Source organism: Neisseria maigaei, assembly GCF_958267405.1.
GTDB lineage: Bacteria > Pseudomonadota > Gammaproteobacteria > Burkholderiales > Neisseriaceae > Neisseria > Neisseria bergeri.
Map to the genome: position 1 here is coordinate 1 of NZ_CATQFT010000001.1, position 55397 is coordinate 55397.

The 55397-nt window shown below is 52.7% G+C and carries 60 protein-coding genes, 1 tRNA gene and 3 pseudogenes (1 of these 64 running past the window's edge); 31 read left to right on the forward strand and 33 right to left on the reverse strand.

The genetic code is table 11. The features are described 5' to 3' along the window. Positions 1 to 324 precede the first annotated feature (324 nt). The 3 genes and pseudogenes from Q3O06_RS00010 to Q3O06_RS00020 form a co-directional block, all read left to right on the forward strand. Entirely contained in the window at positions 325 to 519 is a 195-nt protein-coding gene (locus Q3O06_RS00010) for a hypothetical protein (RefSeq protein ID WP_301816868.1), read from the forward strand. Next, on the forward strand, positions 516 to 887 hold the full coding sequence (locus tag Q3O06_RS00015) for a hypothetical protein (RefSeq protein WP_301816870.1): 372 nt from the start codon (positions 516 to 518) through the stop codon (positions 885 to 887). Before Q3O06_RS00010 ends, Q3O06_RS00015 begins: the two co-directional genes overlap by 4 nt. A 44-nt stretch (positions 888 to 931) precedes the next feature. Then, positions 932 to 1144: pseudogene (locus tag Q3O06_RS00020) on the forward strand (hemagglutinin repeat-containing protein); the annotation flags it as partial. Positions 1145 to 1212: 68 nt separating this feature from the next. On the opposite strand, the gene Q3O06_RS00025 reads toward Q3O06_RS00020, so the two are convergent. From Q3O06_RS00025 to gmk, 3 genes are all read right to left on the reverse strand, one after another. Then, the gene (locus Q3O06_RS00025; RefSeq protein WP_301816872.1) at positions 1213 to 3369 is read right to left on the reverse strand and encodes a RelA/SpoT family protein; all 2157 of its coding nucleotides are present in this window, start codon (positions 3367 to 3369) and stop codon (positions 1213 to 1215) included. A gap of 92 nt (positions 3370 to 3461) precedes the next feature. Beyond that, positions 3462 to 3668, reverse strand: a complete 207-nt coding sequence (gene rpoZ / locus Q3O06_RS00030; protein WP_002212665.1) for a DNA-directed RNA polymerase subunit omega — start codon at positions 3666 to 3668, stop codon at positions 3462 to 3464. Positions 3669 to 3726: 58 nt separating this feature from the next. Next, complete coding sequence (gmk, locus tag Q3O06_RS00035; RefSeq protein ID WP_196428730.1) at positions 3727 to 4344, reverse strand: guanylate kinase; 618 nt, start codon at positions 4342 to 4344, stop codon at positions 3727 to 3729. A gap of 127 nt (positions 4345 to 4471) precedes the next feature. Between gmk and Q3O06_RS00040 the strand changes: the two genes are divergently transcribed. Beyond that, a complete protein-coding gene (locus tag Q3O06_RS00040) occupies positions 4472 to 5071 on the forward strand; it encodes an adenine phosphoribosyltransferase (RefSeq protein ID WP_014580597.1) in 600 nt (199 codons plus the stop codon). Positions 5072 to 5116: 45 nt separating this feature from the next. Here the strand turns inward: Q3O06_RS00040 and Q3O06_RS00045 are convergent, their stop codons facing one another. After that, on the reverse strand, positions 5117 to 5905 hold the full coding sequence (locus tag Q3O06_RS00045) for a Cof-type HAD-IIB family hydrolase (RefSeq protein WP_196428729.1): 789 nt from the start codon (positions 5903 to 5905) through the stop codon (positions 5117 to 5119). A gap of 324 nt (positions 5906 to 6229) precedes the next feature. On the opposite strand from Q3O06_RS00045, the gene trhP reads away from it, so the two are divergent. Both trhP and Q3O06_RS00055 read left to right on the forward strand, forming a co-directional pair. Continuing rightward, the gene (gene trhP / locus Q3O06_RS00050; RefSeq protein WP_301816875.1) at positions 6230 to 7585 is read left to right on the forward strand and encodes a prephenate-dependent tRNA uridine(34) hydroxylase TrhP; all 1356 of its coding nucleotides are present in this window, start codon (positions 6230 to 6232) and stop codon (positions 7583 to 7585) included. A gap of 96 nt (positions 7586 to 7681) precedes the next feature. Continuing rightward, positions 7682 to 8194, forward strand: coding sequence for an excinuclease (locus Q3O06_RS00055; RefSeq protein WP_441338280.1), 513 nt, complete (start codon positions 7682 to 7684; stop codon positions 8192 to 8194). A gap of 254 nt (positions 8195 to 8448) precedes the next feature. Here Q3O06_RS00055 and Q3O06_RS00060 read toward each other — a convergent pair whose 3' ends face one another. Both Q3O06_RS00060 and Q3O06_RS00065 read right to left on the reverse strand, forming a co-directional pair. After that, a complete protein-coding gene (locus tag Q3O06_RS00060) occupies positions 8449 to 8790 on the reverse strand; it encodes a type II toxin-antitoxin system RelE/ParE family toxin (RefSeq protein WP_002250719.1) in 342 nt (113 codons plus the stop codon). Beyond that, positions 8778 to 9065 (reverse strand): hypothetical protein, encoded by a 288-nt coding sequence (locus tag Q3O06_RS00065; protein ID WP_002235100.1) that lies wholly within the window; start codon positions 9063 to 9065, stop codon positions 8778 to 8780. The genes Q3O06_RS00060 and Q3O06_RS00065 overlap by 13 nt, the downstream gene beginning before the upstream one ends. Positions 9066 to 9134: 69 nt before the next feature. Between Q3O06_RS00065 and Q3O06_RS00070 the strand changes: the two are divergent. Next, positions 9135 to 9257 (forward strand): annotated as a pseudogene (locus tag Q3O06_RS00070) (excinuclease); the annotation flags it as partial. A gap of 206 nt (positions 9258 to 9463) precedes the next feature. On the opposite strand, the gene Q3O06_RS00075 reads toward Q3O06_RS00070, so the two are convergent. From Q3O06_RS00075 to Q3O06_RS00080, 3 genes and pseudogenes are all read right to left on the reverse strand, one after another. After that, on the reverse strand, positions 9464 to 10441 hold the full coding sequence (locus Q3O06_RS00075) for a TonB-dependent receptor domain-containing protein (protein WP_373323471.1): 978 nt from the start codon (positions 10439 to 10441) through the stop codon (positions 9464 to 9466). After that, positions 10442 to 10925, reverse strand: a pseudogene (locus tag Q3O06_RS11135) (TonB-dependent receptor plug domain-containing protein); the annotation flags it as partial. It lies immediately after the preceding gene. 174 nt (positions 10926 to 11099) lie between these two features. Beyond that, entirely contained in the window at positions 11100 to 11729 is a 630-nt protein-coding gene (locus tag Q3O06_RS00080) for a biliverdin-producing heme oxygenase (RefSeq protein WP_002218916.1), read from the reverse strand. Positions 11730 to 12040: 311 nt separating this feature from the next. Between Q3O06_RS00080 and Q3O06_RS00085 the strand changes: the two genes are divergently transcribed. The 5 genes from Q3O06_RS00085 to Q3O06_RS00105 are packed head-to-tail and all read left to right on the forward strand — an operon-like array spanning position 12041 to position 16733. Further along, positions 12041 to 13375: a paraquat-inducible protein A gene (locus Q3O06_RS00085; protein WP_301816879.1), complete on the forward strand. Its 1335-nt coding sequence runs from the start codon at positions 12041 to 12043 to the stop codon at positions 13373 to 13375. Continuing rightward, entirely contained in the window at positions 13368 to 15029 is a 1662-nt protein-coding gene (pqiB, locus tag Q3O06_RS00090; RefSeq protein ID WP_301816880.1) for an intermembrane transport protein PqiB, read from the forward strand. The genes Q3O06_RS00085 and pqiB overlap by 8 nt, the downstream gene beginning before the upstream one ends. Next, positions 15029 to 15547: a PqiC family protein gene (locus Q3O06_RS00095; protein WP_301816882.1), complete on the forward strand. Its 519-nt coding sequence runs from the start codon at positions 15029 to 15031 to the stop codon at positions 15545 to 15547. Before pqiB ends, Q3O06_RS00095 begins: the two co-directional genes overlap by 1 nt. 3 nt (positions 15548 to 15550) lie before the next feature. Continuing rightward, complete coding sequence (locus Q3O06_RS00100; protein WP_301816883.1) at positions 15551 to 16102, forward strand: DNA-3-methyladenine glycosylase I; 552 nt, start codon at positions 15551 to 15553, stop codon at positions 16100 to 16102. Next, positions 16092 to 16733: an arylesterase gene (locus tag Q3O06_RS00105; protein WP_301816886.1), complete on the forward strand. Its 642-nt coding sequence runs from the start codon at positions 16092 to 16094 to the stop codon at positions 16731 to 16733. Before Q3O06_RS00100 ends, Q3O06_RS00105 begins: the two co-directional genes overlap by 11 nt. Here the strand turns inward: Q3O06_RS00105 and Q3O06_RS00110 are convergent. Beyond that, the gene (locus Q3O06_RS00110; protein ID WP_025458705.1) at positions 16726 to 16905 is read right to left on the reverse strand and encodes a hypothetical protein; all 180 of its coding nucleotides are present in this window, start codon (positions 16903 to 16905) and stop codon (positions 16726 to 16728) included. The genes Q3O06_RS00105 and Q3O06_RS00110 overlap by 8 nt on opposite strands. Between Q3O06_RS00110 and Q3O06_RS00115 the strand changes: the two genes are divergently transcribed. Both Q3O06_RS00115 and gcvP read left to right on the forward strand, forming a co-directional pair. Beyond that, positions 16904 to 17263, forward strand: coding sequence for a hypothetical protein (locus tag Q3O06_RS00115; protein WP_301816888.1), 360 nt, complete (start codon positions 16904 to 16906; stop codon positions 17261 to 17263). The two genes, Q3O06_RS00110 and Q3O06_RS00115, sit on opposite strands and share 2 nt — an antisense overlap. 30 nt (positions 17264 to 17293) lie before the next feature. Beyond that, positions 17294 to 20146 carry an aminomethyl-transferring glycine dehydrogenase gene (gene gcvP / locus Q3O06_RS00120; RefSeq protein ID WP_301816890.1) on the forward strand — a complete coding sequence of 951 codons (2853 nt, stop codon included), beginning with the start codon at positions 17294 to 17296 and terminating at the stop codon, positions 20144 to 20146. A 308-nt stretch (positions 20147 to 20454) separates the two neighbouring features. On the opposite strand, the gene Q3O06_RS00125 is transcribed toward gcvP, so the two are convergent. Continuing rightward, positions 20455 to 21294, reverse strand: a complete 840-nt coding sequence (locus Q3O06_RS00125) for a c-type cytochrome (protein WP_301816892.1) — start codon at positions 21292 to 21294, stop codon at positions 20455 to 20457. A 284-nt stretch (positions 21295 to 21578) separates the two neighbouring features. On the opposite strand from Q3O06_RS00125, the gene Q3O06_RS00130 reads away from it, so the two are divergent. Beyond that, positions 21579 to 21654: transfer RNA gene (locus Q3O06_RS00130), tRNA-Arg, on the forward strand. Between the two features lie 64 nt (positions 21655 to 21718). On the opposite strand, the gene Q3O06_RS00135 is transcribed toward Q3O06_RS00130, so the two are convergent. Next, the gene (locus Q3O06_RS00135) at positions 21719 to 22912 is read right to left on the reverse strand and encodes an amino acid aminotransferase (RefSeq protein WP_301816894.1); all 1194 of its coding nucleotides are present in this window, start codon (positions 22910 to 22912) and stop codon (positions 21719 to 21721) included. A gap of 20 nt (positions 22913 to 22932) precedes the next feature. Beyond that, positions 22933 to 24021 carry a tRNA (uridine(54)-C5)-methyltransferase TrmA gene (gene trmA / locus Q3O06_RS00140; RefSeq protein ID WP_301816896.1) on the reverse strand — a complete coding sequence of 363 codons (1089 nt, stop codon included), beginning with the start codon at positions 24019 to 24021 and terminating at the stop codon, positions 22933 to 22935. Between the two features lie 146 nt (positions 24022 to 24167). On the opposite strand from trmA, the gene aroC reads away from it, so the two are divergent. Next, complete coding sequence (aroC, locus tag Q3O06_RS00145) at positions 24168 to 25268, forward strand: chorismate synthase (protein ID WP_301816899.1); 1101 nt, start codon at positions 24168 to 24170, stop codon at positions 25266 to 25268. Between the two features lie 91 nt (positions 25269 to 25359). Then, positions 25360 to 25785, forward strand: a complete 426-nt coding sequence (locus Q3O06_RS00150) for a ProQ/FINO family protein (RefSeq protein WP_002238237.1) — start codon at positions 25360 to 25362, stop codon at positions 25783 to 25785. 73 nt (positions 25786 to 25858) lie between these two features. On the opposite strand, the gene parE is transcribed toward Q3O06_RS00150, so the two are convergent. Both parE and Q3O06_RS00160 read right to left on the reverse strand, forming a co-directional pair. After that, positions 25859 to 27844: a DNA topoisomerase IV subunit B gene (gene parE / locus Q3O06_RS00155; RefSeq protein ID WP_301816905.1), complete on the reverse strand. Its 1986-nt coding sequence runs from the start codon at positions 27842 to 27844 to the stop codon at positions 25859 to 25861. A gap of 68 nt (positions 27845 to 27912) precedes the next feature. Beyond that, positions 27913 to 28437 carry an RNA pyrophosphohydrolase gene (locus Q3O06_RS00160; RefSeq protein ID WP_301817118.1) on the reverse strand — a complete coding sequence of 175 codons (525 nt, stop codon included), beginning with the start codon at positions 28435 to 28437 and terminating at the stop codon, positions 27913 to 27915. 165 nt (positions 28438 to 28602) lie between these two features. Between Q3O06_RS00160 and serS the strand changes: the two genes are divergently transcribed. Next, positions 28603 to 29898, forward strand: a complete 1296-nt coding sequence (gene serS, locus Q3O06_RS00165; RefSeq protein WP_301816907.1) for a serine--tRNA ligase — start codon at positions 28603 to 28605, stop codon at positions 29896 to 29898. A 77-nt stretch (positions 29899 to 29975) separates the two neighbouring features. Here serS and Q3O06_RS00170 read toward each other — a convergent pair whose 3' ends face one another. The 8 genes from Q3O06_RS00170 to folP form a co-directional block, all read right to left on the reverse strand. Then, on the reverse strand, positions 29976 to 30974 hold the full coding sequence (locus tag Q3O06_RS00170) for a 2-hydroxyacid dehydrogenase (RefSeq protein ID WP_301816908.1): 999 nt from the start codon (positions 30972 to 30974) through the stop codon (positions 29976 to 29978). Further along, complete coding sequence (locus Q3O06_RS00175) at positions 30974 to 31117, reverse strand: hypothetical protein (protein ID WP_159071435.1); 144 nt, start codon at positions 31115 to 31117, stop codon at positions 30974 to 30976. Before Q3O06_RS00175 ends, Q3O06_RS00170 begins: the two co-directional genes overlap by 1 nt. A 21-nt stretch (positions 31118 to 31138) precedes the next feature. Continuing rightward, positions 31139 to 32215: a peptide chain release factor 1 gene (gene prfA / locus Q3O06_RS00180; RefSeq protein ID WP_002218898.1), complete on the reverse strand. Its 1077-nt coding sequence runs from the start codon at positions 32213 to 32215 to the stop codon at positions 31139 to 31141. Between the two features lie 90 nt (positions 32216 to 32305). Then, the gene (locus tag Q3O06_RS00185) at positions 32306 to 33073 is read right to left on the reverse strand and encodes a TatD family hydrolase (RefSeq protein ID WP_301816912.1); all 768 of its coding nucleotides are present in this window, start codon (positions 33071 to 33073) and stop codon (positions 32306 to 32308) included. A gap of 7 nt (positions 33074 to 33080) precedes the next feature. Beyond that, the gene (locus tag Q3O06_RS00190) at positions 33081 to 34073 is read right to left on the reverse strand and encodes an asparaginase (RefSeq protein WP_301816914.1); all 993 of its coding nucleotides are present in this window, start codon (positions 34071 to 34073) and stop codon (positions 33081 to 33083) included. A gap of 66 nt (positions 34074 to 34139) precedes the next feature. Continuing rightward, complete coding sequence (locus Q3O06_RS00195) at positions 34140 to 34823, reverse strand: DedA family protein (RefSeq protein WP_301816916.1); 684 nt, start codon at positions 34821 to 34823, stop codon at positions 34140 to 34142. Between the two features lie 188 nt (positions 34824 to 35011). Further along, positions 35012 to 36346, reverse strand: a complete 1335-nt coding sequence (gene glmM, locus Q3O06_RS00200) for a phosphoglucosamine mutase (protein ID WP_301817119.1) — start codon at positions 36344 to 36346, stop codon at positions 35012 to 35014. Between the two features lie 129 nt (positions 36347 to 36475). Then, entirely contained in the window at positions 36476 to 37333 is an 858-nt protein-coding gene (gene folP / locus Q3O06_RS00205; RefSeq protein ID WP_301816917.1) for a dihydropteroate synthase, read from the reverse strand. 384 nt (positions 37334 to 37717) lie between these two features. Here folP and Q3O06_RS00210 point away from each other — a divergent pair, with 384 nt between their 5' ends. Next, positions 37718 to 39838: an AsmA family protein gene (locus Q3O06_RS00210; protein WP_301816918.1), complete on the forward strand. Its 2121-nt coding sequence runs from the start codon at positions 37718 to 37720 to the stop codon at positions 39836 to 39838. 200 nt (positions 39839 to 40038) lie between these two features. Here Q3O06_RS00210 and Q3O06_RS00215 read toward each other — a convergent pair whose 3' ends face one another. Then, positions 40039 to 40332 (reverse strand): 6-aminohexanoate hydrolase, encoded by a 294-nt coding sequence (locus Q3O06_RS00215; RefSeq protein ID WP_107819502.1) that lies wholly within the window; start codon positions 40330 to 40332, stop codon positions 40039 to 40041. 102 nt (positions 40333 to 40434) lie between these two features. Between Q3O06_RS00215 and Q3O06_RS00220 the strand changes: the two genes are divergently transcribed. From Q3O06_RS00220 to Q3O06_RS00235, 4 genes are all read left to right on the forward strand, one after another. Continuing rightward, positions 40435 to 40824, forward strand: coding sequence for a hypothetical protein (locus Q3O06_RS00220; protein WP_301816919.1), 390 nt, complete (start codon positions 40435 to 40437; stop codon positions 40822 to 40824). Between the two features lie 64 nt (positions 40825 to 40888). Then, on the forward strand, positions 40889 to 41155 hold the full coding sequence (locus tag Q3O06_RS00225) for a DNA/RNA non-specific endonuclease (protein ID WP_301816921.1): 267 nt from the start codon (positions 40889 to 40891) through the stop codon (positions 41153 to 41155). A 2-nt stretch (positions 41156 to 41157) separates the two neighbouring features. Then, positions 41158 to 41586, forward strand: a complete 429-nt coding sequence (locus tag Q3O06_RS00230) for a hypothetical protein (protein ID WP_002233344.1) — start codon at positions 41158 to 41160, stop codon at positions 41584 to 41586. Between the two features lie 110 nt (positions 41587 to 41696). Continuing rightward, a complete protein-coding gene (locus Q3O06_RS00235; RefSeq protein WP_301816923.1) occupies positions 41697 to 42044 on the forward strand; it encodes a hemagglutinin repeat-containing protein in 348 nt (115 codons plus the stop codon). Here the strand turns inward: Q3O06_RS00235 and ubiD are convergent. Continuing rightward, entirely contained in the window at positions 42039 to 43517 is a 1479-nt protein-coding gene (gene ubiD / locus Q3O06_RS00240; protein WP_301816924.1) for a 4-hydroxy-3-polyprenylbenzoate decarboxylase, read from the reverse strand. The two genes, Q3O06_RS00235 and ubiD, sit on opposite strands and share 6 nt — an antisense overlap. 310 nt (positions 43518 to 43827) lie before the next feature. Further along, on the reverse strand, positions 43828 to 44187 hold the full coding sequence (locus Q3O06_RS00245; protein WP_301816925.1) for a winged helix-turn-helix transcriptional regulator: 360 nt from the start codon (positions 44185 to 44187) through the stop codon (positions 43828 to 43830). Between the two features lie 166 nt (positions 44188 to 44353). Between Q3O06_RS00245 and Q3O06_RS00250 the strand changes: the two genes are divergently transcribed. Continuing rightward, positions 44354 to 45199 (forward strand): SDR family oxidoreductase, encoded by an 846-nt coding sequence (locus Q3O06_RS00250; RefSeq protein WP_301816926.1) that lies wholly within the window; start codon positions 44354 to 44356, stop codon positions 45197 to 45199. Positions 45200 to 45326: 127 nt separating this feature from the next. Here Q3O06_RS00250 and Q3O06_RS00255 read toward each other — a convergent pair whose 3' ends face one another. The 6 genes from Q3O06_RS00255 to Q3O06_RS00280 all read right to left on the reverse strand — a co-directional run bounded on the left by Q3O06_RS00255 (position 45327) and on the right by Q3O06_RS00280 (position 48477). Then, positions 45327 to 45830: a DUF2199 domain-containing protein gene (locus Q3O06_RS00255; protein ID WP_301816927.1), complete on the reverse strand. Its 504-nt coding sequence runs from the start codon at positions 45828 to 45830 to the stop codon at positions 45327 to 45329. A 6-nt stretch (positions 45831 to 45836) separates the two neighbouring features. After that, positions 45837 to 46382, reverse strand: a complete 546-nt coding sequence (locus tag Q3O06_RS00260) for a COG4648 family protein (RefSeq protein WP_301816928.1) — start codon at positions 46380 to 46382, stop codon at positions 45837 to 45839. A 74-nt stretch (positions 46383 to 46456) separates the two neighbouring features. Then, positions 46457 to 46702: an acyl carrier protein gene (locus Q3O06_RS00265; RefSeq protein ID WP_002222119.1), complete on the reverse strand. Its 246-nt coding sequence runs from the start codon at positions 46700 to 46702 to the stop codon at positions 46457 to 46459. An 11-nt stretch (positions 46703 to 46713) separates the two neighbouring features. Continuing rightward, positions 46714 to 46974, reverse strand: a complete 261-nt coding sequence (locus tag Q3O06_RS00270; RefSeq protein WP_003750043.1) for a phosphopantetheine-binding protein — start codon at positions 46972 to 46974, stop codon at positions 46714 to 46716. Further along, entirely contained in the window at positions 46971 to 47729 is a 759-nt protein-coding gene (locus Q3O06_RS00275; RefSeq protein ID WP_196428709.1) for a lysophospholipid acyltransferase family protein, read from the reverse strand. Before Q3O06_RS00275 ends, Q3O06_RS00270 begins: the two co-directional genes overlap by 4 nt. Next, complete coding sequence (locus Q3O06_RS00280) at positions 47722 to 48477, reverse strand: beta-ketoacyl synthase chain length factor (RefSeq protein WP_301816930.1); 756 nt, start codon at positions 48475 to 48477, stop codon at positions 47722 to 47724. The genes Q3O06_RS00275 and Q3O06_RS00280 overlap by 8 nt, the downstream gene beginning before the upstream one ends. Before the next feature lie 154 nt (positions 48478 to 48631). Between Q3O06_RS00280 and Q3O06_RS00285 the strand changes: the two genes are divergently transcribed. Genes Q3O06_RS00285 through Q3O06_RS00295 form a run of 3 tightly spaced genes read left to right on the forward strand, consistent with a single transcriptional unit; the run spans position 48632 to position 51154 of the window. Continuing rightward, on the forward strand, positions 48632 to 49156 hold the full coding sequence (locus tag Q3O06_RS00285; protein WP_301816932.1) for a hotdog family protein: 525 nt from the start codon (positions 48632 to 48634) through the stop codon (positions 49154 to 49156). A 37-nt stretch (positions 49157 to 49193) separates the two neighbouring features. Next, entirely contained in the window at positions 49194 to 49922 is a 729-nt protein-coding gene (gene fabG, locus Q3O06_RS00290; RefSeq protein WP_301816933.1) for a 3-oxoacyl-ACP reductase FabG, read from the forward strand. After that, positions 49916 to 51154: a beta-ketoacyl-ACP synthase gene (locus Q3O06_RS00295; RefSeq protein WP_301816935.1), complete on the forward strand. Its 1239-nt coding sequence runs from the start codon at positions 49916 to 49918 to the stop codon at positions 51152 to 51154. The genes fabG and Q3O06_RS00295 overlap by 7 nt, the downstream gene beginning before the upstream one ends. Positions 51155 to 51215: 61 nt before the next feature. Here Q3O06_RS00295 and Q3O06_RS00300 read toward each other — a convergent pair whose 3' ends face one another. Beyond that, a complete protein-coding gene (locus Q3O06_RS00300) occupies positions 51216 to 51848 on the reverse strand; it encodes a 4'-phosphopantetheinyl transferase family protein (protein ID WP_301816937.1) in 633 nt (210 codons plus the stop codon). Positions 51849 to 51974: 126 nt separating this feature from the next. On the opposite strand from Q3O06_RS00300, the gene Q3O06_RS00305 reads away from it, so the two are divergent. The 4 genes in view from Q3O06_RS00305 to Q3O06_RS00320 are tightly spaced (at most 49 nt apart) and all read left to right on the forward strand, a layout consistent with a single transcriptional unit that may run on beyond the window. Then, on the forward strand, positions 51975 to 52334 hold the full coding sequence (locus Q3O06_RS00305) for a hypothetical protein (RefSeq protein ID WP_107818486.1): 360 nt from the start codon (positions 51975 to 51977) through the stop codon (positions 52332 to 52334). Between the two features lie 31 nt (positions 52335 to 52365). Continuing rightward, positions 52366 to 54081, forward strand: a complete 1716-nt coding sequence (locus Q3O06_RS00310; RefSeq protein WP_301816939.1) for an ApeI family dehydratase — start codon at positions 52366 to 52368, stop codon at positions 54079 to 54081. A gap of 49 nt (positions 54082 to 54130) precedes the next feature. Further along, positions 54131 to 54856 carry a glycosyltransferase family 2 protein gene (locus tag Q3O06_RS00315; protein ID WP_301816941.1) on the forward strand — a complete coding sequence of 242 codons (726 nt, stop codon included), beginning with the start codon at positions 54131 to 54133 and terminating at the stop codon, positions 54854 to 54856. Next, positions 54853 to 55397: the 5' portion of a lysophospholipid acyltransferase family protein gene (locus tag Q3O06_RS00320; protein ID WP_301816943.1), read on the forward strand. It continues 388 nt past the right edge of the window; the window shows 545 of its 933 coding nt (coding positions 1–545); the start codon lies at positions 54853 to 54855; the stop codon falls past the right edge of the window. Before Q3O06_RS00315 ends, Q3O06_RS00320 begins: the two co-directional genes overlap by 4 nt.

Here is a 55397-nt window from a genome sequence, read left to right on the forward strand (position 1 = left end):
ATAACAAGGGAAGACTTACTCGTGGCTGCAACCCTACTAGCTCAAAATTTATTCACACATGGTTACGCTTTGGGGAAATTATGAGGGGATCTCTCAGCACTTGGTGTCGCAGCAGTTACCGCTGGGCGTGCTGGAACACAAGTAAGAGCGAGAAATACACAACAAACTAAACTTGTTGGAGAGTTAACAGCTAATGGTATCAAGTTTAATCCGAATAATGTAGTTGCTATTACTAAAACAACAGATGGAAAAATTGTTTGGTTAGAAACAGGAAATACACGAGCAGGACTAAACCATATTATAGAAAGGCACGGACAGGAATTTTTGAAAAAGGGAATATCTGAATCTGAAATTCCTAATTATTTGATGACTGCGGTTAAAAATGGACAAATTGTAGGAATGCAACGCACAAGACCTATATATGAATTCACCTATAACGGCACAAAACACCGTGTGGCTATTGATATAGGCAATAATGGGTTTATTGTTGGTGCCAACCCCAAAAGAGTAGTTAAATGAGAAAAATAAGATTGTTACTTGAATTTCACTGTTTTCCAGTATGGTTTTATGATGAAAATGATGAAATTATTGAAAACGATTGGTGTGAAGAATTATTACCACAGGAAATTTTATCAGACAATCATCTGAAAGAATTGTGCATTTGGCTAGCAGATGAATTTGATAAATTATATTGTGATGAAATGGGTAATTTCGATTATGAAAAGTTACAAGATGAATTTTCGTTTCAAACAAAGGAAAATAAACAAGAGTTCATTGATAAATTAACAGAATTTAGGACGAAATTCACACAAAAATGTTTTGGTTTTTGTGCGTTACAAGATAATTTACCAAAAATTGAAAACGGTAAAATTGTTTCTTGGCAGTGAACGTAGCGTACGCAACTTGTTGCCGATGTGTGCGGAACGCACGTATGCGCTTCTCAAGGTTTGAGCTAAGAGGCCGTCTGAAACAACAAATACGGTTTCAGACGACCTTTCTTTCAACAAGTAGCTACAGCAATCAGACAAAAGCAGCCCACCGCCACACCCATATCGGCAGCACGGCCGGTAAAACGATTATCCGAAGCGGCGAGGATACCACCCTCAAAGGTGCGCAGCTTATCGTCAAAAGCATACAGGCAGATAAGCAATTGAACGGATAAACCATAAAACGGGTTGCCTGTTAATCAAAAGGCAACCCGTTTTACCTGCTTCAACTTCTGATAACTTTGCGGATATATGGGATACTGTGCAGATTTTGAATAATCTGATTCAACTGATCCAAATTCTTGACTTTCAATAAGAATTTGAATTCGACAAAACCTTCCGTTCCCGACTGGGATTTAGACGGTGTTTCGACCGACTCGATGTCCGCACCGGAATCGGAAATCGCTTGCGCCATTAATGCCAACAGGCCGTGGCTGTCTTCCGATTGGACTTGAAGCCCGACACGGTAGTTCTGCCCGTTCATATTTTCCCAGTCTGCATCCAGCTGTTGTTCGGGATCGGACTTCAACAACGTCGGACAGGTATCTCTGTGGATAATCATGCCTTTTCCCTTAACCAACAGCAAACGGATGGAATCGCCGGGAACAGGGTGGCAGCACTCTGCAAAATGAATATGTCCGCTTTCCTGACCATCAACTTTAATGGAGCTGAGCTTGACCTCGCTGCCGAAATGCTCCCCTGCCAACTCGGCAATGTGCATGGCGACATAAACAGGCAGGGTATGCCCCATACCGACGTTGTACAGCACTTCTTCAAATGAAGTCTGCTTGTCGTTGAGATCGGCAAGGTATTTTTCTTTGATGCCGTCTGAAAGCAGGACATCTTTGGGCAGCAAACTGGACAGGGCTTTTTGTAAGAGACTCTCTCCCAAAACGACCGCATCGTGCCGGTTAAGGTTTTTAATATATTGGCGTATGGCGCTGCGCGCCCTGCCTGACACGGCGAAATTCAACCATGCAGGATTTGGTTTGGCATGTTCAGATGTAATAATTTCGACGGAATCGCCGGTTTTGAGCTTCGTACGCAGCGGCATCATGATATTGTTGATACGTGCAGCAACGGTTTTGTGCCCAATATCGGTATGCACCGCATAAGCAAAATCGATAGGTGTTGCACCCTTGGGCAATGTTAGGATTTTTCCTTTTGGCGTAAGGATATAGATTTCGTTTGGAAACAAATCTACCTTGACGTGTTCGAGAAACTCAATGGCATTGGCACTGCTTGCCTGCAAGTCTAAAATGTTTTTCAACCATTGATTGGTGTGCAGCACTGCCTGATCGACCGTCTTAGAATCTGATTTATAGCTCCAATGTCCGGCGATTCCACCTTCGGCAACAGCATCCATTTCCCTGGTACGTATCTGCACTTCAACCGGCAAACCATAAGGCCCGACCAAAGTAGTATGCAAGCTTTGATAACCGTTGCTTTTCGGAATAGCGATGTAGTCTTTAAACCTTCCGGGCTTGGGCTGATAGAGATTGTGCAATGCGCCGAGCGCAGCATAACATGCAGGAATACTGTTAACGATGACACGAAAACCGTAAATATCCATAACTTCGGAGAAATGCAGTTTTTTTTCTAACATTTTCCGATAAATGCCGTACAGGTTCTTTTCCCGACCCTTGATTTTGGCTTCTATGTTCGCACCTACCAAACGCTGGCTGAACGCACGCAAAATCTTTCCAACAACATCCTGCCTGTTTTTCCGACTCTTATCCATCGCCTTTTTCATGGTTTCATAGCGATTGGGATGGAGATTCTGGAAAGATAAATCCTGAAGCTCTTGATATGCATTATTCAAACCTATACGGTTGGCAATTTGCGCATAGATTTCAAGGGTTTCTTTTGCAATACGGCGACGCTTGTCCGGACGCATCGAACCGAGTGTCCGCATATTATGCAGACGGTCGGCAAGTTTAACGACAATCACGCGTACATCTTTGGTCATTGCCAAAATCAGTTTGCGGAAACTCTCCGCCTGATGCTCTGCATGATCTTCAAATTTGAGTTTTTCAAGCTTGGACAGACCGTCCACCATCTCGGCAATCGTATTGCCGAATCTTGCTGCCATCTCCTCTTTCGTAACGCCTGTATCTTCCAGCACATCGTGCATTACACCTGCACAAAGACCCTGTACGTCCATATGCCAAAGGGCGAGCTGCGTCGCAACGGCAATTGGATGCGTAATGTATGGTTCGCCACTTTTCCGGGTTTGTCCGTCATGAGCGTGAAATGCATAGGCAACAGCCTTCTCGAGCTCAACCTGTTCTTCAGGCTTGAGGTAGGAGGCGGTATGGAAAAGCAGGGCACGCGCTTCGGCGGTCAGGGGATCATAAGGGGCGGAAGGTTGGAGGGCGGGCATTTCAGACGGCTTTCGGGATGTATGTGTTTTTTCATTTCAAACCGTCGGACTGCACGGCGGCAGAATATGCCGGCGTGCGTTTCCGGCAGGATTTATTTATTGCGTGTCAGCAGTTCCGTACCGATATGCCCGGCGGCGATTTCCCTTAAGGCGGTAACGGTCGGTTTGTTATTGCGGACATCGTCCACAAGCGGCGTGTTGCCGTTCTCAAGCTGGCGGGCGCGGCGGGCCGCTACCAATGTCAGGTCAAAATGGTTGGAAATTTTTCCGGTACAGTCTTCGGTGGTAATACGTGCCATATTATTTGCTTTCTTTCAAAAATATTTAAATTGGGAAACCGAGTATTTTCGCGGTTTTTTAGGAATTTTCCAACAAATCTGCAATAAATCCCAGTTGCCGCGACCTTTTCAGACGGCAGGCATTCACAATATGGAGCAAATCTTCCTCCGCCCGCGCCAAGTCGTCATTGACCACGACAAAGTCGAACAATACGGACTGTTCGATTTCATGCCTTGCTTTCGAAAGCCTCCTTTGGATAACTTCCCGACTATCCGTCCCACGTCCTTTGAGGCGCGCGGCAAGTACGTCGAAAGAAGGCGGCAGGATAAAGATGCCGACGGCTTCGGGCAGCGCATCTCGAACCTGCGCCGCGCCCTGAACGTCGATTTCCAAAATCACGTCATAGCCTGCCGCCGCCAACGCATTCACACCCTCCGCGCTTGTGCCGTAATAGTTGCCGAATACGTCTGCGTATTCCAAAAAAGCTTCCTGCGCGATAAGCGACTCAAACTCTTCTTTGGAAACAAAGTGATAATGTACGCCGTTTGCTTCGCCTTCACGCGGCGGGCGCGTCGTGTGCGACACAGAAACGCGCAAACCGTTATGGTTTGCCAATAGCCGCGACACCAGCGTGGTTTTGCCCGTGCCGGAAGCGGCCGAAATGATAAAGATGTTGCCTTTTCGATAAGCGGACATATTTTTTACCTGTATATTTTCCAGCCGATTGTATCACAACGGACACTCGGTTTCCTATTTGCCGATGCCCATATTTTGCCGCTATTGTTTTGATTGATTTGGCAAGCGGCAGGCTGACGGCTACAATATGGCGTTAAAAACATCAAACATGGAACACACAATGCTGGTTCATCCCGAAGCTATGAGTGTCGGCGCGCTTGCCGACAAAATCCGCAAAATCGAAAACTGGCCGCAAAAAGGCATCTTATTCCACGACATCACGCCCGTCCTGCAAAGCGCGGAATACTTCCGCCTTTTGGTTGATTTATTGGTTTACCGCTATATGGATCAGAAAATCGACATCGTTGCCGGTTTGGACGCGCGCGGCTTCATTATCGGCGCGGCACTCGCCTACCAGCTCAACGTCGGCTTCGTCCCCATCCGCAAAAAAGGCAAGCTGCCTTTTGAAACCGTATCGCAAAGCTACGCGCTCGAATACGGGGAAGCTGCGGTGGAAATCCACACCGATGCCGTCAAACCCGGTTCGCGCGTGCTGCTGGTCGATGATTTGGTTGCCACGGGCGGCACGATGCTTGCCGGACTGGAGCTGATCCGCAAACTCGGCGGGGAAATTGTCGAAGCCGCCGCCATTTTGGAATTTACCGACCTTCAAGGCGGCAAGAATATCCGTGCAAGCGGCGCGCCCTTATTTACCCTGCTTCAAAACGAAGGCTGCATGAAGGGCTGAAAACCGACCCTGCCGTCTGAAACCGGCAGGGTTGTTATGATGCGTTCAAATCACGCCCAAATCTTGCAAGCCCCTCAACACGCCGTCTTCATCAACGCCGGGGCAAACATATTTCGCCGCTTCTTTCGCTGCCTGTTCCCCGTTACCCATTGCCACGCCGAACCCGACTTCAGACAGCATTTCCACATCGTTCAAACCATCGCCGAACGCCATCACGTCCGCCATTTCCAAACCCAATGCTTCAACCACGCTTCTGATGCCGTCCGTTTTCGACATTCCCGCAGGCAGCAGATCGACCGCTTCCTCGTGCCAGCGCACCGTTTTCAAGCCTTCCTGTTCCACAATATCCGACCAGAGCGGCATTTCGTTTTCCTCCGCAAACACCAGCATCTGATACACCGGTTTGCTTGAGAAATAATCCTTATCGGCAAAAAAATCGCTGGCGATATGCTTCAAGGCGCGGCACACGCATTCCGACAGCGCGGACACGGCGATCCCCTCTCCGCCGACAAACGCATAATCCATGCCCAAGCCATCCAAATGCGCGCAAACCCTGCCCATCAAACCGGCATCCATCGGTACTTCGCGCACAGTTTTTCCGTGCAGCAGCGCAAACTGCCCGTTTATCGTTACCACGGCATCCATTCCCGTTTCCGCCATCATGTCCCTGACCTTTTCAGGAATCGTCGCCAAAGACCGCCCCGTTGCCAACGCCGTCAATATACCTTTGCCGCGCAAAGCCGCCACCGCCGTTTTCACGGAAGGGCGCAAGGTATCCGTATATTTTCGGTATAGCGTATCGTCAATGTCGAAAAACACGATTTTAGGATTCATCACATTCTCTCTCGCATTCAAACTGCCGCATTGTATCCCAAGCAGGCAAATACTTGATAAATCCTTATAAATTTCCCGGCAAAATTGACCGCGAACACGAAAAGGCGGATAATCCGCCCATCTTCAAACACCCTTCAGACGGCATTTGCAGCAATGCCGTCTGAAACATTTTTACAAAGCACACAAATCATGTTTCAACACACAGGACGACACATAAAGCGTCGCCCTATATGTTGCCCTGATTCGGAAGGGGTTACGCCCCTCCCAAATAAAGTCTGATCCTGCCGCCCTAAAGGGCGGGGTTTCAACCGAAAAGGAAACGCGATGAAAGCACCCGAACTCTTATTGCCAGCAGGCGGTCTCGAACGTATGCGCGCCGCCTACGATTACGGCGCAGACGCCGTTTACGCCGGCAGCCCGCGTTATTCCCTGCGCGCCCGCAACAACGAATTTGCCAAACTCGACGTTCTCGAGCAAGGCATTAAAGAAGCGCACGAGCGCAATAAAAAATTCTTCCTGACCGTCAATACGCTGCCGCACAACTCCAAACTCAAAACCTTCGTTTCCGATATGGAGCCCTTGATTGCCATGAAACCCGACGCGCTGATTATGGCGGATCCGGGCTTGATTATGACCGTGCGCGAAAAATGGCCGGAAATGCCGATCCACTTGTCCGTACAGGCCAACACCACCAACTACTGGGGCGTAAAATTCTGGCAGAACATCGGCGTTGAACGCATCATCCTGTCGCGCGAATTGAGCATGGAAGAAATCGCCGAAATCCGCCAAGAATGCCCCGACATCGAACTCGAAGTCTTCATCCACGGCGCATTGTGCATCGCCTACTCCGGCCGTTGCTTATTGTCGGGCTATTTCAACCACCGCGACCCTAACCAAGGCACCTGCACCAACTCCTGCCGTTGGGACTACAAAGTCCACAACGCCACGGAAAGCGATGCAGGCGATGCCCAGCTTCTGCAAGGTTTCAACTTTGAAAAAGCCCAAGAAGAAGCCAACCAAAACTTTGAAGGCATCAATGGTCAAAAACGCCATCCCTACGCCGACAAAGTTTTCCTGATTGAAGAATCCAACCGCCCGGGCGAAATGATGCCGATTATGGAAGACGAACACGGCACCTACATCATGAACTCCAAAGACCTTCGCGGCATCGAAGTGGTTGAGAAACTGGCTAAAATCGGCGTGGACAGCCTCAAAGTCGAAGGCCGAACCAAGTCGCTCTATTATGTTGCACGCGTCGCCCAGTCCTACCGCAAAGCGATTGATGATGCCGTCGCAGGCCGTCCGTTTGATTACAGCCTGTTGAGCGAACTCGAAGGCCTCGCCAACCGCGGCTACACCAGCGGCTTCCTCGAACGCCACCAAACCCAAGACTATCAAAACTACCTCAGCGGCCATTCCACCGCCAAACAAAGCCAATATGTCGGTCACGTTACCGAAATCGATGAAAACGGCTGGGCAACCATCGAAGTCAAAAACCGCTTCGCCGTCGGCGATTCACTCGAAATCATCCACCCGAGCGGCAACCAAACCATCAAATTGGAACAAATGACCCGCAAAGGCCAGCCTGTCGATGTCGCACCCGGCAACGGCATTCAGGTCAAAATCCCCAATATGCAGGGCAAAGAAAAAGCCCTTATCGCACGCGTGTTGAACCCCTGAGCCACAATGCCGTCTGAAACCCGTTTTCAGACGGCATTTTGTTGAATCTTACTGTACAATGGCAATCATTTCCCACAGCAAACAAGGACATCCGACATGAAAAAAATCCTCATACTCTCCGCCGCCGCCCTGATGCTGGCAGCCTGCCAATCCGGCCGCGCGCCTAAAAACGCGCACACGGCATCCGCCGGCACACCGGCCGGAGAATCATGCAAAGTCATCCGGGGCGACACCGCAGGAGGCGGCAAAAACATCATTTACCGTTGCAGCAACGGTCAGGCGGCAATAAATGCAGCCATTGCAGACGGCGTATTGGAATCCGGGATTCCCGTCAGCTTCGGCGGCGGCGGCGTGCCGGTTGCAAACGGCAGAAATTTGGTTACCCGTCAGGCGGCAAACGGCGTAGGCAAATCCGACTCCGAGGCCTGCGAACGCGCCCTAATCAATGCCGCCCGCAAATTCCAGCAGACCGCAGGCAAACTCGGCGGGCGCAGTGTTACCGGCTTCCAGAGCTACTTCGACAAGCAGCCGCTGCAAGGCGGACAATACGACTGTCAGGCAGGCTCGTTCCACGTCCGCGTGGTCATGCGCGCCAATGTCGTCCGTTAACATATCGGCAACCAAAAAATGCCGTCTGAAACATTTTTCAGACGGCATTTTTAATCCCCTTGCCTTATTGTGCGGCAGATTCAGATCGGGAACTCCATACTTCCATATCTGCACCGTTCAAACATCCCGCCTGCGGAACGGAATCAAAGCGGCAGTCCGGTTATGTTCTTGAAGGCGGTTTATCCGAACGTGCCGCAACAAAGCCGAAACGCATTGCCCCGCACAAGGGAAAGCCGCCAAACCAAATAATACCGTTATAAAAAAGGAAAGCTCAGGCGGTAGGCATTTTCACGGAAATGCCTCACTGTCAAAATCAATATTTGCTTACCTGATTTATCGTGCCAGAACAAATAGCTATAACCGCTTTTGCCATAAGGCACGATTACTTCCCTTACATTTTGCAAAGTTTCCCCCGCCACCGACAAATCATAAGGTTTCCCATTACTCGGGCTGCTTTGTGTAGAAACAAAAGAATTTTTAAGCAGCCGCATCACTGTATTTGCCTGACGTTCCGCACCCAAATCATTCAAAAAATTATAAATCCTGACCAAATCAGATTGCGCGGGGCGTGTAATGATCAACTTCACTTGCGGCATTCAGGCATATCCTTCGATTCATCGCCACCCAAGCCGTCCACCCAGTCCGCAAACTCATTAAGCGTAATATGCAATCCTGTTTCCCGATAATCCTGAAAAGCCTGCATCGCCCGCTTATCGTAGGCTTGTTTGGCTTTCAAGCGTTCTATATGACCATCCACCGCATCCAATACGATACTGTGCACACTGCCCCCGAAATCCCGGGCCAGCTCTTGTAAAACGGCTTTGCGGTATCCCAGTTTGACACCGGTTACTTCCTGATTGGTAAGCATCATTATTTTCCCATAAATCAAACGTCTGACACGGCATTATAAACACAATGCGGCATCTGCCGCCACCCTTGCGGACGCAGTGTTACCGGCTTCCAGAGCTACTTCAACAAGCAGCCGCTGCAAGGCGGGCAATACGACTGTCAGGCAGGCTCGTTCCACGTCCGCGTGGTCATGCGCGCCAATGTCGTCCGTTAACATATCGGCAATCAAAAAATGCCGTCTGAAACATTTTTCAGACGGCATTTTTAATCCTGCAACATTACTCCCTGCCCGTGTTCGGGTACTGTATCAATATAAACCCCATCACACAGATTTACGGTAAAAAGCCGTCCGAATGAGTTCTTGAACACAATTCGGACAGCTTTCATCCCCGACAAGGCAATTAATCCAATAATACTAGATTAAAACTTCCATTCCAGCGATACGGCGTAATTGCGACCCGGAGCGTAGTAGCGTTCCAAGCCCTGGGCTGCTGATTTAGTATTCGATACGCTTAAAGAGTTAATAGTCGATCTCGGATTGATGCCGCGCAAGCTGTCCCACGTATGGTATTTCCGGTTAAACAGATTATAAACACCCGCCCGTAAAGTCATACGTTTTACCGGTTTGTAGTAGCCGAATACATCCACAACAGTTGCCGCTTTATTCAACCAACGGAAGTCGATTTTATCGTCACGATACTGCAAGGCAACAGCACAATCATCTGTTTCCTCACCTGTCCAAGGATCGAGCTTATAGCTTGTGCAATAGCCCTTTTGTTCAATCACTTGGGCATCTTTGGCTTTTTTCCTGCCCATATAGCTGACACGGGAGAAAATACCCCAACGCTCGTCTGGAGATTCATAATCCAATCCAAGCACCAACTTCAGCGGCTGGATGGACAACAAACTGCCGCGATCGCCGGACAATTTGCCTTTGCTGTAACCCAATGCGCCGGATAATTTGAAACCTTCCGGCATGGGCATTACTTGATGCAGGTTTATCTCGCCTTTAAATTCAATTCCCCTCACCCTTGCTTTATCGACATTGACCATTTGCTGACCGATTTGGGTAAGTGTAGCACCGCAATAGGTCGGATCCGTATAACAAGCATACCAATCACCAGCAAATGGATTGGGAACTTGGAAGGTATGTTCTTCTTCAAACAGGAAATTACGGTAACGGGTTTGATACAGGCTGAAATCCAAAGACCCCTTGTCGTTTTTACCATGCAGCGACAATGTTTGATTCAGGCTGCGTTCGGCTTTCAGCGACGGATTCGCTATCCAGTGGCCATACACGCTGGTATAAGTAAAATACATTTCCGATGCTGTCGGTACGCGATGCCCCGTATTGATTTGGTAAGCAGCACGCCAAGTATCATTAAAGCGGTAGTCCAAACCTAAAACGCCGTTCCATGTATTAAAACTTCTTGCGGCCGGATTGCCGTCATTAACTAATATCCACACCCTTAACCAACTCGGTATCGATGCTTAAACGGGAATTATTGAAGTTGCCGTAACGTGCATAAAGTGAATTTTCTTCCGAACTGGGCAATGCCACGCCGTCGATACTGATACCGACACGGTTGTCTTCTACCCCGCGCATGGCAAAGCCTTTCATACGGCGGCCATCATCGGATACACCGACATCTGATGAATAACGCACCAAATCGCGTGTATCCCGAATCATTTGCTCTTGAATGGTTTTAGCCTTTACTCGTTCCACAGTGGTAGATGCATTGTGCTTACCTTTAACGCGCACTGCTTTTACCTCTGCCTTAACGGGTGTGGTTTCAGTTGCAGCTTCATCTGCCGCAAAGACCGGATTGCCGAAAATACTGCCGACCAGCGCGGCGATAGGGAGCATTTGTAATGGTTTCATATTATCAACTCAAGATGTATGGATTGTTCATCCGTCGGTTAGCGCATAGTAGATTTTCTGATAATCATTAATATTTAATAAGGCAGTAATCCGTGCAAACAAAGCCGCGCCGTGTAATTAAAGGTCCCTGCAAACAGCTATGCCGAGACCTTGTTTATTTGATTCGATTATTTTTTAGTGCCTGTGCGGCATCATACCTTCGGGGGCTTCGGCATCGGCTGCCAAGCCGAAGGTTTCGCGCAACACGACTTTGTAGAATGCAAAGGCTTCGCGCGCGCCTTGGATGGCTTCCGCTTCAGCTTCGGGAGTCAAGTTCAAAGCGTTCAGATGCTCGACAAAGGCGCGCCAGTGTTTGCCGCGCCCGTCGGGATGGGGGGCGAGGTGGCGCGCGCCGTGTTCGCCGTTGTAATCGAGTTTTTGCGCGTGTTTGAACAAAAACGCCGCGCCCAAATTGGATCCTTCGGCGCAATAAAGCCAGCCGATTGCTTTGTTGCCGGTTTCATGCGGCAGCGGTTTGCCGTATTCGTAAGGTTTGTCGCCCAAATCTGCAAGGTCTTGCGTTACGGCATCGTATCGCGCCATGTATTCCAGTTCGGGAATGGCTTTGTTCAATTCGGCATCTTTATAGATGTGGTCGACGGCTTTGTGGAAAACGGATTGGAGTTTCAAAAATTTGATGTAGTTTTCTTTGCTGACAAACGGTTGGACGGACATAACGAGGTTATCCACGCTGTCGTGAACCGCCGTGGTATCCGCCTTCAGGCGTTTGGCAAACGTCAGGGCTTGATTTTCAGTTTCGCTCATAAGTTTTCCTTTGTCGGTAAGGGATAAGGATGCAGGGCGGGCAAAATCCGCACTTGCCCACATACAAAAATAATAAAGAATCATAAACGAAATTTATTATCACATATTTTTGGAAAAAATATCATTTGCGTTATATTTTTAAGCGGGTATTTTACGATTATTTACAAAATCGGGGTTTTATCAAATAGGCTTGCCGGCCGGAGGGGCAGCCGCTCAAAAAAATATTTTTGCCGGACACCAAGGATTTGTTCATACTGCCGAACCTGCCGGTTTTGCATCCTGATTGGGTGTATCGCCTTTTTTCCTTTATAATGCCGCCACTTATATTTGCCACTTTCCCGATGAAGCCGTTTGCCGAAAATATCCCCCACAGCCTTCGCGGCAGCTGCCGCGACGAAGCCCTGCCGCCGCATACGGTAGATTGCCCGGAATGCGGCTGCCGCGCGGATGTGCCCCGTTTGGACAAGGGAGAGGCGGCGTTCTGTCCCCGTTGCGGACACAAACTCTTCAGGGTGGGCAGCCACCCTTTTTCCGGCCCGCCCGCCTATGCGGCGGCTTCGCTGATTTTGATGGCATTTGCTTACAGTATGACGTATATCGAGGTCGGGATACCGGGTGCGGCATCCGTCCTTTCGCTGCCCGAGATGGTACGCCTGATGGTGTTTCAGGATTATGGTTTTTTGGCCGAAGTGATGTTTGTGCTGACCTTCGGCGCGCCGGTTCTGTTTCTGCTGCTGTGCCTGTATGTTTATGCCGCGCTGATACGGAAACAGGCGTATCCTGCGCTGCGTTTGGCAACGCGTGTGATGGTGCGCTTGAGGCAGGCGATGATGGCGGATGTGTTTTTTGTTTCTACTTTGGTGGCGTATATCAAGCTCTCGGCTGTGGCAGAGGTTCGCTTCGGTCCGGCATTTTATCTGATGTTCGCGCTGTCGGTTATGCTGATTCGGACTTCGGTATCGGTTCCCCAACATTGGGTGTATTTTCAAATCGGGCAGCTGACGGGGGATAATGCGGTTCAGACGGCATCGGAAGGCAAAACCTGTTGCAGCCGCTGCCTGTATTTCCGCGACAGTGCCGAATCCCCCTGCGGGGTGTGCGGCGCGGAACTGTACCGCCGACGGCCGAAAAGTCTGAGTATTTCGTCGGCGTTTCTGACGGCGGCGGTTATTTTGTATTTTCCTGCCAATATCCTGCCGATTATGATTTCGTCCAATCCTGCCACCACGGAGGCCAACACCATCCTTAGCGGCATCGCTTATATGTGGGACGAGGGCGACAGGCTGATTGCGGCGGTTATTTTCAGCGCGAGTATTTTGGTGCCGGTACTGAAGATTGCGGCAATATCGGTTTTGATTGCGGCGGCCCGCTTCGCTTTGCCGGTGGGCGCAAAGAAATTGTCGCACCTCTACCGCATCACCGAAGCGGTCGGCCGCTGGTCGATGATTGATATTTTTGTGATTATTATTTTGATGTGTTCGTTCCACACTTATGCCGCGCGCGTCATTCCGGGCAGTGCGGCAGTCTATTTCTGCCTGGTCGTGATTCTGACGATGCTGTCCGCCTATTATTTCGACCCGCGCCTGCTTTGGGACAAACGCGCTTCAGACGGCATTGCTTTCAATGAAACGGAAAAATATGACTGACAACAGCCCTCCTCCAAACGGACACGCTCAAGCACGCGTCCGCAAAAACAACACCTTCCTCTCCGCCGTCTGGCTGGTCCCGCTGATTGCGCTGATTGCCGGCGGCTGGCTGTGGGTTAAGGAAATCCGCAACAGGGGACCTGTGGTTACGCTCTTGATGGACAGCGCGGAAGGCATCGAAGTCAACAATACGGTCATTAAAGTATTAAGCATCGATGTCGGACGCGTTACCCGAATCAAACTGCGCGACGACCAAAAAGGCGTGGAAGTAACCGCCCAACTCAATGCGGACGTATCCGGCCTCATCCGCAGCGATACCCAGTTTTGGGTGGTCAAGCCGCGTATCGACCAAAGCGGCGTAACCGGTTTGGGTACGCTGCTTTCGGGTTCGTACATCGCTTTTACACCCGGCAAAAGCGACGAGGCAAAAGACGTGTTCCAAGTGCAGGACATTCCGCCCGTTACCGCCATCGGGCAAAGTGGGCTGCGCTTGAATTTGATCGGTAAAAACGACCGCATCCTCAACGTCAACAGCCCTGTTCTGTATGAAAACTTTATGGTCGGGCAAATCGAAAGCGCGCATTTCGACCCGTCCGACCAAAGCGTGCATTACACCATCTTCATCCAAAGCCCCAACGACAAACTGATTCATTCCGCCAGCCGTTTTTGGCTGGAAAGCGGCATCAATATCGAAACCACAGGCAGCGGTATCACACTCAATTCCGCCCCTCTGCCTGCCCTGCTGTCGGGCGCGATTTCATTTGATTCGCCGAAAACCAAAAACAGTAAAAATGTCAAAAGCGAAGACAGCTTCACGCTTTACGACAGCCGCAGCGAAGTCGCCAACCTGCCTGACGACCGCTCGCTGTATTACACCGCGTTTTTCAAACAATCCGTACGCGGTCTGACTGCCGGTTCGCCTGTCGAATACAAAGGCCTGAATGTCGGCGTGGTTTCCGATGTTCCTTATTTCGACCGCAACGACAGCCTGCACCTGTTTGAAAACAGCTGGATTCCCGTACGCATCCGCATCGAGCCTTCCCGTTTGGAAATCAATGCCGACGAGCAAAGTAAAGAACATTGGAAACAACAATTTCAGACGGCCTTAAACAAAGGCCTGACCGCCACCATCTCCAGCAACAACCTACTGACCGGCAGCAAAATGATTGAATTGGACGATCAGCCTTCCGCATCGCCCAAGCTGCGACCGCATACCGTTTATGCAGGCGATACCGTCATCGCCACACGGGGCGGCGGTTTGGACGATTTGCAGGCAAAAGTGGCCGACTTGTTAGACAAATTCAACAATCTGCCATTGGATAAAACCGTTGCCGAATTGAACGGCTCACTTGCCGAGCTCAAATCCACACTAAAAGCCGCCAATGCCGCCCTAAGCTCCATCGACAAACTGGTTGGCAATCCGCAAACGCAAAACATCCCGAACGAGTTGAACCAAACCCTGAAAGAGTTGCGCATAACCCTGCAAGGCATATCGCCTCAATCGCCTATCTACGGCGACGTACAAAATACGCTGCAAAGTTTGGACAAGACCTTAAAAGACGTTCAACCCGTCATTAACACTTTGAAAGAAAAACCCAACGCGCTGATTTTCAACAGCCGCCGCAAAGACCCCATCCCGAAAGGAAGCCGATAATGCGCTTTTTCCCCATCGCCGCCGCCCTGACGCTTGCCGCCTGCGGTACTGTGCAAAGCACACAATATTTCGTGTTGCCCGACAGCCGCTACATCCGTCCTGCAACGCAAGGCGGCGAAACCGCCGTCGAAGTCCGTCTTGCCGAACCGCTCAAACGCGGCGGACTGGTCTATCAAACCGACCCCTACCGCCTCAACACCGCACAAAACCATGTTTGGGCAGACACCTTGGACGATATGCTCGAAGCGGCGTTGAGCAATGCATTCAACCGTTTGGACAGCACACGCATCTTTGTTCCTGCCTCACGCAGCGGCAGTACCGAAAAATGGACGGTCTATATCGACGCATTCCAAGGCAGCTACACGGGCAAAACCCTCATCAGCGGCTACGCCGTCCTACCCGACGGTACGAACAGACCCTTCCATATCGAAACCGAACAGCAGGGTGACGGCTACGCCGCCATGACCGCCGCACTCGAACAGGGACTGAAACAGGCGGCGCAACAGATGGTCGAGTAAACCGTGAACTATTGCGAATTTGCCGCCTCACTTCCCAAAAACACCGACAACCCGAACAAACATTACCACGACACGCAATACGGTTTTCCGATTGAGGACGACAATGAATTGTTTGAACGGCTGGTGTTGGAAATCAATCAGGCAGGATTAAGCTGGACGCTGATGTTGAAGAAGCGGCAGGCGTTTCAGACGGCATTTGAAGGTTTCGACATCGATACGGTCGCCGCATTTGGCGAAGCCGATATTGAACGCCTGCTTGCCGATGCAGGCATCGTCCGCAACCGTCTGAAAATCGATGCCGCCATTTTCAATGCACGGCAAATCCAAGCGTTGCAACAAGAACACGGCTCGTTCAAGAACTGGCTGGATGCGCACCATCCGCTCGACAAGGCTGAATGGGTCAAACTCTTTAAAAAACATTTCAAATTTGTCGGCGGCGAAATCGTCGGCGAATTTCTGATGAGTACCGGCTACCTCAAAGGCGCGCACGCCGAAAGCTGTCCGGTTTACCGTAAAACCCTGAAATACCACCCGAAATGGCTCGATGCCGTCTGAAAAACCAATGAACAGAAGAATCTTCCTCCTCGGCGCAGGCGCGTTGCTTCTTACCGCCTGCGGCAGAAAATCCGCCCGAACCCACGCCAAAATTCCCGAAGGCAGCACCGTGCTTGCCTTGGGCGATTCGCTCACCTTCGGCTACGGCGCAAACCCCGGCGAATCCTACCCCGCTCAACTGCAAAAACTGACGGGGTGGAATATTGTCAACGGCGGCGTATCGGGCGACACGTCCGCGCAAGCCCTGTCGCGCCTACCCGCGCTGTTGGCACGCAAACCCAAGCTTGTGATTGTCGGCATAGGCGGCAACGACTTTCTGCGCAAAGTTCCCGAGGAGCAGACCCGCGCCAATATCGCGAAAATCATCGAAACCGTGCAAAAGGAAAACATCCCCGCCGTCCTCGTCGGCGTGCCGCACATCACACTGGGCGCGTTGTTCGGGCATTTGAGCGACCATCCGCTGTATGAGGATTTGTCCGAGGAATACGGCATTCCGCTGTTCGGCGGCGCGTGGGCGGAAATTTTGGGCGATAATAATCTGAAATCCGACCAAATCCACGCCAACGGCAAAGGCTATCGGAAATTTGCCGAAGATTTGAATCGATTTTTGAGAAAACAGGGGTTCAGATAAACAAAGGTTTATCCGCACCCAAGTTGTTTATATAATCATGAACCGACTGGAACACCAAACTGCTTCGGGACGCATATGCCGTCTGAAGTGCAAAACCTACGCCATACAGCCGCATGAAGTTGCAGCGGTATGGCGTTTTTTGAAAAAGACGGCCTGCCGGTTCGGACGGCATGACCGACCGTCCGAACCTGCTGCGGATAAAGCCCGGACAGGCTGAAATCATGAAATATTGCGAACCTGAAGAAGCATCCGACCCGTACGCAACATACAGGCGTGCCAACCTGATGGCGGGGCTGCCGCTGTTTGTCGTGATTTTGGTTCTGCTCAATATTGTTTTTCCGCTTCCGGCGCATCCCTTGGCTTGGCTGGTGCTTGAGGGTTTCATGGTTTTGGTCGGCGGCTTTCCCTTATCGCTGCCGCTTGTGGCGCTGCTTGTCCTGACCTGCTGCATTCTGGCGCATTGTCCGCCATTATCCCATCTTTTGTGCTACCCTTACCCGAATCATCCGATGTCTAAAAATTCTGCCTGATGGCAGCCCTACAAACCCGAAGGAGTAGAAATGAAACTATCTGAATTGTTCAACCCGAACGAATTTGCCGCGCGCCATTTGAGCTTTGGCGATGAGGCTGCGCTTTTGGAAGTGCTCGGCGAGAAGAGCATGGACGAATTTGTCGGCAATACCGTGCCGCAAAGCATCCGTATGCCGTCCGAACTCGATTTGCCCGAGGCTTTGACCGAGGCGGACGCGTTGGCGAAATTGAAAGGCATCGCGTCGAAAAACGTGATCAACAAGTCCTATATCGGTTTGGGCTATTACCCGACCCGCGTGCCGAACGTGATTTTGCGCAACGTATTGGAAAATCCGGGCTGGTACACCGCCTACACGCCGTATCAGGCGGAAATCGCGCAGGGACGTTTGGAAGCCTTGTTAAACTTCCAACAAGTGTGTATCGATTTGACCGGTTTTCCTGTGGCAGGCGCGTCTTTGTTGGACGAGGCAACTGCCGCCGCTGAAGCGATGGCGATGACACACCGCGTGGGTAAAGTGAAATCCGAACGTTTCTTTGTGGACGAGCGCGTCTATCCGCAAACTTTGGACGTGATGAAAACCCGTGCCAAATATTTTGGCTTCGAGCTGGTGGTCGGCGATTTTGCCCAAGCGGATGAAGGCGAATACTTCGGCGCGCTGTTCCAATACGTCGGCAAAGACGGCGACGTGCAAGACTTGCAGGATGTTATCGGCCGTCTGAAAGAAAAAGGTACAATCGTTGCCGTTGCCGCCGACATCATGAGCTTGGTTTTGCTGAAGTCTCCGGCCGAATTGGGCGCGGATATTGCTTTGGGCAACACCCAACGCTTCGGCGTGCCGATGGGCTTCGGCGGGCCGCATGCTGCTTATTTCGCGTTTAAAGACGAGTTCAAACGTTCCGCTCCGGGCCGCATCATCGGCGTATCCAAAGACGCATCGGGTAAACCCGCGCTGCGTATGGCTTTGTCCACCCGCGAGCAACACATCCGCCGCGAAAAAGCGACATCCAATATTTGTACCGCACAGGCATTGCTGGCGAACTTGGCGGGTATGTATGCCGTTTACCACGGCCCTGAAGGCGTGAAACGCATCGCCAACCGCATTCACGCGCTGGCTTCTGCCTTTGCCGATGCGCTGGTTTCAGACGGCCTGAATGTGGTTCATAAGGTCTTCTTCGATACCGTTACCGTCGATTTCGGCAACAAAGAGAAAGCAGACCAAGTGTTTGCCGCTGCTTTGGAATCGGGCTATAACCTGCGCCGCGTTAACGATACTCAAGTTGCGGCAGCCTTCCATGAAACTTCGACACGCGAAGATTTAACTGATTTGTACCGCGCGTTTACCGGCAAGGATACGTTCACATTTGCCGATGATGTCAAAGGCCGTCTGAACGCCGAGTTGCTGCGTCAAGACGATATTCTGCAACATCCCGTGTTCAACCGTTACCACACCGAACACGAAATGCTGCGCTACCTGAAAAAACTCGAAGACCGCGATTTGGCGATGAACCGCAGTATGATTTCGCTCGGTAGCTGCACCATGAAGCTCAATGCGACTGCGGAAATGTTGCCGATTACTTGGGCCGAGTTCACCGACATCCATCCTTACGCTCCCGAGGCGCAAACCGCCGGCTACCGCGAATTGCTTGCCGATATGGAAAACAGCCTGAAAGCCATCACCGGCTTTGACGCGATTTCCCTGCAACCAAACTCCGGCGCACAAGGCGAATACGCCGGTATGCTCTCTATCCGCCGCTATCAAGAAGCCAACGGCGAGGGACACCGCAACATCTGTCTGATTCCAAAATCAGCCCACGGTACCAACCCTGCGACTGCGGCCATGCTCGGTTTGAAAGTCGTCGTCGTCGATACCGACGAACACGGCAACGTCAACATTGACGATTTGAAAGCCAAAGCCGAGCAACACCGCGACGCTTTGTCCGCCATCATGATTACCTATCCGTCCACCCACGGCGTGTACGAAGAAGGCATCCGCGACATCTGCCGCATTATTCACGAAAACGGCGGACAGGTTTACATGGACGGCGCCAATCTCAACGCCCAAATCGGCATCATGCAGCCTGCCGAAGTCGGTGCGGACGTGTTGCACATGAACCTGCACAAAACCTTCTGTATCCCTCACGGTGGCGGCGGCCCGGGCGTGGGTCCGATTGGCTTGAAAGCCCATTTGGCTCCGTTCGCACCAGGCCATGTGGTGACTGATATGCACAACGCCAGTGCCGATCAAACTGCCGTGGCTGCCGCAGCATATGGTTCTGCGTCCATCCTGCCGATTACTTGGATGTACCTGACCATGATGGGCAAACAAGGTATGGAGCAGGCGACACGCTGGGCATTGCTCAACGCTAACTACGTCGCCAAACGTCTGAGCGAAGACTATCCGATTCTGTATGCAGGCAAAAACGGCCGCGTCGCGCACGAATGTATCGTCGATTTGCGTCCGCTCAAATCCGAAAGCGGCATCACAGAAACCGACATCGCCAAACGCCTGATGGACTATGGCTTCCACGCCCCGACGGTTTCCTTCCCTGTTGCCGGTACGCTGATGATCGAGCCGACCGAGAGCGAAAGCAAAGCCGAACTCGACCGCTTCATCGCCGCCCTGAAACAAATCAAACAGGAAGTGCTGAAAGTCGAGCGCGGCGAATGGTCGAAAGACGACAATCCGCTGGTCAACGCCCCGCACACCGCCGCCGACGTAACTGGCGAATGGGTGCATCCGTACTCCCGCGAAGAAGCCGTCTTCCCGCTGCCGTTCGTGCGCGAACACAAGTTCTGGCCGAGCGTCAAACGAGTAGATGAAGTGTATGGCGACCGCAATCTGGTTTGCTCCTGCTTGCCGACAGAAAATTATGAAGACTGACTGTTGATATCTTAAAAAATGCCGTCTGAAACATTTTCAGACGGCATTTTCATCAACGGCAAACCAGTTGCACCGATACACGTATCTCGACTATAACTTTAAAACAAATAAGTTAAACCAATATCCATACACCGGTTTTTTTATCATCCTACTTTTTATTCATCCAATCGGGCAGACAGATTTCAAAGATGAAAAGCCTATTCACACCCTTTGATGTCATTCCTACATGGACGAACAAATAAATTCCCATAAAAAAACGGAGCAGATACCTGCCCCGTTTTTATTTAATCCGAAATTTTAATCCGAATTTAGAATTTCGCACCGGATTGGTTGGCCATGTAGTCAACCGCTGCTTTGACTTCATCATCACTCAAACCTGCATTACCGCCTTTTGCAGGCATCGCGTTAAAGCCTTCAAGGGCATGTTTATGCAATGTTTCTTTACCTTGTTTGATGCGGGGAGCCCAATCGTCTTTTTTACCTATGCCGGGGATACCTGGAATCGCTCCGCCATGGCATGCCTGACAGCTTGCTTCAAAAACTTTCTTGCCGTCTGCACCGACTGCAGGTGCGGCAGCACCTTTGTCTTCTGCCTTCGCTTCCGCCGGAGCTGCATTATCGGCAGGAGCAGAAGCTGTTCCTGAAGCGGCACTGTCGGCAGGCGCTGCCTCATCCGGATTCGGGAAAGAACCTCCACTTTTGTTCGCCATGTAGGTAATCGCCCGTTTGAGTTCCTGATCGGTCAGGTCTGCTGCACCGCCTTTGGCAGGCATGGCGTTAAAGCCGTTCAGCGCGTGTTGGAACAAAGTATCGAAGCCTTGCGCGATACGCGACGCCCAGTCGCCGTTGTGTTCCAGTTTCGGAGCGTTCGGCACATTGCTGTCCGCCGCGTGGCATTGGATACAGATTTTATTGAAAATCTGTTCGCCTTGGCGTTCGCCGACGGGGATGCCGTCGCCCATCGTCAATTGTCCGACGGGCTGGATACGGGTCTGTGTTGCCGCTTCCGTAGTGGCATCGACATCGCCGAACGAGCCGCTGCCCGCCAGCTTAATCAGGAAATAAAGAACTGCAATAACAATAACGATACCGCTCACAAGGGTGAACAATGCAGAGCCTTGGGCTTTATTGTCGCGGAGTTGTTTCATTTGGTAGGCCTCGCCGTCAGGTTAGGTTGTGCTGTAAATTATAGTTTGGCATGTTAAACGCAATTAACAATATTTTGCTGGATTATACTGAATTCACAGGGTCTTTCCAATCACTATCATTGAAAATATGCAAAAAATCACAGGCAGCGTCTCTTTTAAGCAAATAATCCATTGAAAATACTTGCTTATCCCCAAACAAATATCCCTCATACCCCGCGCATCAGCCTGACACCTCAAGATAAACTTTGCCAATTTGCAGAATTTACGTTAATCTTATGTTTTCCGCACCCATAGCTCAGTTGGAAGAGTGTCAGTTTCCGAAGCTGGAGGTCACAGGTTCGATCCCTGTTGGGTGCGCCAATTATAAAGAGGCCGTCTGAAAGATAAATATTTTTCAGACGGCCTTTTGATTTACTTCAAATTCTTATTTCAATACTTCGGCAAATGCATCGGCAACATAGGCGATATTCGAAGCATTCAGTCCGGCGACGCACATTCTGCCCGAATCCAGCAGGTAAACGGCAAATTCGTCGCGCAACCTGCGGACTTGTTCCACGCTCAATCCTGTGTAGCTGAACATGCCGCGCTGTTTGATGAAATAAGTGAAATCGCGATCGGGGATTTGCGCAGTTAAGACATCGTAAAGTTTCTGTCGCATGGCGCGGATGCGGTCGCGCATGACATAGACTTCGTTTTGCCACAAAGCGTAAAGTTCGGAGCTGTTCATCACATCGGCGGCGATATACGCTCCGTGTGCGGGCGGGCTGGAGTAGATACGGCGGACGGTGAATTTGAGTTGTCCGAACACCAATTCCGCTTCTTCTTTATTCGGGCAAACCACGCTCAGGCCGCCAACGCGCTCGCCGTAGAGCGACAGGTTTTTTGAAAACGAATTGCTGACAAACAGCGGCAATTCCATTTCCACCGCTTTGCGGACGGCGTAGGCATCGCTGTCCAAATCGCCGCCGAATCCTTGGTAGGCGATGTCCATAAACGGAATCAGTTTGCGCCTTTTGATGATGTGCAACACTTCGTCCCATTGCTGTTCCGACATATCCACGCCGGTCGGGTTGTGGCAGCAGGGGTGTAGGATTAAGACGCTGTTTTCAGGCAGGGTGTTGAAAAACGCGGTCATTTCGTCGAATTTCACGCCGACAGTGGCAGGGTCGTAATATGGGTAAGTGCCGACCTCGAAACCTGCGCCTTCAAAAATGCCGCGATGGTTGTCCCAAGTCGGGTCGCTGACGTAGGCGCGCGCTTCGGGAAACCAGCGGTGCAGAAAGTCCGCCCCGACTTTGAGCGCGCCCGAACCACCCAAGGTTTGCACGGTAACGATGCGTCCTTGCACGAGCGCGGGGTTGCCTTTGCCGAACAATAAATGCTGCACCGCGCTGCGGTAAGTGTCCAAGCCTTCCATCGGCAGGTAGGACGACGGCGCAGGCGTGGCGGCGCGGGCGGTTTCGGCACGGCTTACGGATTCCAATACGGGCATTTTGCCTTCGTCGTCGAAATAAATGCCTATGCTCAAATTGACTTTTTCGGGGCGCGGGTCGTTTTTGAAGGTTTCGACCAAACTCAAAATCGGGTCGCCGGGATAGTATTCGATGTGTCGGTACATAGTCCTTACCTTTTACTTTTTCAAAGGATTTTCTTTTTCAACAATACACCACTTTCGATATGGTGCGTAAACGGGAATTGGTCGAACAGGGCGGCACGTTCGACCGCATGGGTTTCCACCAAGGTGCCCAAATTGGCGCGCAACGTTTCGGGATTGCAGGAAATGTAGATGATGTTGTCAAACTGCGACACCAGCTTCAAAGTTTTCTCATCGATACCGGCACGTGGCGGATCAACGAAAATAGTGGAAAATGCATAATCCGTCAAAGCAATACCGCCCTCCTTAAGGCGTGTAAACTCACGTTTGCCGGTATAGGCTTCGGTAAATTCTTCGGCAGACAGACGGGCGATTTTGATGTTGCCTATCCCGTTTGCCTCAATATTCCATTGCGCTGCGCCTACTGAAGTTTTGGAAATCTCGGTTGCCAAAACGCGTTCAAACTTTTCAGATAAGGGCAGCGTAAAATTGCCGTTTCCACAATATAGTTCGAGCAGGTCGCCGCCCAAGCCTTCCGCCGCGCGGCACGCCCATTCAAGCATTTTCTGACACACGGCAGCATTGGGTTGGGTAAAACCGCCTTCAATTTGCCGATAACGGAAATCCCGGTTGCCGACCTTTAAAGTTTCCGTTACATAGTCCTGTTTTAAAACGATTTTCTGCCCTCTGCTCCGCCCAATAACGGAAATATCCAACTGTTGCTGTAACGCTTGCGCCGCCTGTTGCCATGCGTCGCCGAGTTTTTTGTGGTAAATCATGGTAACCAGTATTTCGCCACTGAGCGTGGAGAGGAATTCGACGGCATACCAGCGTTTTTTGAGTTCGGGGGATTGCGCGGCGGCGGCGATCAGCTCGGGCATGAGGCGGTTGACGGCCTCGGAAGCTGCTTCAAAACGGTCGCAGCGTATCATGCTTGCGCCGCTGGCTTTCTGCCCTTTTTCAAACATGGCATAAAACATTTCACCGCCTTCGTGCCAAATGCGGAATTCGGCGCGCATACGGTAATGTTTGTCCGGGGATTCATACACTTCCCACTCGGGAACATCCAAACCTGCAAAAAGGGTTTTAAGGCGGTCTTGTTTATCTTGAAGCTGCTGCGTGTAGTCGCTCATATCGCTATCCTGAAAAATCAGACCGGATTATAAGCCGATTTTCCTCGCCGCACGTAAACTCTTTGACTGCCTCCCCTTCAATGGCGGACGGGCTTTTGTGCTAAAATCCGCCGTCTTTCCACACTATACCGATAAAGGGAAAAATCATGGCAGGCAACACTTTCGGACAACTCTTCACCGTTACCACCTTCGGCGAAAGCCACGGCGCAGGTTTGGGCTGCATCATCGACGGCTGCCCGCCCGGACTGGCATTGACCGAATCAGACATCCAAGCCGACCTCGACCGGCGCAAACCCGGCACCAGCCGCCACGTTACCCAACGCCGCGAAGCCGACCAAGTCGAAATCCTCTCCGGCGTATTCGAAGGCAAAACCACCGGCACACCCATCGCCCTCTTAATCCGCAATACCGACCAGCGCAGTAAAGACTACGGCAACATCGCCACCAGCTTCCGTCCCGGCCATGCCGACTATACTTATTGGCAAAAATACGGCACGCGCGACTATCGCGGCGGCGGCAGGAGTTCCGCCCGCGAAACCGCCGCCCGCGTTGCCGCCGGAGCCGTTGCCAAAAAATGGCTGAAAGAAAAATTCGGCACGGAAATCACCGCCTACGTTACCCAAGTCGGCGAAAAAGAAATCCGGTTTGAAGGCTGCGAACACATTTCCCAAAATCCTTTTTTTGCCGCGAACCAAAGCCAAATTGAGGACTTGGAAAACTATATGGACGGCGTGCGTAAATCCTTGGATTCCGTCGGCGCGAAACTGCATATTGAAGCGTCTAACGTCCCTGTCGGCTTGGGCGAACCCGTTTTCGACCGCCTCGATGCCGAAATCGCCTACGCGATGATGGGCATCAACGCCGTCAAAGGCGTGGAAATCGGCGCAGGCTTCGGCAGCATTGTCCAACACGGCAGCGAACACGGCGACGAACTCACCCCGCAAGGCTTTCTGTCCAACCATTCGGGCGGCATCCTCGGCGGCATCAGCACGGGGCAAGACATCTGCGTCAATATCGCCATCAAACCCACCAGCTCCATTGCCACCCCGCGCCGAAGCATCGACATCAACGGCAACCCCGTCGAACTCGCCACCCACGGCAGACACGACCCCTGCGTCGGACTGCGCGCCGCGCCGATTGCCGAAGCCATGCTGGCATTGGTTTTAATCGACCACGCCCTGCGCCATCGTGCGCAAAATGCCGACGTTCAGGTTAATACGCCCGACATTACCCTTTCAAACAAATAAAAATTTAGCCAAAACACAGACTTTATAATAGAATACCAAGCATTGCCGTGCCGCTTTGACGCACGGGTTTGTTTAGAGGAATACAACCGACATGACACAAGAAACCGCTTTGGGTGCGGCACTGAAATCCGCCGTCCAAACTATGAGCAAAAAGAAACAGACCGAAATGATTGCCGACCATATCTACGGCAAATACGATGTATTCAAACGCTTCAAACCGTTGGCGCTCGGCATCGATCAAGATTTGATTGCCGCTTTGCCTCAATACGATTCCGCACTGATTGCACGCGTCCTCGCCAACCACTGCCGCCGTCCGCGTTATCTGAAAGCCTTAGCGCGCGGCGGCAAACGTTTCGATTTGAACAACCGTTTCAAAGGCGAAGTTACCCCCGAAGAACAGGCAATCGCGCAAAACCATCCTTTCGTGCAGCAGGCTTTGCAACAGCAGTCCGCCCAAGCTGCCGCCGAAACGCCGTCTGTTGAAGCCGAAGCAGCCGAATCTTCCGCAGCAGAATAAATCCCCAAACGAAATGCCGTCTGAAAACCGATTCGGTTTCAGACGGCATTTTTTCGTATGCGGCAATCACGGTTCAAATATCGAGTTCCGCCGTATCGCCTTCGCGTTCCATCCATGCGCGGCGGGCGGCGGCTTCGCCTTTGCCCATCAGTTTGACGAAGATGTCGCGTGTTTCGTCATCTGCGCCTTCTGGGATTTGTACCTGCAACAGGCGGCGGGTGTCGGGGTGCATGGTGGTGTCTTTGAGCTGGTCGGGGTTCATTTCGCCCAAGCCTTTGAAACGGCTGATGGAATAGGCGGTTTCTTTCACGCCTTCTTTTTGCAGCCGCTCCAAGATGCTGTCGAGTTCGTTTTGGTCGAGGGCGTAGAATTTGCGGGCGGGTTTGCTTTTGCCTTGTGCGTTGACATCGACGCGGAACAGCGGCGGCTGGGCGACGTAGATGTGTCCGTCGGCGACCAGTTTCGGGAAGTGGCGGTAGAACAGGGTCAGCAGCAAGACCTGAATATGCGAGCCGTCCACATCGGCATCGGACAGGATGGCGATTTTGCCGTAGCGCAGGCCGCTTAAGTCGGGATTGTCGTTGATGCCGTGCGGATCGACGCCGATGGCGACGGAAATGTCGTGGATTTCGGCGTTGCCGAAGAGTTGGTCAGGATGGACTTCAAAGCTGTTGAGCACTTTACCGCGCAGGGGCAGGATGGCTTGGGTGGCTTTGTCGCGGGCGAGTTTGGCGGAGCCGCCGGCGGAATCGCCTTCGACGAGGAAGAGTTCGTTTTCGCGTATGTCTTCGCTTTCGCAGTCGGTCAGTTTGCCGGGCAGGACGGCGACGCCGCTGCCTTTTTTCTTTTCGATTTTTTTAACCGAACGCATCCGCGCCTGTGCCTGACGGATGGCGAGTTCGGCGATTTTTTTGCCGTAGTCCACGTTTTGGTTCAGCCACAATTCCAAAGGGTCGCCCGATACGGCGGCAACGAGTTTCAGCGCGTCGCGGTTGGTCAGTTTGTCTTTGGTCTGACCTTGGAACTGCGGGTCGAGGACGCGGGCGGAGAGGACGAAGGCGGTTTTTCCGAACACATCATCACTTTGCACTTTCACGCCGCGCGGCAAGAGGTTGTGCAGATTGATGAAATTGTTGACGGCGTTGAACACGGCTTGTTTCAAGCCTGCTTCGTGCGTGCCGCCCAGCGGGGTGGGGATGAGGTTGACGTAGCTTTCGTTGGCGCACGAGCCTTCTTCCAGCCAGGTCAGGGCAAACGCCGCGCCTTCGCCGATGCTGAAATCGCCGTTGTGGCCGTCTGAAATGTAGTTTTCGCAGGAGAACAGCGGCACGGCTTCCTGCGCGTCGGCAATCAGGTCGGTCAGATAGCTTTTTAGACCGTCGGGGTAGTGCCAGGTTTGAGTGTGCGCTTCGTCTTCGCCTTTGACCGGACGGGTCAGGGAAACGCGCACGCCCGGCAGCAGCACGGCTTTGGCGCGCAGCAGGCGTTCGAGTTCGGGAATGCTGTAATTCGGGCTTTCAAAATATTTGCCGTCCGGCCAGACGCGCACTTCGGTGCCGCTGTCTTTGACGGCGCATTTGCCCACTTCCGCCAACGGTTCGACCACGTCGCCTCCGGCAAACACGATGCGGTGGATTTTGCCTTCGCGTTTGACGGTTACTTCGAGGCGGATGGAGAGGGCGTTGGTCACGGACACGCCCACGCCGTGCAGGCCGCCTGAAAAGGCATACGCGCTGCCGCCGTCTTTTTTGTTGAACTTGCCGCCCGCGTGCAGACGGGTAAACACGAGTTCGACCACGGATACGCCTTCTTCAGGGTGCAGGCCGACGGGAATACCGCGCCCGTTATCACGGACGGAAAGCGAACCGTCTTCGTGAATTTGCACGTCGATTGCCGTGGCGAAACCGCCTAACGCCTCGTCCGCCGCGTTGTCGATGACTTCTTGGCAGATGTGGGTCGGACTGTCGGTGCGGGTGTACATACCGGGACGTTCTTTGACCGGCTCCAAGCCTTTGAGGACGGTGATGCTGGATTCGCTGTATTGATTGTTTTTAGCCATAGGAATAATGTAAAGGCCGTCTGAAAAGATGAAAAACAACGCTTTCAGACTGCCTGAAAGCGTTTGGGTTATAGGTTTTCTATTGGATTGCGCCGGATAAAGTCTTCATAGCTTTCTATGCCGCGCAAGAAACGGGAAGAAAGTTCTTTCAATGCGCCCAAATAAACGTCGCGTTTGAAATCAATCACTTCGTCAACGGGCGCCCAATATTGGTGCCAACGCCAGCCGTCAAATTCGGGGTGGCGGGTGGCGCGCAGGTTGACATCGCAATCCCGGCCGGTCAGGCGCAGGAGATACCAAATCTGCTTCTGTCCTCGATAAGAGCCGCGCCATTCGCGGCGTACCCAGTTGTTCGGCACGTCGTAACGCAGCCAGTCGCGCGTCCGCCCGACGATTTTGACGTGTTGCGGCAGAAGTCCGACTTCTTCGTACAACTCGCGGTACATGGCGGTTTCAGGGCTTTCGCCCGGCTTGATGCCGCCTTGCGGAAACTGCCAAGAATGTTCGCGTACACGCTTGCCCCAAAAGACTTCGTTGCGGTTGTTGGTTAAGATGATACCGACATTGGGGCGATAGCCTTCCCTGTCCAACACGGTGTCGCCCTCCGTTAAATTCAATCGTGCGATTTTCCCACAAATCAGGCGGTTTTGACAAATCAGACGGCATGGCGGTACGCGTGCCGAAACACGGGGGGATTTGGGAAAATATCTTGAATTTGGTTTACAATAATGTGTTTCAAATTATTCGGGAATCAGACCATGTTAGATATCCAATTGCTCCGCAGCAACACCGACGCCGTTGCCGAACGGCTTGCACGGCGCGGTTATGACTTTGATACCGCACGTTTTGACGCACTGGAAGAACGACGCAAGTCCGTTCAGGTGAAAACCGAAGAACTACAAGCCTCGCGCAACAGCATTTCCAAACAAATCGGCGCACTGAAAGGTCAGGGCAAACATGAAGAAGCGCAGGCGGCCATGGATCAAGTCGCTCAAATCAAAACCGATTTGGAACAGGCTGCCGCCGATTTGGATGCCGTTCAAAAAGAATTGGACGCATGGTTGTTGAGCATACCTAACCTGCCACACGAAAGCGTACCTGCCGGTAAAGACGAAACCGAGAACGTCGAAGTCCGCAAAGTCGGCACCCCGCGCGAATTTGACTTTGAAATCAAAGACCATGTCGATTTGGGCGAACCTTTGGGTTTGGATTTCGAAGGCGGCGCAAAACTCTCCGGCGCACGATTTACCGTGATGCGCGGACAAATCGCCCGTCTGCACCGCGCGCTGGCGCAATTCATGCTTGATACGCACACGCTGAAACACGGCTACACCGAGCATTACACACCCTATATCGTAGACGACACCACCTTGCAAGGCACAGGCCAACTGCCCAAATTTGCAGAAGATTTATTCCATGTTACCCGCGGCGGCGATGAAACCAAAACCACCCAATACCTGATTCCGACCGCAGAAGTAACGCTGACCAACACCGTTGCAGGCAGCATTTTGGACGAAGGCGGACTGCCGCTGAAACTGACCGCCCACTCGCCCTGCTTCCGCAGCGAGGCGGGTTCGTACGGCAAAGACACACGCGGCCTGATCCGCCAGCACCAGTTCGACAAAGTGGAGATGGTACAAATCGTTCATCCCGAAAAATCATACGACGCGCTGGAAGAAATGGTCGGCCATGCCGAAAACATCCTGAAGGCTTTGGAACTGCCCTACCGCGTGATTACCCTGTGTACCGGCGACATGGGCTTCGGCGCGGCAAAAACGTATGACTTGGAAGTTTGGGTACCGGCGCAAAATACCTACCGCGAAATCTCAAGCTGCTCCAACTGCGAAGATTTCCAAGCCCGCCGCATGAAGGCGCGTTTCAAAGACGAAAACGGCAAAAACCGCTTGGTGCATACTTTGAACGGCTCCGGCTTGGCTGTCGGCAGAACCTTGGTCGCCGTGTTGGAAAACCATCAAAACGCCGACGGCAGTATCAATATCCCCGCCGCTTTGCAGCCTTATATGGGCGGTGTTGCCAAGTTGGAAGTCAAATAAGTTTACAGGCTGCCTGAACGTCAAATGCCGTCTGAAACCTGTTTCAGACGGCATTTCCTTTAAACTTTTAAAACACATCAACCGTCGGCACGAACCGCATTGCCGCAATCGCCGGTCTGTCCGACCTCGCGGATATTGGACAGCGTAACTTCCGAAATATTACCCAACGCCTCTTCCGTCAAAAATGCCTGATGGCCGGTAAACAGCACGTTATGACAAGACGACAGCCGGCGGAACACGTCGTCGGTAATCACATCGTTGGATTTGTCTTCAAAAAACAATTCGCGTTCGTTTTCATACACGTCCATACCCAATGCGCCGATTTTCCGGCGTTTCAACGCCTCAATGGCGGCAGAACTGTCAATCAGACCGCCACGGCTGGTGTTGATAATCATCACACCGTCTTTCATTTTGTCGAACGCTGCTTCGTTCAGCATATAGTGGTTCTCCGGCGTGGCGGGGCAATGCAGCGTGATGATGTCCGATCGGGCATACAGCTCGTCCAAATCCACATACCTGCCGCCGATTTTTTCCGCTTCAGGATTGCAAAACGGATCGTAAGCCAGCAGGTTCATACCGAAACCCTTTAAAATCCGCATCGTTGCGATACCGATTTTCCCCGTGCCGATAATGCCCGCCGTTTTGCCGTACATATTGAAGCCGGTCAGACCTTCCAGCGAAAAATTAGCATCGCGGGTACGCTGGTAGGCTTTGTGGATACGGCGGTTCAACGTCAGCATCAGCCCCACGGTATGTTCCGCAACCGATTCGGGCGAATAGGCTGGCACGCGCACGACTTTCAAACCCAACTCTTCAGCCGCCTTCAAATCCACATTATTGAAGCCGGCACAACGCAACGCCACAGTTTTCACGCCAATTTGCGCCAATTTTTCCAACACGGGCCGGCTGCCGTCGTCGTTTACAAAAATACAGACCGCCTCCGCGCCTTCCGCCATTTTCGCCGTTTTCGCATCCAGCATAAAATCAAAAAACTCCAGCTCGAAGCCGAAATGCCGGTTGGCGCGGGTAAAATGTTCGCGGTCATAGCTTTTCGTACCGTAAATCGCAATCTTCATCAATATGTCCAGTTGTCGCCTATGGTTGAGAAACGGCATAATACACTGAATTCAAACAAATCAGTAGAATATGGCGGATTAAAATTGATTGCATGGCACGGCAGACGCAAAATGCCGTCTGAAACTTGGATTTCAGACGGCATTTCCATTTCAAAACACAAAACTCAATCGCCCATCGCCGCCAGAAGCTCCGCCTGATGCTCGGCAATCAGGGCGTTGGTGATTTCTGCCAAGTCGCCGTCCATCACGAAATCCAGCTTGTGCAGGGTAAGGTTGATGCGGTGGTCTGTTACCCTGCCTTGGGGATAGTTGTAGGTGCGGATGCGTTCGCTGCGGTCGCCGCTGCCGATGAGGGATTTGCGTTCGGCGGCTTCTTTGGCTTGGGCTTCGCGTTTTTGCGCGTCGTTCAGGCGGGCGGCGAGGACTTTCATCGCCTGCGCCTTGTTGGCGTGTTGGCTGCGACCGTCTTGGCATTCGACCACCATGCCGGTGGGCAGGTGGGTGATGCGGACGGCGGAGTCGGTTTTGTTGATGTGCTGACCGCCCGCGCCGGATGCGCGGAAGGTGTCGATGCGCAAGTCGGCGGGGTTCAATTCGATGTCTTCCAGTTCGTCCGCTTCAGGCATGACGGCGACGGTACAGGCTGAAGTGTGAATACGGCCTTGGCTTTCGGTTGCAGGGACGCGCTGTACGCGGTGGCCACCCGATTCGAATTTCAGACGGCTGTACGCACCGAGTCCGACAATACGGGCGATGACTTCTTTATAACCGCCCAACTCGCTTTCGTTGGCGGACACAATTTCGACCTGCCAGCGGTTGCGTTCGGCGTAGCGGCTGTACATACGCAGCAAATCGCCGGCAAACAGCGCGGCTTCGTCGCCGCCCGTTCCGGCGCGTATTTCGATGAAGATGTTTTTGTCGTCGTCGGCATCTTTGGGCAGCAGCAGTTTTTGCAGTTCGGTATCGAGTGTGTTGATTTTGGCTTTTGCCGCTTCGATTTCTTCGGCGGCAAAGTCTTTCATTTCGGGGTCGGACAGCATTTCTTCGGCATCCGCCAAGTCGCTTTGGGCAAGCCGATAGTTTTGGAATACTTCGACGACGGGGGTCAGTTCGGCGTGTTCGCGCGTGAGCTTGCGGTAGTTGTCCATATCTGCCGTGGCTTCGGGTTGCCCTAAAAGATGGGTAACTTCTTCCAACCGGTCGCCGAGTTGTTGCAGTTTTTCTAAGATAGACGGCTTCATAATTCTTCCATAACAAACGCCGCCTGAATGTTCAGACGGCATCAAAACGCGGTCATTATAATGTATTTTCTGAATATTCAAAAAGATAATCTAGGGACGGAACAGGCTGTCGGCATTGCGTTCCGTTATCGCGGCGATGTCCGCCGCGCCGACACCGCGTATCTGCGCGGCAATTTCGGCAATCCGAAGAATGTTAGCAGGCGTATTAATCTCTTTTTTCAGCATAAACGGGCTGTCGGTTTCCAAGACGAAATCGGTGTCATTCAGGGTTTTGAGGGTTTCGCGCACTTTACGCGCGTTCGGATTGAGCAGCAGCGAACCGATGCCGATTTTGAAACCGAGCCCGACCAACACGCGCGCTTCTTCAATGCTGCCCGAAAAGGCGTGGACGATGCCGCCACAGGAAAAACCTGTCTGTTTGACGGCGGCGGCGATGTCGGCAGTGGCTTTGAGATTATGGATAACCACGCGGCGGCGCAGGGTTTGCGCGATGGCAAGCTGGCGGCTGAAGACTTGGATTTGCCGTTCGCGCTGTGGCGGCGTTTGGGTTTTGCCGTAAAAATCCAAACCGATTTCGCCGACCCACGCTCGGGGGTAACGCGCCAATACGGCTTCCAAACCGGCAAAATCCTGTTCCGCAATGCCGTATGAAAACCAAGGATGGATACCGAAGGCAACCCGGATGCCGTGTTCGGACGGCATTTCCGCCAAATCCGCCACGTCCTGCCAATCCTGCGGGCGCGTCGCGGGAACGATAAACCGCTTCACCCCAACTTTCCGCGCTGCGGTCAAAACGTGCGTCAGGTTTTCGCGTAAGGCGGCATCGGCAAGGTGGCAATGGGTGTCGGTGAGGTTCATTTCGATTTCACACTAACTTTAGTCTTACCAATTCTTTGTAAACATCTTCCTTACCCCAGCCTTGCGATACGGCAAGGGTCATAAGCGCGGCGGCGGTTTCGAGGTTGCATTTGCCGCCGTTGATGATGCCCGAGTTGCGGAACGCATTGCCTTGCGCGTAAACGGCGGCGGTTCTGCCTTGTCGGACTTGGCTGATGTTGAGCAACAATTTGCCTTGCTGCGTAAAGTCTTGCACGGCGCGGATGAAACCTTCGTCTGCGGGGGTGTTGCCGTGTCCGTAGCTTTGCAGGATAAGGGCTTGGGCGGAAAGCTGTCCGAGTCCGTCGGCAAGTTCTTGGACGGCAAAGCCGGGAATAAGCGTGCGGACGGCGATTTTCGCCTGCGGGTCGGGATAGCGGATTTTGAGGCCGTCTGAAACATCTGCCGCGTCCTGATTCGGGATGCGGACATTGTGCCAGCCCCGGGTTTCGTCCCACTCGGCAAGCGCGCCGAAATGCGGGTTGTCGAAACCGGCGGCGGTTTCGGTGCTGACTTTGCTGCTACCGACGGCGGGATACAGTTTGCCGTCAAACGCGATGACGGTTTGTTTGAGCTTGAGGCTGAAAGCGGCAACGGCGGTGGAAAGGTTGCGCGGGGCATCGCTGTTTTCGGCGGCGTAAGGCCATTGGGAACCGGTCAGGACAATCGGCTTGCCCAAGCCTTGCAGGGCGAGTGCGAGGAGGTTGGCGGTGTACGCCATGCTGTCCGTGCCATGCAGTATCAGGATGCCGTCGCATGAAGGGAGTTTGTCGGCGATGATGTCCAGCCAGTTGCGCCAGTGTTGCAGGGTAACGGAGGAGGAATCAATCAAGGGATTGCAGACGTGCCACTCGAAGTCGAGGCCGTCTGAAAAAGGGGAAAGGGCTTGGCTGACCAGCGCGGTATCAGGGCGCAATCCCGCACTGCTTTGCGTCATGCCGATGGTGCCGCCGGTATAAAGGACAAAAATTTTCTGTTTCATGGCTCATCCTGAAAATGCAAAGACCGCCTGAAACGAGAAATGCGTCCGGACGGTCGAAAATCCGATTTACCGCTGCTTCTGTGCCGCTTTTTTCGCTGCCTTTTCCGCCTTGCGTTTGGCGCGTTTTTCGCTCAATTGTGCGCGGTAAAGCTGATAATGCCGACGTTTGCGCCACCAAAACCACGCCAGCGCCGCCGCCAGCACGCCCAATGCGATGAAGATGCCCGATTGCAGGCTATGCATTTTCGCCATCAGCCAATCGATGTTGTGCGCGCCGTATTCGCCCAAGTAAATCCAAACGGGCACGGAAATCAGCGCGGCCAGCCCGTCCATAATCAGAAAGCGCAGATACGATACTTTGCGGCTGATGCCGGCGGTAACAAATACGGCCGTTCTCAAACCGGGCAGGAAACGGGCGACAAATAAGACCCAGTTACCGTATTTGTCGAATTTTTCCTGAACCTGCGCGTAACGTTTCGGCGTCATAATGCGCGCAATCGGTTTGAATCTCAGGATTTTCTGCCCCCAAATCCGCCCGGCGGCAAACATCACGCCGTCCCCGACCAATACGCCGAGCATACCGACTGCAAACATCATATGCGGATTGGTATAGCCCATACCCGAAATCACGCCGCCTGTTACTAGGGTCAAATCCTCGGGAATCGGCACGCCGAAACCGCAGATGACCAAAACGAAAAACACGGCCGCGTAGCCGTATTCGACAAAAAAGGCTTCCAAAAGGGCAAACATAGCGGATATTCCATTGTCGGAGATAAAAAGTCAGAACAAGCCGAAACATTTTCTGCGCGAAACGGCATTCTATCAAAGATTATGCCGTCTGAAAGCGGCAGGGGGCAGATTCGCGTGCCCGCCGCCCGTTCAGACGGCATTTAAACAGAAAACCGCCCGGTTCTGAAAACGGTTTTGCCTGATTTTGCCTAAATGCCGCCGATGGCGGCGGCGATACGTTCCGCCCCGTCGCGCGCCCAATCCGCCTGCCGCGCTTCAACCATCACGCGCACGACCGGTTCGGTTCCCGAAGCGCGCAACACAACCCTTCCTTTGCCTTCGAGTTCTTTTTCCACTTCCGCCAACACGGTTTTTGAGGCTTCCTGCCAGTTTTGCCCCTTGCCGATACGGACATTAATCATCGTTTGCGGATACGGCTGCCAGTCGGCGCAAACAGCGGCGAGGTCTTGGTTCAGCGTTTGCAATGCCGCCAAGACTTGCAGCGCGGAAATAATGCCGTCGCCGGTATTGTGTTTGTCCATACACAAAATATGGCCGCTCGCTTCGCCGCCGACGAGCCAGCCGCGCCGGTTTAATTGTTCCAACACATAGCGGTCGCCGACTTTGGCGCGGCAGAAATCCACGCCCTGCTCTTTCAAGGCGTTTTCCATCGCCATATTGGTCATCACCGTGCCGACCACGCCGCCGATGTTGACACCTTCGCCGGCGCGGGCTTTGGCGATGACGTAAATCAGGCTGTCGCCGTCGTAAACCTGCCCGTTTTTATCGACCATCATCAGGCGGTCGCCGTCGCCGTCCAGCGCGATGCCGTAGTCTGCCTCGTTTTGCAACACGGCGGCTTGGAGGGTTTTGGTATGGGTTGCGCCGCATTTTTCATTGATATTGTAGCCGTTAGGTTCGTTGCCGATGCTGACGACTTGTGCGCCCAGTTCGTGAAACACTTTGGGTGCGACGCCGTACCCCGCGCCGTTGGCGGTATCGATAACCAACTTCAAACCCCGAAGGTCGGAATGGCTGGGAAAGGTGGATTTGCAAAATTCGATATAGCGGTCGTCCGCACCGCTGATGCGGCGTGCGCGCCCGAGGCGTGCAGAAGGCTGGGTTTTCATTTCTTCGTCGATTTTGGCTTCGATTTCCAACTCGACTTCATCGCTCAGTTTCACGCCGCCCTCGGCAAAGAATTTGATGCCGTTGTCGGAATAGGCATTGTGCGACGCGGAAATCATCACACCGGCGGACAGGCGCAGCGCACGGGTCAGATAAGCCACGCCAGGCGTGGGCAGCGGCCCGGTCTGTACCACATTCACACCCGCCGCCGTAAAACCGGCCACCAAAGCGGCTTCCAGCATATAACCGGAAATACGCGTGTCTTTGCCGATTAAAACGGTCGGTTTCTGGCCGGTGTCGTGCTGAACCAAAACCTGCCCCGCCGCATAGCCGAGTTTCAATACAAAATCGGGCGTAATCGGAAACTGCCCGACTTCGCCGCGCACGCCGTCCGTGCCGAAATATTTTTTTGCCATCATTTGCTCCGAGAATGTGAACCGTTGTCCGAGATTATACAGTCAGTTTGTGCCTTGCTGTCTGCACCGTTGATGCCGTCTGAAGCCGCCCCGCCCTTTTCAGACGGCATAAAGTATGCGAACCGCTGTTTACAGATTGATGCCCAACGCTTCCCACACCTTCAACGCATCCGCCGTCGCCTTCACATCATGCACCCGCACGATTTGCGCGCCGCGTGCCACAGCCGCCAAAGCCGCCGCCACGCTGCCGTGTACGCGCGCCGCCGCGTCGGTTTCGCCCGTCAGTTCGCCTATCGTGCTTTTGCGCGACACACCGATCAGCAGCGGCAAACCGGTTTCCGCCATCAATTCGGGCAAATGCCGCATCAGCGCGATATTGTGTTGCAGGTTTTTGCCGAAGCCGAAGCCGAAACCCGGGTCGAGCGTAATCCGTTGCGGCGCGATGCCTGCCGCGACACAGGTTTCTGACCGTGTTTTCAGATAACGTGCCACTTCACCGACAACATCCTGATATTTCGGATTAATCTGCATGTTTTCAGGCAAACCCTGCATGTGCATCAGGCAAATGCCCGTATCCGCCTGACACGCCAGCAATTCGACCGCGCCTTCGTCGGTCAACGCCGCCACATCGTTAATAATATCGATGCCGCCGAGTGCCAACGCTTTTTCCATAACCACCGTGCGGCGCGTGTCCAAACTGATGGGAACGCCCCATCCAACCACTTCCGCCAATACAGGCTCAACCCGCGCCCATTCTTCTTCAGGCGAAACATAATCCGCACCCAACCGCGTCGATTCGCCGCCGATGTCGAGAATGTCCGCACCCTCTTTCAAAAGCCGTTCGGCATGCGCCAAAGCTGTTCGGGCGTTTTGCGAATACGCGCCGCCGTCGGAAAAAGAATCGGGCGTGAGATTCACGATGCCCATGATTTTCGGTTTGTCCAAACCGATTTCAAACCGTCCTGCCTGCCAAACGCATCCGACCATATCCGTGCCTCCGGAATAAAAAGCAAATTATATGCCGTCTGAACAAAACTTGTCCGTTTCAGACGGCATCGGTATTTCAAAAAAGTATCTTGCAGAATCCGCCGCCGTATGAAACATACACTTCCCCTGCAAACGCGGCAACGCCCCTTCATGCAAGATATAGTGGATTAACAAAAATCAGGACAAGGCGACGAAGCCGCAGACAGTACAAATAGTACGGAACCGATTCACTTGGTGCTTGAGCACCTTAGAGAATCGTTCTCTTTGAGCTAAGGCGAGGCAACGCCGTACCGGTTTTTGTTAATCCACTATAATCCGCCCGCATAAAATAGGATTGCCGCAAGCCGTGTTATACTGCGGCGTGTTTTACGGATTGTTCGGGCTATGGATTTATTATCGGTCTTCCACAAATACCGTCTGAAATATGCGGTAGCGGTGCTGACGATGCTGCTTTTGGCGGCAATCGGGCTGCACGCTTCCGTATATCGCATCTTCACACCTGAAAACATCCGAAGCCGCCTCCAACAAAGCATTGCCCATACGCACCGGAAAATCTCGTTTGATGCGGATATACAGCGCAGGCTTCTGCCCCGGCCGACCGTCATCCTGAAAAACCTGACCATTACCGAACCCGGCAGCGACCGGACTGCCGTTTCCATTAAAGAAACCAAAATCGGATTGGGCTGGAAAAATCTGTGGTCGGATCGGATACAGATTGAAAAATGGGTGGTTTCGGGTGCGGAACTTGCCCTGACGCGCGACGGGAAAGGCGTTTGGAATATCCAAGACCTGATCGACAACCCAAAACGCAAAGCCTCGGTAAACCGCATCATCATCGAAAACAGTACCGTCCGCCTCGACTTCCTGCAAGAGCGGTTTACCCTGAAGGAAGTCCGCCTCAACCTGCAATCCCCCGTTTCATCGGGACAACAGTTTGAAAGTTCGGGCACACTGACCGGCGAAAACCTGTCTGCCTCATGGAAAAGCAAAGGGCTTTTCATTTCAGACGGCATCAATCCGCCCGAAATCTCACCGTTCCATTTCGAAGCCGAGACCGCCCTAAACGGGCACGGCATTACCGTTTCCACCACCGGCAACCCCACTATCCGTTTTAACGCCGGCGGACCGGATGCGGCCAACCTCAGCCTGCGTGCCGACACCGCCTTCCACAACCTCCACCTGACCGCCCAAATCCCTACGCTGTCACTCAGGAACAACAGCATTAAAATTGAAACCGTCAACGGGACATTTACCGCTACCGCCGACGGCGGGAATTCCCAATGGGGCGGATCGTTCAAACTCGATAAGGCCAAACTTCACCCCGGCATCGGCAACATCGGCAACGCCGAAATCTCCGGCAACGTCAAAACACCCCGCCTTCAAACCAACTTTTCCCTCGGCTCTCCATTGGTTTGGAGCCGGAATAACGGTCTGGAGGCACCGCGCCTGCATGTATCAACCCTTCAGGATACCGTCAACCGCCTGCCGCAACCCCGTTTCATCAGCCGGCTCGACGGTTCGATGTCCATAAAAAACCTTCATCAGTGGCATGCCGAACTCAACGGTTCGTTCGACCGCCAAACCGTTGCCGCGAAATTCAGATACACACACGAAGACGCACCGCACCTGGAAGCCGCCGTCGCACTGCAAAAATTGAACCTGACCCCCTATCTTGACGACGTGCGGCAACAAAACGGCAAAATATTTCCCGACATCCTCGGCAAGCTGTCCGGAGATATCGAGGCCCACCTTAAAATCGGCAATGTCCAACTTCCCAGCCTGCAACTGGACGATATGGAGACCTACCTCCACGCCGACAAAGGCCATATTGCGCTCAGCCGTTTCAAGTCAGGGCTTTACGGCGGCCACACCGAAGGCGGCATCAGCATCGCCAACACCCGTCCCGCCACTTACCGCCTACAACAGAATACAAGCAACATCCAAATCCAACCGCTGCTGCAAGACCTGTTCGGCTTCCACAGCTTCAGCGGCAACGGCGATGCAGTCATCGACCTGACCGCGAGCGGCGAAACCCGAAAAGAGCTTATCCGCTCGCTTCAAGGCAGCCTGTCGCTGAATATTTCCAACGGCGCATGGCACGGTATCGACATGGACAATATCCTGAAAAACGGCATTTCGGGCAAAACTGCCGACAATGCCGCACCCAGCACACCCTTCCACCGATTCACGCTCAACAGCGAAATTTCAGACGGCATCAGCCGCCACATCGATACCGAACTCTTCTCCGACAGCCTCTATGTTACCAGCAACGGCTATACCAATCTGGATACGCAGGAATTGTCTGAAGATGTCCTTATCCGCAACGCCGTCCATCCGAAAAACAAACCGATTCCCCTGAAAATCACCGGTACGGTGGACAAACCGTCCATTACCGTCGATTACGGCAGACTGACCGGCGGCATCAATTCGCGCAAAGAGAAACAGAAAATCCTCGAAGACACCCTGCTGGAACAATGGCAGTGGCTCAAACCTAAAGAACCGTAAATACCCTGCGTACAAAAATGCCGTCTGAAACACTTTAAGCTTCAGACGGCATGGCCTTTCCGACCGGCCGTACCACATTGGAAACACAAGCCCCACATCTGTTTGGTTTGGTGTCGGCTGGCAATACCGCCATTTATATTTTCGTCAAACCGCAGCGATTTTTCGTTGCCGCATCAAAAACAAAGTATGTCGGTTATATTTCACGACAGGGCATAGGCTGCCCATACTGAAAAGGCAAGCAAGAACGCGAACCAAAACCAACCGCCTATCCATTCGCCCATATCGGCAGAAAACGTCCGCCAGTCCAAACATTCCGTGTTTCCATAATCTTCAACACGAAACAGACCCAAGCTCAAAACCGGCACAACGATACGTGCGGTCCGATGGAAAAAACGGCTTGGTTCCGCAAACGGGAATGCCGAACACATCAGCTCGAGTATCCAGTCCGCCACCGCCGCCAAAATCCTGACTGCCCATTTGAACAGTTCGTCCATGTGTCTTCCCCCCATGCCATCCTAAAAACCGGCCCAACCGACAAAAAACCAGCCACCGGCCGAATATCAACGCCTCCGCAAGCAGTGCGGCGAACACCGACCATGCCGAGACCGCCATCTTCCGCCGCAGCAACACGCGCCGCACATTCCGCCAACCGCCTCGTTTCCAGGCGCGGTACAGGATTTTCAGCCGCCGCAATCCGTAACGGACAAAATCGCAGCTTGTCGCAAAAAGCCCAGCCACTACGTCCAACAAATCCGCCAACATACGCCTTTCCCAACCGTTTCCAAACAGACAAACAGAACGCACCTGTCCCGCCAGACAACCGCCTTTCAGACGGCATCGGTTGCCTCGAAATTGCCATCCCAACACAAAACCACACAGGCAACACACAAATGCCGTCTGAAAATCCAAACGGCGGCATAGCAATGCCGCCCTGCAACCGTAGGGCGGCATTGCGTATCAAACCAACTTTCAATATATTAATTTAAAATAAAAAATACTCAATTATCGTCATTTCCGCCAGCGCGGGAATGACGACACGAGGAATCCTATTTGAATCTACCTGGTCATTTGGCGGGAGATAGATTTGGCGGGTCTCCAAAGTTGGATAATCTGGTATCCCAGCTTAGCGGAGTTAATTTAAGCAATTATAAAATTCTAGAAAATGAATGGGCAAATGCATTAATGGAAAAGAAACGCGTAACGGTAAATGTTGATATACAATACAAGGGAAATAGTTTAAGGTCAGATCATTTTGTTATTCAATATGAAATTGATGGCATTAAAAAAGTTGAAAAGATTTACAACACAGGAAAGTAAAAATGAAATTTGAAGATAAGATATCAGAAATACAAAAACGTATGCTTAGCTTGGCACTTGAATTTTCAGGAGAGGGGGTTACCGCTGTCTATATATATGGTGCAAGGGAAAGAAACGTATTGTCTTTTGATGCTTTTTTTAAAGTGGATAATAAAATTATGAGAAAGGAGTCTTTTAATACAAAAGAGATTCAATGGCAGTTTCTTAATCTTGGAATGGAAGATTATTCGGAACTATGCTCTGTCTTTGCCGAGAATCATCAGGAAATTCCAACTCAGTTGAAACTCATATATGACAATGTAAATCAGAAAGCATCCGCTAATTATTCATATGAAAAATTTTTCTCGCATAGAGATGATTTAACACCGGGTAATATTTTTGAACAATGGTTTAAAGAAGAAAAGCAAAAAACAGAAAACCCGTATGGCTAATCATGATTCCATAATGCAGATTAAAGGCAGCCCGAAACCCCGTTCAGGCTGTCGTTTGCATTTGGGCACGCTGGCTTTCAGCCTGCTGCTCGGTTTCGGTTCGGCTCTGATTGTGCCCGCAGCCGCAGCACGAGGTGCAGGATGGCAGCAGCGCCGAAGCCGTCGGCAGCTCGCTGAGTGCCGGCCGCCATCTCAGCATCCGTGCCACCGAAGGCAACATCGAAGCCAAAGGCGCACAAATCTCCGCCGAAGGCGATGCCCTGCTGTATGCCCGCGACGACATCCGACTGCTGGCCGCGGCCGACAGCCGCCGGCAAACCGGCAGCAGCAAGCGCAGCGGTTTCTCCATCGACAACCGCGACCATATCACCCCCTTCGGCACCTTTAACGATCAGGGGCAGGCTGCGGGCGAGATCGGCAGCACCCTGTCCGTGGGCGGTAAAACCCGTCTGCTATAAGCCGAGTTCCTCCCAAATCCCATCAATCTTCGCCGTAACGGCAGGGTCTTTTTTGATCACACGACCCCATTCGCGGTCGGTTTCGCCCGGCCACTTGTTGGTCGCGTCCAAACCCATTTTTCCGCCAAGTCCGCTGACGGGGCTGGCGAAGTCGAGGTAGTCGATAGGCGTGTTTTCCATCAAAACGGTGTCGCGTACGGGGTCCATGCGCGTGGTGACCGCCCAGATGACTTCTTTCCAGTCGCGTACGTTCACATCGTCATCCACCACGATGATGAATTTGGTGTACATAAACTGACGCAGGAACGACCAGCAGCCCATCATCACGCGCTTGGCGTGTCCGGCGTACTGTTTTTTCATACTGACCACCGCCATGCGGTAGGAGCAGCCTTCGGGCGGCAGGTAGAAATCGGTGATTTCGGGGAACTGCTTTTGCAAGAGCGGTACGAACACTTCGTTCAATGCCACGCCCAAAACGGCGGGTTCATCGGGCGGTTTGCCCGTGTAGGTGGAGTGGTAAATCGGGTTTTCGCGCATGGTGATGCGTTCGACCGTGAACACGGGGAAATGGTCCTGCTCGTTGTAATAGCCCGTGTGGTCGCCGTATGGGCCTTCCAACGCGGTTTCGTTCGGATGGATGACGCCTTCCAACACAATTTCGGCACGGGCGGGCACTTGCAAATCGTTGCCGATACATTTCACCAGCTCCGTCCGCGAACCGCGCAGCAGTCCGGCAAACTGGTATTCGCTCAAGGTATCGGGAACGGGCGTTACCGCACCCAAAATGGTGGCGGGGTCGCAGCCGAGCACGACGGCGACGGGATACGGCGTATCGGGATTGAGTTTGCGGAATTCCTGATAATCCAGCGCGCCGCCGCGATGCGACAGCCAGCGCATAATCAGCTTGTTCTTGCCGATTAATTGTTGGCGGTAAATGCCTAAGTTCTGGCGTTTTTTGTGCGGCCCGCGCGTTACGGTCAAGCCCCATGTTACCAGCGGCGCAACGTCTTCCGGCCAGCAATGCTGAATCGGAAGTTTATACAAATCAACGTCTTCGCCTTCCCACACGATTTCCTGACACGGCGCATTTTTCACCACGTTCGGCGCCATGCTCCAAATGTCTTTCAACAGCGGCAGTTTGGAAAACGCATCTTTGATGCCTTTGGGCGGTTCGGGTTCTTTCAAATACGCCAGTGTCTGCCCGATTTCGCGCAGTTTGGACACGCTGTCCGCGCCCATGCTCATCGCCACGCGCTCGGGCGTACCGAACAGGTTCGCCAACACGGGATAATCGTAGCGCGTGCCGTCGGGCTTAATCGGGTGCTCAAACAGCAACGCCGGCCCTTCGGCGCGCAGCACGCGGTCGGCTATTTCGGTCATTTCCAAATGCGGAGAAACGGGATTCGCAACGCGTTTGAGTTTACCCTGCTGCTCGAGCATGGCGATGAAGTCGCGTAGGTCTTTGTATTTCATATTTATCCTTATTTGATTCCGCCTGAAAACCGGATTCTGGCTTTCAGACGGTCTGAATCTTCATTCTCTGTTTGCGGTAAAAACCAATATTCGCCATATGGGCGGCAAATACCGATGTTTAAAACAGGAACCCATCCTCGTTTTACTTGCCATCTCATCAAACACAAAGGCGGCAGGCACGCCGCCCAAGCGGACGATTTGACACGGCGGGCTAATCGCTTATTTTTATATTTGCTTGAACCAATTTGGCTTTCATATTTATTATCCCTTTAAAAACGCACTATTCTACTTAAAAGCACGGCAGGTTTCCTTAATGTTTTTTTGTTGCAGCCAAAATTCCTGTCAAATTTGTTTCCAACCAATCCACCAACTCAAACATCTTATTTGATGCCTGTGCGCCAAATTCAGTTAATGTGTAATCCACTTGCGGCGGTACGGTATTATAAGATTTACGGATTAGCATCCCATCGGCTTCCAATTCCTGTAAGGTTTTCGTCAGCATACGTTCGCTTATCCCATCTATAGCGCGGCGAAGTTCGCTAAACCGCTTGGTGCCGGAATGCAAACTCACCAACACCAATACGCCCCAACGGCTGGTCAAATGTTGCAAAATTTGGCGGGAAGGGCAAGCTGAAGCCAGTACGTTCCCACGATTTAGATTTTTTTCCATTTTTAATTCCTTAAAATTTAATAAGTTAAAAAATATTTTTAAAAAATTCCAAAACTTACGTTTATGTAAGTACTTCTAAAAAGTAAGTATTGAAATATAATACGCCACATCAAGCGGACAATCAAATGTTCAAACATCATTTCAACTTAACGAGAAGGAAAACATCATGACAACGAAAACCATCGCAATTACCGGTGCGACAGGTCAATTTGGCGTAATCGCATTAGACTTATTAAAAGCAAAACAAACAAACATCATCGCGCTTGTACGCGCTCCGGAAAAAATTTCAGGTGTAGAAGCCCGCAAATTTGATTATTCAAAAACAGAAGGACAAGTAGAAGCCTTGCAAGGCGCAGATACCTTAATTTTGGTATCAAGTAATGAAATCGGTCAGCGTTTTGTACAACACAACAACGTGATTGAATCAGCGAAAAAAGCAGGTGTGAAACATATTATCTACACCAGCTTACTCGGCGCGACCAATGACAATACCGTAAAATCCCTTGCCGGCGAACACGTTGAAACAGAAACCGCATTAAAAGCCTCAGGCATTACTTACACCATTTTACGCAATGGCTGGTACACCGAAAACTACACGGCTTCAATTCCGGCAGCATTAGCAAACAATGCTTTCTACGGTTCGGCAAAAAACGGCAAAATTTCGTCCGTACTCCGTGCAGAACTTGCGGAAGCAGCGGTAAACGTCGCATTAAGCGAAGGGCATGAAAACCAAACTTACGAGCTTGCCGGATCAATCGGCTGGACATTAGCTGACCTTGCCGCAGAAATCAGCAAACAAACAGGTAAAGATATCCCTTATGTAGATATTCCTGCGGCAGATTATGCCGCAGCCCTTGTGCAGGCGGGATTAGATGAAGGCTTTGCAGGCTTAATCGCACAATGGGATGTGGATGCGTCAAACGGTGCATTATTCTCAGAAGACAAAACCCTTGAGAAATTGCTTGGCCGTCCGACATCCGGTCTGGATGTGGCTGTAAAACAAGCCCTTTAATGCAGGGTTTGACCCGATGATAAAATAGTGTCCCTACCGCAATTTTTGTGCAAATACCTGTATCTGAGGCAATATAATCCCTCTGATACAGGTATTTTTATAAGTGAGAAACAGCTTTTTAGATTCATTATGCCGTTGATATCGCCCCTATCCTTGCCTGCGCTTCGGCATATTCTATGCCGTGATAAAAGTCGCGTACCAGCGGATGTTCGCCGCCTTGATGGAGTTGCAACAAAGGACGTTGACCATCGGGTTGGGTAACGACATTGCAGTGCAAACCGAAGGTGTCGGATTCGTAAGGGGGCAGCCGGTTGCAGATCATCCCGAAATAAACGGCGTTTTCAGGGTTGTCGTGAAAGTGGCTTTGATAGTCGTTAAAACTCTTTTCGCTGACAGATACCCACACCCCGTATTCCAGCGTTTCCTGATGCCCGATAATCGGAATAGTCAGCACCGCGCGGATAAAGCGGTCGGTTTGGTCGGGATAACGGATGATGCAGAAATCAGAATCGCATTCCGCTTGATAAGCAATGCGTTCTTCTTCACTGAGTTGATTATAGGGATAGGGGGCGGTAAAGCCGATTGCGGGCATATCTTCATGTTTTTCGCCGCAGGAAGTGCAAGTGTGCATAAGGTTTCAGACTTTCAAAACGAGTTTGCGGTAAAGCCATTCGCCGGCAAACAGCATCCCCATCAATACATAGGCAATCACGCCTGTATAAACCGCCCACCAATCATATCGCCCCAACCGGACCAACAAAGCGGCAAGCGTCCCGTTGATTATAAAAAATACGCACCAAACCTGCGTTACCCGGCGGGTATAGCGCACGGCTTTTTCAGGCAGGTCGGGCTGTTGCAGCCGCGCGAGCCTTTCTATTACCGTCTGTTTGGCAAACAGGCTTCCGCCGAACACCGCCAACATCATCAGATTGACGAGGACGGGATACCAATACATCGAATCGTGCCGCCCAAACACCAATACTGCGGCAAAAAACAGTGTAATAAACAAAGCCACATAACGCTGTTGGGGCAGTTTGGCAGTCAGGGCGCGCAGCAGCCACAACCCGCACATCGCCGCCGCCAGCCAAACAAACCAGCCCGCCTCCCTGCCGTAATACCATAAAGCCGGATAGGCAATGCTTAATACGGTCAGAAAAATATGTCCGAAAAAACCGGGTTTCATTTTGAATCCGCACAAATGTTTTCAGACGGCATCCGATAATAATATGCCGTCTGAAAAATAATCAGAGATGCCGCCTACCCCGCCTGAATCTTCAATACCGCCTGTACCACGTCGTTGACGGTGCGGACATTGCGGAAATCTTCGGCCTGCAGCTTGCGGCCGGTTTCACGCTTGATACGGTCAATCAAGTCGATGGCATCGATGCTGTCGATTTCCAAATCTTCGTAAAGGTTGGTATCGGGCGTAATCCGTTCCGGTTCGATTTCAAACAACTCGGTCAGGGTATCGCGCAACAACCGGTAGATTTCTTGTTCGGTCATATGTTTCATCCTTATGCTTGGCGGCTTTTGACAAAGGCGGCGAGTGTTTTGACATTGGCAAAATGTTCGCGCAAGTTCTCCTGCTCGCCGTCCAATCGGAAACCGAAATGTTTTTGCACCGCCAAACCCAATTCCAGCGCATCGACGGAATCCAGTCCCAGCCCTTCGTCGCCGAACAGCGCGTCTTCGCTGCCGATGTCGGCGGCGGTTATATCCTCCAAAGCCAAACTGTCGATAATCAGTTGTTTGATTTGGTTTTCCAAGTCGTTCATATGGTTTTCCTTGTAAAATAGTCCTGCAGATATTCATTCAGCCGCCGCGCCGCAATCGGCAACGGTTTCTCGGCGAGCCAGTCTTGGGGGAGGATGTCGTCTCCGACGGTAATTTCATACCGTATCCGTTTCGGGGGAATGCGGTACCACGGCTGCCCTTTTTTAAAATTGGGCGGATTCATTTTGATACATACGGGCGTAATCACTTCGGCATAGCGCAAGCCCAAAGAAACCGCGCCCCGGTGCATTTTTACCCGTCCGTCCCAGCCCGTCCTCGTTCCTTCGGGGAACACCAGCAGGCTCTGCCCGCTGTCAAAAACCGCCTTTACTGTTTCCAACATTGCTTCCGACTCTTCGTTCGGAATATAGCCCGCACCTTTAATCTGGCTGCTCATTGCCGGATTGTGCTGCAAATCTTTTTTCACGATACAGTTCATTTCGGGCACATGGCCGACAAGCAGCACCACATCCAACAGAGACGGATGGTTTGCCAAAATCAACTGTCCCGGGCGGTTGAGTTTTTCAATACCCCTGAACGATACCTCCAACACGCCCGACCATTTCAGATAAGCAACGAACAAACGCCAAGATGTTCCGATAATCCGGCGCGCCGCCAATTGGCGGGCGACAGACCTTGAAGTGCCGTTTAAAGTGTAAGGCAGCAAAACCAATTTCATCATAATGCCGCCGACACCGAAAATCACAAATCCTAACCAAGTCGCCGCAAAACGGCGGCAATAATCCAATTTATCCATTCCGCTGCCACAGCCATTCACGATTGCGGTATACCCGGCGGCATTCCCGACTGCCGTTCAACAGAAAACGCACCCATTCCAAACCGCTCCAATATGCCTCGGACAGCATACCGGTTTCAGACGGCATATCGTCCGAAGCAGACAAAGTCAGGCTGTAACGCGTCCCTTTGGTCAGAACCATCGCCAAAGCATAAGCAAACGGCGCGCGCGTCGCCGATACGGCATATCCTTCCGGCAGCGGATCGTCCGCCACCAAAACCAAAACCGACCCACATCCCTCTTCCAACAGTGATGCCGCTTCCGCCAATGCCGTTTCCACACCGTCGGCACACACGGCCAATGCCGTCTGCTCGCTCATATCCTGACGCAATATCGACCACTGCCCCGCCGTTGCATTGTGCACCGACAAACCGAACGAAGTCGGCGACACGGTTTGCGATTTCAACAGTTCCAACCACAAATCGAAACTGCGCGCCATTTCCCCGTCGTGCGAGGCATAAACTACCGGACTGCCGGGATGGGCGGAGGCAATGTCCCAAGCCGCGTCGCACACCAAACGCGCCGCCTTACTCAAACGGCGGCGCTGCATAGCGGGCAGGAACGGCAATTCCGGCCTGACATCGGGCAAACCGTCGGCAAAATCCGGACATTCCGCCCATTTTGCCCACTGCACCATATCGCGCATTTTGCTGCCCGAAACCCGCCAGTCGGCGATGTCGAAGTGGAACCGGCAAATAATCGGCGGCATAGTTTCTTTCAAAAATTTACACTGTGCCGCATTCTAACCAAAGCCTATCCCCCTGACAATGCCGAAATTCAAACGCATTTCTGCCCCCTTTCTCCGACAACGCCGCCTCTCGGCAAACCGCCAGAATTAGCCTGAATTTACATTTATCATTATAATGCCGGTATTTGCCAGCCTGCCGCCGCAATATATGGACACACTGCCAGAATGCCCGATTACCGACACCGCCTCCCTGCTGCCGCACAGCGGGCGTATGGTTCTGATAGACCGCATTACCCGATACGGCGATGATTTTGTCGAAGCAGGGGCGCAGGTAAGCCCCAATCACATCCTGCTGGCCGGAGGCATACTGCCCTACACGGCATTTATCGAACTGATGGCGCAGGCTGTCGGCGCGTATGCCGGCATCCAAGCCCGAAAAAACGCGCAACCGGTCCGGCTCGGCTTCCTGCTCGGCACGCGCAAACTTGAAATCTTCGCCCAATCCGTCCCAATCGGAACGCATCTGCTGGCAACGGCGCATATGTCTATTCAGGATGCCGGGGGAATGGGCGTGTTCGACTGCGAACTGCGTTGGACGGATGCGCCGGAAACTTCGTCCGAAACACTCCCTTCAGACGGCATTTTGGCGCGCGCCTCACTCAACGTGTACAGCCCCGAACACCCTGTCAAAACAACTTAATGCCGTCTGAACAGGCACACACATACGGAGAACAACCATGACTGAAACCGTCCTGATTACCGGTTCAAACAGAGGCATAGGCAAAGCCGCCGCACTCGGTTTGGCGGAAGACGGCTTTGATATCGCCGTCCACTGCCGCAGCCGCCGCGACGAAGCCGAAGCCGTGGCGGAAGAAATCCGCGCTTTGGGCAGAAATGCGCGCGTGTTGCAGTTTGACGTGTCCGACCGCGCAGCCTGCCGCGATATTTTGACTGCCGACATCGAAGCAAACGGCGCGTATTACGGCGTGGTGTTGAACGCCGGACTGACGCGCGACAACGCCTTCCCCGCGTTTTCAGACAACGATTGGGATGTGGTGCTGCGGACTAATTTGGACGGTTTTTACAATGTATTGCATCCGCTGGTTATGCCGATGATACGCCGCCGCAAAGCCGGACGGATTGTGTGCATGGCATCGGTATCCGGTTTGACGGGCAACCGCGGGCAGGTCAATTACAGCGCGTCCAAAGCGGGCATTATCGGCGCGGCAAAAGCTTTGGCGGTTGAGTTGGCAAAACGCAAAATCACCGTCAACTGTGTCGCGCCGGGTCTCATCGATACCGATATTATCGATGAGAACGTACCTGTCGAAGAAATTTTGAAAGCCATCCCCACCGCGCGTATGGGACTGCCGGAAGAAGTGGCGCACGCGGTGCGTTTCCTGATGGATGAAAAAGCGGCGTACATCACGCGCCAGGTGATTGCGGTAAACGGAGGTTTGTGTTGAATACCAGAAGGGTCGCAGTAACGGGCATAGGCGGCATTACCGCCTTCGGCCGGGATTGGCAAAGCATACAGGCAGCATTCAAAGCCGAAAAAAACGCCGTCAAATATATGGATTGGCGCGAACGTTTCCCCGAATTGGAAGCGCAACTGGGTGCGCCGATTGAAAATTACGCGCCGCCGAAACATTGGACGCGCAAGCAGCTCAGAAGTATGGGGCGCGTGTCGTATTTGTGCGTCGATGCGGCGGAGCAGGCGCTGGCGGATGCCGGTTTGCTCGGGGACGAAAGCATTACCGACGGACGGATGGGCGTTGCCTGCGGCTCTTCCAGCGGCAGCACCAAAGACATCGGCGATGTGGGCGAATTGTTGCTGACCGGCACGTCGCGCAACTTCAGTGCCAACACCTATGTACGCATGATGCCGCACACCACCGCAGCCAATATCGGCATCTTTTTCGGGCTGAAAGGGCGCATCATCCCGACATCGAGCGCGTGTTCGTCCGGCAGCCAAGGCATAGGTTATGCCTACGAAGCCATCAAATACGGTCTGACCGATATGATGCTGGCGGGCGGAGGCGAAGAATTTTGCCCGTCCGAAGTGTATGTTTTCGACTCGCTTTATGCCGCCAGCCGCCGCAACGGCGAACCGGAAAAAACCCCGCGCCCATACGACGTAAACCGCGACGGTCTGGTCATCGGAGAAGGCGCGGGGATTTTTGTACTGGAAGAGTTGGAACACGCCAAACGGCGCGGTGCGAAAATTTACGCCGAACTCGTCGGCTACGGCGCCAACAGCGACGGCAGCCACGTTACCCAGCCGCAAAAAGAAACTATGCAGAAATGTATGGAACTTGCACTGCAGGACGCGGGTATCACGCCCGACAAAATCGGCTATGTAAACGGGCACGGCACAGCAACCGAAAAAGGCGACATCGCCGAAACGCTGGCAACCGAAGCCGTGTTCGGATTTGTGCCGATGAGTTCGCAAAAAAGCTATTTGGGGCACACGCTCGGCGCGTGCGGCGCGCTGGAGGCGTGGTTCTCGATTGAAATGATGAACGGCGGCTGGTTTGCGCCTACCCTAAATTTAAACAACATCGATCCGCGCTGCGGCAAGGTAGACTATATTTTAAGCGGCGGCCGTGAAATCGAAACGGATTATGTGATGAGCAACAATTTCGCTTTCGGCGGCGTGAACACTTCGCTGGTGTTCAAACGTTGGAAGGACGGATAAAGCCGCATAATCCGATTACATCATATTGATTTAAAACGGAATAAAACAACAAACTGCCCTTTCAGACTTCCTTGCCGCCTATCCGCTCGATATGGCAAACCGTCCGGACGGCATCCGTTCCGCAATACTGCCACACCAATTCGGCAGCTCCGCGCCACACGCAGGCGACAACCGCGTCGCCGCACCAGATTGCGCTGACGGCGTGCCAACCGGTTCCGCCATCCGCACGCAAACCGTAAACTGCCGAACCGTCGGTCCGATAACCGACTTTCGCCATATCTTGAGGAAAACCCAAACCGCAGGCTTTAAGCAGTGCTTCCTTAATGCACCACAGGCGGTAAAAAGCCTCTGCCTGCCAACCGGAACGTGCCAAAAAAACCCGTTCTTCAGGGGAACAAACCCATTCGGCAAGTGCCTGAAAATTGCGCGGACGGATCGTTTCAATATCGACACCGCAAACCGTGCCGCCGCCGCAGACCAAAACCGCCGCCCGCCCTTTGCTGTGCGAAAGCGAACATATCTTGCCGCCCTGCTGCTTCAGGAAGCGGCTGACCCGCCAATCCGTCCGCCCTGCCAATTCCGGCGCGCGCAGCAGGCGCGCCCTGTCCGCATCGTCCAGACAGGATTCCCGATAAGCAGCGGCGGCCGACTCATCGGCAAGGCGGCACTGCAATACTGTTTTATCATCCGGCACGACACCCTCCGTTCTGCCACTTTGAATAAATGATATTAATACCATTCACCGTATCAGCGTTTATGATTTGCTCGAACAGCAAAACCACCGTACCAATCCCAATCATCCCCAATCAGGAGACCCCAAATGAACAAACTGATACCGTCCCTTATGCTCTGCGTCCTGCTTTCAGGCTGCCTGAACATCGGCAGCGGCTTTCGTGTGCCGCCCGATGCGTCGGGCTGGTGGGAGCTGTGCAACGAAGACAAAATTTATCCTGCTAAAAAAACTCCACCGGAAGCCAGCAGAGCCAAGCGTGATGAAATGCTGCGGCAGATGAATCTGTATGGACAGCGAAAGCTCGACGATATGTTTTCCTGCGGCTATGACCCGATTGGCGGCGGAGACAGTGAGCAAGATGCCTGCGTGCGCAAGAAAGGCTGGTATCCTTCGGGCAAAGATACCTATCCCGAAAATAAAATCTACGAGCAGTGCCAGCACGACTAGGCTTGTTCTCCGTATTTCAGGCTACCTGCATATGACCCGAATGTTTGACATCCATCCCTCCGACGGCACACCGATTGCCCTAGACCCATTGTGGACCCGCGCCGATTTTATACGCACGGTACACGCCCTGTCGTTAAAATTAAAGCAAAACAACATCCGTTCGGCGGCATTGTGGTTTGACGATGCCGCACTGTTCGCAGCCGCATTGCTTGCCGTTTGGCGCAGCGGCGGCAAAGCCCTGCTGCTGCCGAATACCGCGCCCGGAAACCTGACTTGGGCGGAATCCGCACAAATCCTGCTGACCGACACCGATATTGTTTCAGACGGCATCCGCGTTTGGCAAATATCAACCCCTTGCGGCAGTATGCCGTCTGAAAGCCGCATACCGAAAGCATTGGACATCCCGCCCGAATCCGAAGTGCATTTGCGTACATCAGGCTCCGGCGGGGAAGCCAAAACAATCGTCAAAACCGCTGCGCAAATCGAATCGGAAGCCCGCGCGCTGGCTGCGGCAATCCCGTTCGGACGCGGCAAAACCGCCGTCCTCGGCAGCGTATCGCCGCAACATATGTACGGACTGACCTTCCGCTTCGCGCTTCCGCTGCTGATGGGGTGGGCGATGATCCGCAGGCAAAACGCCTATCCCGAACTGCTGCTGTCGGCAAGCCTGAACGTGCCGTCCGATTATCAAAATGTCTGGATTGCCAGCCCCGCCCTGCTCAACCGTTTCGGCGAAAATCGGGATTGGGCGGCGTTAAACGGAAGGATAGACGGCATCGTTTCCGCAGGCGGGGAACTCCCACCGGAAACCGCCGCCCTGTTGGAACAATATGCAGTCCGCCCTTATGAGGTCTACGGCAGTACGGAAACCGGCATCATCGCCTGCCGCCAAAAACAAAGCTTGTGGCAGCCCTTCCCCAACGTCTCCGTCCGCAATACCGGCAAATCGGTGGAAATATCCTCGTCGTGGACAAACGGCGTGCAATACATTGCCGATTGCATCGAAACCCACGAAGACGGTTTTGCCCTGCTGGGCAGGCAGGATAGGATAATCAAATTGGCAGACAAACGCATTTCGCTCAACCAAATCGAACACGAATTGCTGAAACACCCTTGGATTGCCGACGCACATTGCGCCCTGCATCCGGAACACGGACGCATTGCCGTTTGGGCGGCACTCGATACGGAAGGCATCACGGCGTGGCTGGAACAGGGGCGCACCGCCGTTATCGCCGCACTCAAGCAACACCTTGCCCAAACGCAAGACACGGCCGCCCTTCCGCGCTACTGGCGTTTTACAGACCGTCTGCCGCGCAACGGACAAGGGAAAATTACCGCAGCGGACTTTCAGACGGCATTGGCAGAACCCGCCGCGCCGCAATGGCACACCTTGCCGCCAGAAGGAAACCGGTTGCGCTATCAAACCCGCGTACCGCTGGATTTACCCTATTTCGGCGGACATTTTTCCACCTTCCCACTCGTCCCCGGCGCAGTCGAATTGGAATGGATACGCCTGCTTGCCGCACGGCATCCCTTCGGCAGGCAAAACATTATCCGCATCGAAAACCTGAAATACCAGCAGTTTATCCGTCCGTATGACGACATTTCCGTAGAACTCGGATACGATGCCGATAAAAACAAACTGTCGTTTACCATCCGAAAACAGGATGCCGCCTGCGCCTCGGGGAAACTGGTATTCGACGCGCCGCAGGACAGTCCCAACCCAACCGCAAGGGAAGAACAATGAACCGCCTTCGCAAAGGCAAATAAGATTACCGCCTTACCTTAATATAAATATGAACATCCTCGCCCTCATCCCCCATTACAACCACCCGACAACCGTCGGCACGGTCGCGCACGGCCTGCGCGCCTGCGGTTTGGACGTGTTGGTCGTGGACGACTGCTCCCGCCCCGACTGCATACCCGTTTTAGAAAATCTGGCTTCAGACGGCATCCGCGTCATCCGCCGCACAAGCAACGGCGGCAAAGGCGCGGCAGTGCGCACGGGTTTCGAGGCGGCGGCGGAGCTGGGATACAGCCACGTCCTGCAAATCGACGCCGACGGCCAACACTGTTTGGACGACGTGCCGAAGTTCGTCCGTGCCGCGCAACTCAATCCCGAAGCCCTCGTCTGCGGTCAGCCGCAATACGGCGGCGACGCGCCCAAATCCCGATTGTACGGGCGCAAGATTACCGACTTTTGGAATATGGTTCACACCTGGTCGTCCGATATTAAAGACGGTATGTGCGGCTTCCGCCTTTATCCGTTGCCGCCTGCGTTGGCGGTCATACGCGGAGAATACATCGGCAACCGTATGGACTTCGACATCGAAATCCTGATCCGGCTATATTGGCGCGGCATCAAAATCGTGTGGATCCCCACGCCCGTCCGTTACGCCGCAGACGGCATTTCCCACTTCCGCGCCCTTGCCGACAACATCCTTATCAGCCAAATGCACACACGGCTGTTTTTCGGTATGCTCAAATGGCGTTGGCGCATATTGAAAGACACATTCCGATGAACGGCACTTCCCGACACTGGGCGGAACAAAACGAACGCGGCAACCGCCTGTTCCTCAAGCTGACGGCGGTGATTGTCCGTTATCTGCCCCCTTTTTTAATGAAACCGTGTATTTGGTTTGTCGTCCTATATTTCTACCTGACCTCGCCCGGGGCACGGAAAAACCTCCATACCTACCAAAACCGCCTGCGGTATACCTTTCCCGACGCTATGCCGTCTGAAAACCGCATATTCGCGCAGTTTTTGGCATTCGGCGAAGCCGTTTGCGACCGGTTTGCCGTATGGCAGCGCAAAATACGTTACGAAGACCTGATTATCGAAGACCCCGACAACCTGACCGCCGCCATGTATCAAAACGGGCGCGGGCAGATTTTTGCCTGTTCGCACCTGGGCAATACGGAAATCTGCCGCGCACTGGTTTCCCACCACCGAAATTTCAAACTCAACGTCCTCGTACACAGCCGCCACGCACAAATGTTCAACGAAGCCCTGCAACAGGCGGGGGCGGACAAAATCCAACTGATACAGGTAAGCGACTTGGA

Excerpts from the sequence above, each read along its gene's own strand:
- Q3O06_RS00015 (WP_301816870.1), top strand. The coding sequence starts at position 516 with ATGAGAAAAATAAGATTGTTACTTGAATTTCACTGTTTTCCAGTATGG.
- Q3O06_RS00025 (WP_301816872.1), bottom strand. The coding sequence starts at position 3,369 with ATGCCCGCCCTCCAACCTTCCGCCCCTTATGATCCCCTGACCGCCGAA.
- rpoZ (WP_002212665.1), bottom strand. The coding sequence starts at position 3,668 with ATGGCACGTATTACCACCGAAGACTGTACCGGAAAAATTTCCAACCAT.
- gmk (WP_196428730.1), bottom strand. The coding sequence starts at position 4,344 with ATGTCCGCTTATCGAAAAGGCAACATCTTTATCATTTCGGCCGCTTCC.
- Q3O06_RS00040 (WP_014580597.1), top strand. The coding sequence starts at position 4,472 with ATGGCGTTAAAAACATCAAACATGGAACACACAATGCTGGTTCATCCC.
- Q3O06_RS00045 (WP_196428729.1), bottom strand. The coding sequence starts at position 5,905 with ATGAATCCTAAAATCGTGTTTTTCGACATTGACGATACGCTATACCGA.
- trhP (WP_301816875.1), top strand. The coding sequence starts at position 6,230 with ATGAAAGCACCCGAACTCTTATTGCCAGCAGGCGGTCTCGAACGTATG.
- Q3O06_RS00055 (WP_441338280.1), top strand. The coding sequence starts at position 7,682 with ATGAAAAAAATCCTCATACTCTCCGCCGCCGCCCTGATGCTGGCAGCC.
- Q3O06_RS00060 (WP_002250719.1), bottom strand. The coding sequence starts at position 8,790 with ATGCCGCAAGTGAAGTTGATCATTACACGCCCCGCGCAATCTGATTTG.
- Q3O06_RS00065 (WP_002235100.1), bottom strand. The coding sequence starts at position 9,065 with ATGATGCTTACCAATCAGGAAGTAACCGGTGTCAAACTGGGATACCGC.
- Q3O06_RS00080 (WP_002218916.1), bottom strand. The coding sequence starts at position 11,729 with ATGAGCGAAACTGAAAATCAAGCCCTGACGTTTGCCAAACGCCTGAAG.
- Q3O06_RS00085 (WP_301816879.1), top strand. The coding sequence starts at position 12,041 with ATGCCGCCACTTATATTTGCCACTTTCCCGATGAAGCCGTTTGCCGAA.
- pqiB (WP_301816880.1), top strand. The coding sequence starts at position 13,368 with ATGACTGACAACAGCCCTCCTCCAAACGGACACGCTCAAGCACGCGTC.
- Q3O06_RS00095 (WP_301816882.1), top strand. The coding sequence starts at position 15,029 with ATGCGCTTTTTCCCCATCGCCGCCGCCCTGACGCTTGCCGCCTGCGGT.
- Q3O06_RS00105 (WP_301816886.1), top strand. The coding sequence starts at position 16,092 with ATGCCGTCTGAAAAACCAATGAACAGAAGAATCTTCCTCCTCGGCGCA.
- Q3O06_RS00115 (WP_301816888.1), top strand. The coding sequence starts at position 16,904 with ATGACCGACCGTCCGAACCTGCTGCGGATAAAGCCCGGACAGGCTGAA.
- Q3O06_RS00110 (WP_025458705.1), bottom strand. The coding sequence starts at position 16,905 with ATGCCGTCCGAACCGGCAGGCCGTCTTTTTCAAAAAACGCCATACCGC.
- gcvP (WP_301816890.1), top strand. The coding sequence starts at position 17,294 with ATGAAACTATCTGAATTGTTCAACCCGAACGAATTTGCCGCGCGCCAT.
- Q3O06_RS00125 (WP_301816892.1), bottom strand. The coding sequence starts at position 21,294 with ATGAAACAACTCCGCGACAATAAAGCCCAAGGCTCTGCATTGTTCACC.
- Q3O06_RS00135 (WP_301816894.1), bottom strand. The coding sequence starts at position 22,912 with ATGTACCGACACATCGAATACTATCCCGGCGACCCGATTTTGAGTTTG.
- trmA (WP_301816896.1), bottom strand. The coding sequence starts at position 24,021 with ATGAGCGACTACACGCAGCAGCTTCAAGATAAACAAGACCGCCTTAAA.
- aroC (WP_301816899.1), top strand. The coding sequence starts at position 24,168 with ATGGCAGGCAACACTTTCGGACAACTCTTCACCGTTACCACCTTCGGC.
- Q3O06_RS00150 (WP_002238237.1), top strand. The coding sequence starts at position 25,360 with ATGACACAAGAAACCGCTTTGGGTGCGGCACTGAAATCCGCCGTCCAA.
- parE (WP_301816905.1), bottom strand. The coding sequence starts at position 27,844 with ATGGCTAAAAACAATCAATACAGCGAATCCAGCATCACCGTCCTCAAA.
- serS (WP_301816907.1), top strand. The coding sequence starts at position 28,603 with ATGTTAGATATCCAATTGCTCCGCAGCAACACCGACGCCGTTGCCGAA.
- Q3O06_RS00170 (WP_301816908.1), bottom strand. The coding sequence starts at position 30,974 with ATGAAGATTGCGATTTACGGTACGAAAAGCTATGACCGCGAACATTTT.
- Q3O06_RS00175 (WP_159071435.1), bottom strand. The coding sequence starts at position 31,117 with ATGCCGTCTGAAATCCAAGTTTCAGACGGCATTTTGCGTCTGCCGTGC.
- prfA (WP_002218898.1), bottom strand. The coding sequence starts at position 32,215 with ATGAAGCCGTCTATCTTAGAAAAACTGCAACAACTCGGCGACCGGTTG.
- Q3O06_RS00185 (WP_301816912.1), bottom strand. The coding sequence starts at position 33,073 with ATGAACCTCACCGACACCCATTGCCACCTTGCCGATGCCGCCTTACGC.
- Q3O06_RS00190 (WP_301816914.1), bottom strand. The coding sequence starts at position 34,073 with ATGAAACAGAAAATTTTTGTCCTTTATACCGGCGGCACCATCGGCATG.
- Q3O06_RS00195 (WP_301816916.1), bottom strand. The coding sequence starts at position 34,823 with ATGTTTGCCCTTTTGGAAGCCTTTTTTGTCGAATACGGCTACGCGGCC.
- glmM (WP_301817119.1), bottom strand. The coding sequence starts at position 36,346 with ATGGCAAAAAAATATTTCGGCACGGACGGCGTGCGCGGCGAAGTCGGG.
- folP (WP_301816917.1), bottom strand. The coding sequence starts at position 37,333 with ATGGTCGGATGCGTTTGGCAGGCAGGACGGTTTGAAATCGGTTTGGAC.
- Q3O06_RS00210 (WP_301816918.1), top strand. The coding sequence starts at position 37,718 with ATGGATTTATTATCGGTCTTCCACAAATACCGTCTGAAATATGCGGTA.
- Q3O06_RS00215 (WP_107819502.1), bottom strand. The coding sequence starts at position 40,332 with ATGGACGAACTGTTCAAATGGGCAGTCAGGATTTTGGCGGCGGTGGCG.
- Q3O06_RS00220 (WP_301816919.1), top strand. The coding sequence starts at position 40,435 with ATGCCGAGACCGCCATCTTCCGCCGCAGCAACACGCGCCGCACATTCC.
- Q3O06_RS00230 (WP_002233344.1), top strand. The coding sequence starts at position 41,158 with ATGAAATTTGAAGATAAGATATCAGAAATACAAAAACGTATGCTTAGC.
- ubiD (WP_301816924.1), bottom strand. The coding sequence starts at position 43,517 with ATGAAATACAAAGACCTACGCGACTTCATCGCCATGCTCGAGCAGCAG.
- Q3O06_RS00245 (WP_301816925.1), bottom strand. The coding sequence starts at position 44,187 with ATGGAAAAAAATCTAAATCGTGGGAACGTACTGGCTTCAGCTTGCCCT.
- Q3O06_RS00250 (WP_301816926.1), top strand. The coding sequence starts at position 44,354 with ATGACAACGAAAACCATCGCAATTACCGGTGCGACAGGTCAATTTGGC.
- Q3O06_RS00255 (WP_301816927.1), bottom strand. The coding sequence starts at position 45,830 with ATGCACACTTGCACTTCCTGCGGCGAAAAACATGAAGATATGCCCGCA.
- Q3O06_RS00260 (WP_301816928.1), bottom strand. The coding sequence starts at position 46,382 with ATGAAACCCGGTTTTTTCGGACATATTTTTCTGACCGTATTAAGCATT.
- Q3O06_RS00265 (WP_002222119.1), bottom strand. The coding sequence starts at position 46,702 with ATGACCGAACAAGAAATCTACCGGTTGTTGCGCGATACCCTGACCGAG.
- Q3O06_RS00270 (WP_003750043.1), bottom strand. The coding sequence starts at position 46,974 with ATGAACGACTTGGAAAACCAAATCAAACAACTGATTATCGACAGTTTG.
- Q3O06_RS00275 (WP_196428709.1), bottom strand. The coding sequence starts at position 47,729 with ATGGATAAATTGGATTATTGCCGCCGTTTTGCGGCGACTTGGTTAGGA.
- Q3O06_RS00280 (WP_301816930.1), bottom strand. The coding sequence starts at position 48,477 with ATGCCGCCGATTATTTGCCGGTTCCACTTCGACATCGCCGACTGGCGG.
- Q3O06_RS00285 (WP_301816932.1), top strand. The coding sequence starts at position 48,632 with ATGCCGGTATTTGCCAGCCTGCCGCCGCAATATATGGACACACTGCCA.
- fabG (WP_301816933.1), top strand. The coding sequence starts at position 49,194 with ATGACTGAAACCGTCCTGATTACCGGTTCAAACAGAGGCATAGGCAAA.
- Q3O06_RS00305 (WP_107818486.1), top strand. The coding sequence starts at position 51,975 with ATGAACAAACTGATACCGTCCCTTATGCTCTGCGTCCTGCTTTCAGGC.
- Q3O06_RS00310 (WP_301816939.1), top strand. The coding sequence starts at position 52,366 with ATGACCCGAATGTTTGACATCCATCCCTCCGACGGCACACCGATTGCC.
- Q3O06_RS00315 (WP_301816941.1), top strand. The coding sequence starts at position 54,131 with ATGAACATCCTCGCCCTCATCCCCCATTACAACCACCCGACAACCGTC.